Origin of the sequence: Collinsella stercoris DSM 13279 (assembly GCF_020735465.1) — a bacterium.
Taxonomy (GTDB): Bacteria; Actinomycetota; Coriobacteriia; order Coriobacteriales; family Coriobacteriaceae; genus Collinsella; species Collinsella stercoris.
Window position 1 is genome coordinate 172,600 of sequence record NZ_CP085935.1, and the last position, 57,671, is coordinate 230,270.

The window sequence follows — 57,671 nt, forward strand, 5'->3', positions numbered from 1 at the left end:
CGACATCCGCGTGGTGATCGTCAAGTTGGCCGACCGCCTGCACAACATGCGCACGCTGGCGGCCCTGCGCGAGGACCGGCGCCTGTTCAAGGCGCGCGAGACCATGGACGTGTACGCGCCGCTCGCCGACCGCCTGGGCATGAGCTCCATCAAGTGGGAGCTCGAGGACCTGTCCTTCTTCTACCTTGAGCCCGAGGCGTATCAGCGCATCGCCCGCATGGTGAGCGAGAGCCGCGAGGTCCGTGAGCGCTTCCTGACCGAGACCATCAAGGCCCTCGACGATGAGCTCAAGCACGTGGGCCTTGTGGGGTATCAGATCGCCGGGCGCTCCAAGCACTATTGGTCGATCTATCAAAAGATGAAGCGCAAGGGCAAGGAGTTCTCCGAGATCTACGACCTGGTGGCGCTGCGCGTCATCACCAATTCGATCGCGGATTGCTATTCGGCCCTGGGTGCCGCGCACTCGCTGTGGACCCCCATGCCCGGTCGCTTCAAAGATTACATCAACATGCCCAAGGCCAATAACTACCAGAGCCTTCACACGACGGTCATCGGCCCCACGGCGCGTCCGCTCGAGATCCAGATTCGCACGTACGAGATGCACGAGCAGGCGGAATACGGCATCGCCGCGCACTGGCTCTACAAGCGCTCGGGAGGCTCGAACGCCGTCAAGGCGACGAGCGCCCAGCGTCTCGACGATCAGATCAACGCTCTCAAGCGCAGCTTGGACTGGGCGGCCAACGACGATATCGAGGATCCCAAGGAGTTCCTGCACTCGCTCAAGGTCGACCTGTACGACCAGGAGATCTTCGTGTTCACCCCCAAGGGCGAGGTCATGAACCTGCACTCCGGCTCCACGCCGCTCGATTTCGCCTACTCGGTGCACACCGAGGTGGGCAACCACTGCGTTGGTGCCAAGATCAACGGTGCCGTGGCGCCGCTCACGCACACGCTCGCCATGGGCGACCGCGTGGAGATCCTCACCAACAAGAACGCCAAACCCTCGCGCGACTGGCTGAATATCGTCAAGACCTCGAGCGCCAAGTCCAAGATCCGTCGCTATTTCGCCGCGGCGACCAAGGACGAGGACGCCACCGCGGGACGCGAGATGCTCGCCCGCGACCTGCGCAAGCGCGGATACGGCATCTCCACGCCCCGCTCGACGCGCGCCCTCAACACCGTGGCGGGCGACATGAACTACAAGGCGCTCGAGGATCTGTTCGCCGCGGTGGGCGCCGGCAAGGTGCAGCCGCGCGCCGTGGGCAATAAGGTCCAGGCCATCCTCGACCCGCGCCCGCAGGATCCCGCGGCGGCCAAGGCAAAGGCCATTGCGGGCGTGGTGCATCAGCCTCCGCGCACGGGCAACAACCAGGCAAGGCGCTCCAAGGGCAGCTCGGGCGTTCTGGTGGAGGGTGCCGAGGGCGACAGCATGCTGGTTCGCCTGGCGCATTGCTGCAACCCCGTCACGGGCGACGACATCGTTGGGTTCATCACCCGCGGCCGCGGCGTGTCCGTGCATCGCGCCACGTGCCCCAACGTCAAGGGGCTCATGGAGCATCCCGAGCGCATGATTGGCGTCAGCTGGGATACGGGGGCGGACGCCCTGTTCCAGGTCGAGGTCGTGGTGGAGTGCATCGACCGCATGGGTCTGCTCAAGGACGTCACCATCGCGATCGGCGATGCGGGTGGCAACATCCTGTCCGCCGCGACGTCCACCAATCGCGAGGGCATCGCGACACTGCGGTTCCTCATCGAGATCTCCGACGCGAGCCGCCTCGATCCGCTCCTGGGCGCCATCGGCGCCGTCGAGAGCGTCTACGATGCCCGCCGCCTCATGCCCGGCGAGGGCAACAAGACCATGAAGCGCAGGTCGCGCTAACCCGGGCGGTTCGGGCTTGGCTGGGTTGACCGGGCGGTTTGGTGGAGTGGTCCTTGGCTGCTTGGCAGGGTTGACCGGGTGGTTTGGCGGGGCAAGTCTGGGCTGCTTGGATAGGGCTGGTCCGGCCTGCTTGTCAGAGTGCCCCGCCTGTCACTGCCGGATCCAAGAGCGTGCGCTCAGAGTGTCGCATAACTGGAAAAACTTCGCGTTTTGGTTAAGTTTTTCCAGTTATGCGACCAAACTGCGGAGGTGTCCCCGGATCGAGGGTCCTTTTCGGGTAAACCAAGCGTCGCAGCGGCTCTCGGGCCGGCCAGGCGCCGCCGCCCTTCCCGGGCAATAAAGCGTCCGTTGCCCTTATGGGGTCAACCAAATGTGAATGAGGATTGATATGGAAACGTTTCTGAATATGAAAAAGAACGGCTCGCTCGCCATTCATTGCGTGGTGAACGGCCCCATTCAAACGAACACGTACTTCGCCGTGAGCGGTGACGAGGCGGTCATCATCGACCCGGCATGGGAGGGGGAGAGGCTTGCCGAGGTGTTCGCGGAGCGCTGCCCTGGCGCTCGCGTCGTCGCGATCATCTGCACGCATGGGCATGCCGACCATATCGGCGGCGTCGCCGGCCTGCGTCGCGCCCTCGGTGGCGACGTGCCTTTCATGATCTCCGAGGTCGATGCGGGCATCATGGCGGGCGCGATCGCCAGCATGCGCGATATGTGGGGCTTCGATCATGAGATGCCGCCTGCTCCCGACCGCCTGCTCAGGGAGGGCGACACGGTCGCGTTCGGAGACGTCGAACTGCAGGTCATGGCCACGCCCGGTCACACCCCCGGCGGTATCGTCCTGTTTTGCGCGGCAAGCACGGGCAACGTGGCGTTTGTGGGCGACACGCTCTTCCCCGGCGCTCATGGCCGGACCGACCTTGCGGGCGGTAGCGAAAAGCAGGTCATCGATTCGCTGGGCAAAATGGGTGCGTTCCTTCCCGGCGACACCCTGTGCCTCATCGGCCACAACGACACGACGACCATCGCCGACGAGCTGCAAAACAACCTTTTCATGCGTCGCGGTCTGCGCCATTACCGATAACCGCGGCAGTTGTCTGTCGTTGCTGGTCGGTTCATTGCGCGGGCGAGTTCCAGCCGCCGTCTGCCGTTCGCGTGGTAAAATACAAGCGTTTACCGTTCAGAGTATGGACAATGGGAGGTCCAATATGCTCGTCAATGCAGCTCAAATGCTCAAGGATGCCGAGGCCGGTCACTACGCCCTGGGCGCCTTCAACACCAACAACCTGGAGTGGACGCTCGCCATCCTCCAGGCCGCCGAGGAGGCCAAGTCCCCGCTGATCCTTCAGTGCACCGCCGGTGCCGCTAAGTGGATGGGCGGCTTCAAGGTCTGCGCCGATATGGTCAAGGCTGCCGTCGAGGCCACCGGTGTGACCGTCCCCGTGGCGCTGCACCTCGATCATGGTTCCTACGAGGACTGCTTCAAGTGCATCGAGGCCGGCTTTACGTCCATCATGTATGACGGCTCTCACGAGGAGACCTTCCAGCTTAACCTCGACCGCACCAAGGAGCTCGTTGAGCTTGCCCACTCCAAGGGCATGTCCATCGAGGCCGAGGTCGGCGGCATCGGCGGCACCGAGGACGGCGTGACCTCCAACGGCGAGCTCGCTGACCCCGCTGAGTGCAAGCAGATTGCTGACCTGGGCGTCGACTTCCTCGCCTGCGGTATCGGCAACATCCACGGCGTGTACCCTGCCGACTGGGCTGGCCTTTCCTTCGAGCGTCTGGGCGAGATCAAGGCCGAGACCGGCGACCTGCCCCTCGTCCTGCACGGTGGCACTGGCATCCCCGAGGATCAGATCAAGAAGGCCATCTCCCTGGGTATCTCCAAGATCAACGTCAACACCGACCTGCAGCTCGTCTTCGCCAAGGGCGTTCGCGAGTACATCGAGGCTGGCAAGGATCAGCAGGGCAAGGGCTTTGACCCCCGCAAGCTCCTCAAGCCTGGTCGCGACAACATCGTTGCCCGCACCAAGGAGCTCATGGAGGAGTTTGGCTCCGTCAACAAGGCGTAACGCTTTAGACCGCTGACTCATCGGGGCACCCGAATTCTCCGCGCATGCATCTCCGAGAATCGCGCGTAACGATTCCTTGGCCGTATGCTTGCCTGGGGGATTTCGGGTGCCCTGTTCATTACCACGGGCTCGCACGCACGTCTCGTCGGGAATCTCACAACGAGATGAGAGCCGATGTGGTACCATAGCCCAGCGCGACTTTTTATGCCCGAGTGGCGGAACGGCAGACGCAGGGGACTCAAAATCCTCCGGTAGCGATACCGTGTGAGTTCGAATCTCACCTCGGGCACCATGCGATCGAACGGGGCTCCAGCAATGGAGCCCTTACTTATGAGTGCCGAACTCACGCGAGTGCGAGAGCGTCGCGCAAGCGCGAGCGTTTGCAGCGAGCTCGTGAAGGTGGAGTCTGAGCGGTTGCGGATGCCACGGGCAGACGCTTCGAATCTCACCTCGGGCACCATGCGAACGAACGGGGCTCCAGCAATGGGGCTCTTTTATCGTGATGAAAGCATGGATGTTCCGTCACTTGTGCTATCATTCACGAGTCGCTGGTTTTCCAGCAAGGAAAGCAGGACCTGCGGGTTCTCACCTTTCGGTGCCATTGGGTAGCTGTCTGGTCGTACAACCGAGCGCTTGCACCTGCATGTTCTATGCAGCCTTAGCGCTAAAGCTGTCGACCCGGATGCCACATGGTTCCGGGTTTATTTGTACGAGTGCAAGAAGGAGGTATCGACATAGCTAAGTCTGATGACACCCGCATCAACGATGAGATTCGCGCCCCGCGCGTTCGCCTCATCGGCGTCGACGGATCGCAGCTCGGTCTGTTCGCCACGCACGATGCGCAGCGCATCGCCGATGATCAGAATCTTGACTTGGTGGAGATCGCGCCCAATGCGGATCCGCCGGTGTGCAAGGTCATGGATTACGGCAAGTTCAAGTACCAGCAGGCCATGAAGGCCAAGCAGGCTCGTAAGAACCAGTCCAAGGTTGAGGTCAAGGAAATGAAGTTCCGACCGAAGATCGATGTGGGCGATTACGAGACCAAGAAGGGTCACGTCCTGCGATTCCTCAAAAAGGGCGCGCGCGTAAAGATCACCATCATGTTCCGCGGCCGCGAGATGGCGCACCCGGAGCAGGGTCTGAACGTGCTCGAGCGCCTCGCCGAGGATCTCAAGCCGTTCGCTACGGTCGAGTCCCAGCCCAAGCTGGAGGGCCGTAACATGCTCATGCTGCTCGCACCCATCAAGGGAGCCTTCGATAACGAAGGCGACGCCGAGCCGAGTGATAAGTAGTTAACCGCCAGGTATTAGAAGGAGATTTCCATGCCTAAGATGAAGACCCACAGCGGCAGCAAGAAGCGTTTCCGCCGCAGCGGCACGGGCAAGATCATGCGTGCCAAGGCTTACAAGAGCCACATCCTGACCAAGAAGTCCACCAAGCGCAAGCGCGGCTTCCGTCAGGAGACCGAGCTGGCCGCCGCCGACGCCAAGGTCATCAACGCCCGTCTCGCCGGTCGTTAATCCATCCTTCCCGCTGTTATTTCCTTTAGGAGTTGATTAGATATGGCACGTGTCAAGCGCGCTGTGAACGCCAAGAAGAAGCGTCGTACCGTCCTTAACCGCGCGAAGGGTTATTACGGTCAGGCATCCCGTTCCTATAAGTACGCCAAGGAGCAGGTGCAGCACTCCCTCCAGTACCAGTACCGCGACCGCCGCAACAAGAAGCGCGAGATCCGCTCCCTGTGGATCACCCGCATCAACGCGGCCGCCCGCATGAACGACATCTCCTACTCCCAGTTCATGCACGGCCTGAAGCTCGCCGGCATCGAGCTCGACCGCAAGGTCCTGGCTCAGATGGCGTACGAGGACATCGAGTCCTTCAACGAGCTCGCCGCCATCGCCAAGAAGGCTCTCGAGGCCTAAGCGCTTCGCAGTAGAGAGAGCATGAAGAACGGGGTGTCCACGGGCGCCCCGTTCTGCTATCGGGCGGGCGCATCGGTACCACCATAACGCGTTGGCCGAGGGCTTCGCACCGTTCGCTGGAATCACGTGGGTTCATCCTTGACACGGCGTTCGCTGATGACTATAAAATAGTCTTGCATGGCGGGATGTTATCTCAAGGGAGCATGACCGCCTGCGCTTTGCCCGGCTTGGGCGTATCGGATAGACATAGGGTACATAGCTTCGGGTGTCACTCGTGTGGGGGCATGACCGTAGATGGTTTTTCCATCGGGTCATGCCCCCATTTTGTGTTTCCATGCAGCTTGTGCCCGATACAATGAGGAAAGGAGGTGCGCATCCATGCTGGCGATCAGAAAGCTCAACAACAACGCCGTGATCTGCCGAGACAGCCTCAACCGCGAGGTCGTGGCGCTGGGTAAGGGTATTGGCTACGGGGGAGACTTCCCACGCGAGCTCGACATCTCCACCGTCGAGCGGACATTCTACAGCGTCGACGCCGAGGGGCAGCGCATCATGCGGGACCTGCCCGCAGACGTGCTGATCTTCACAGCGAAGGTCATGGATATCGTTTCCAACGAGCTTCCCTACGAGGTAAGCCCGAATGCAGTTTTGATCATGGCCGACCATCTTGCCTTTGCGATTGCGCGCCAAAAGAAGGGCATTTGCTTCGACATGACGCTCGCCTACGATGTACGGCAGCTGTATCCGCTCGAGTACAAGATCGGCCGATATATCGTGGCGCGTCTGCGGCAAGAGATGGGCGTAGAGCTTCCGCATGAAGAGATTGCCAGCATCGCCATGAACCTGGTCAACGCTAAAACGGGTGCGGAAGCGGAGGCGTCGAGCGACCGTGCGCGTTCGTTTGAGCAGCTGCTCAACGACGTGACGGCTATCGTCGAGCGCGATTTCCGCACGATCATCGATCGTGAGACGTTTGAATACTCGCGCTTTGCCACGCACGTGCAGTACCTGTTCCGCCGCATCCAGGGCGGCGAGAACATCAGCAGCGCGAACTTGCCGCTCTACGGCAACTCGCTGGAAGAATTCCCCGAGCTCGCGAGCTGTATCGACCACATCAGCACCTGTATCGAGCGCTCGTGGGGCACGCGGCTCACCGATGAGGAGAAGCTCTACCTCATGCTTCACGTCAACCGCATCTGCTCGCAGCAAGACCAGCGCCGGGCCCAATAGCCCGGCAAATCAGAAGGATTGTAACCTGCGCAAGGGCAGGGCATGACCTCCGTGTACGACGATAAATGTCAACTGTGCCGAGGCTATTCGGCATGTAAGGAGGAACCATGGCAAACGACCGAAAACTTGCTAGCAAGATTATCGATACCGTTGGTGGCAAGGAGAACATTTCCAATGTGACGCACTGCATGACGCGCCTGCGCTTCGTACTTAAAGATGAAGGACTCGCGTCGGATGATGCCTTGAACGCCATCCCCGAGGTCATCAGCGTGGTGCGCGCGGGTGGGCAGGTCCAGCTCGTGATCGGCCCGACCGTCGATAAGGTGTACGACGCCGTTTGCAAGGAGGGCGGCTTTGAGGCGCAGACGGCCATCGACGAGAACCTCGACGCCCCAAAGCTCCCGTTCAAGGAGCGTTTCGCGCCCAAACGCATCGGCAACCTCATCTTGGATGCGGTGAGCGGCTCGATTGCTCCCATTCTGCCAATCTTCTGCATTGCGGGAATCTTTCGCATGTTCACCATTCTGCTCGGACCGGAGGGTGCAGGTTTACTCTCCGAGGAGAGCAGCATGTACCAACTCTTCACTCTCGTGGGCGATGCAGCTTATTACTTCCTTCCGGTCTTTGGTGCCTATGCGGCGGCAAAGAAGTTCAAAACGAGTCCCGTGCTCGCACTCATGATCGCCGTCATCATGATTCACCCGAGCATGCTCGCCATCGTCGAAGGGGGCGCTCCCTTCGACGTGTACGGTATTCCCATGACGCTTGTCAACTACACGCAGTCAGTGCTGCCGATTATTCTTATCGTGTGGGTTCAGTCCTACGTTGAGGGCCTCATCAAGAAGTTCTGCCCGGATATGCTGCGCATCCTTGTGATCCCCGTGGGAACCATGCTTATCATGCTGCCGCTGGCGCTGTGCGTCTTTGGGCCGGCAATCTCCTTCGTTATGGGCATCATTGCCAATATCATCATCTGGCTCGGCGCAAATGCCGGGCCGCTGTGCGGCCTTGTGGTCGGTGCAACGTGGAACCTCGTTATCGCCACTGGCATGCATGTGCCCATCCTTACCGCTATGATGCCTGGCTGGCTCGAGGTTGGTTATGACGCTGTGTGCACTCCGGGCACGACCGTGGTGGTCTACGTGACCTTTGCCGTTGCGCTTGCGTATGGCATTCGCGCTAAGGGCAAGGCAAACCGCCAGCTCGGTTGGACTACGTTTGCCACTTATGCGCTCGGTCGCGTGTCAGAGCCCATTATCTACGGTATTCTCCTGCGCGATAAGAAGGCCCTTGCCTGGTCAATGATCGGTGGCGCGGCAGGCGGTCTTGCGTGCGGCCTGCTGAATGCGCGCATTTTCGTCTTCTCGGGTGTTGGCTTCCCGTGGATGAACGTTATCAAGTTCAGTCAGGATATCGTCCCCGGCGCTATCGGCTGCATTATTGGTTTTGCGGTGACCTTTGCCCTCTGCATGGTCTTTGGTTTTGATAACCGCGAAGCTACCGAGAATGCCGCCGAGGATGCCATGGAAGCCTAAGCGCCGATTCCGCATGAGGCGATCTCGGCGCGGGATCCCCTCCCGATGCCTAAGCCCCATGCGTTCGAAACGGACCGCTCGTCGCGAGGCGGGCGGTCCATTGTCAATCTAAGTAGAGGAGGGTCTCATGCCGCTACGTTCTGATTTTCTCTGGGGCGGAGCACTTGCCGCCAACCAATGCGAGGGTGGGTTTGACCAAGGAGGTCGAGGTCTCGCCAACGCCGACCTGCTTCCCTTTGGCGAGGGGCGTCTTGCCGTCATCCGTGGTGACAATGTGCCCCTTGAGGCTGATCCGGGCTGCTATTACCCTGCACGCGAGGCCATTGATTTCTATCATCATTACCGAGAGGATATCGCGCTCTTTGGTGAGATGGGCTTTAAGGCGCTCAGGCTTTCGATTGCGTGGAGTCGCATCTTCCCCAATGGTGATGACGTCGAGCCCAACGAGGAAGGCCTTGCATTTTACGAGGACGTATTTCGCGCCTGTCGTGAGCAGGGGATCGAGCCCGTGGTTACACTCAACCACTACGACGTTCCGATGCGTCTCGTTACCGCGTACGGCGGGTGGCGCAACCGGACTCTCGTCGACCTCTTTGAGCAGTTTGCGCAGACCGTCTTTGCACGCTACGCCGGGCAGGTGCGGTACTGGCTCACCTTCAACGAAATCAACATCATGACTTCGGCCTGTTTCATGGGTGCGGGAATCATCTTCCATGAGGGTGAGGACCGCTACCGCTCCATCCACACGGCGGTCCACCATGTGCTCGTGGCGAGCGCGCGGGCGGTGCGCCTCTGCCATGAGCTGGTGCCCGGCGGGCAGATCGGTTGCATGCTGAACGCGGGTATCTACTATCCCGCGACCTGCAACCCTGAGGACATCAAGGCGGCGCAGGACGAGAACCGCAAGCACTATATGTTCACGGACGTGCAGGTGCGCGGGGCCTACCCCTGCTACGTACTCAAAGAGTATGAGCGCCAGGGGTTCCAGATTCCCTGGGGGGAGGATGACCGCGAGGTTCTTGCCGCCAATACCGTTGACTTCGTTTCATTCTCGTATTACTCCACACGCGTGGTCGAGGCGAGCGCGGAAGGCAAATACGACTCCAACCTCCTTAAGAGCGCGCCCAATCCCTATCTCAAGCTCGAGCCGTGGGGACGCTTTATCGACCCGTTGGGATTGCGAATCACCATGAACGATATTTACGACCGCTATCAAAAGCCACTCTTTATTGTTGAGAACGGCCTCGGTGCCGTGGACGAGCCAAACGAGGCGGATTATATAGAGGATGACTACCGTATCGCATACCTGCGCGCGCATCTGCAGGCTATGAAGGATGCGGTGGAGGAGGACGGCGTCGATCTCATAGGCTACACGTGCTGGGGCCCCATTGACCTTGTATCAGTGGCAACGGGTCAGATGAGTAAGCGTTATGGCTTTATCTACGTCGATTTGGACGACGAGGGCAATGGCACACGAAGGCGAACGAAGAAGAAATCATTTGATTGGTATAAAAAGGTGATCGCCTCGAACGGGGAGGACCTGAGCTAGCGCGCAGTAAGGGCCTACGTAGAAGGGTGCATGCATTTGTCCAGTTCAAGCAGTATAAAGATGAAGCTAGGCAGATGGATGCACCTCGAGCAGTAAGCGAGCAGTAAGCTCCAAATGTGCAGGAAATGTGCAGACCCCGATTCCCGCCCCCGCGCCCTCCCGACTCTGGCAATATATCTCCTTGCCGCGCGGGTGGCCGAGCGAAGACGAGGCCGACGGACCCGCGGCGGGTACCTTGAGAACCGGATACCGCGAAGAGACGGAAATGAAGTGGAGACACCATTTTAACAGGTGTCACAGTGATGTACTTTTCAAGATGTGTAAGGTCCGAGCCCTGAGGGCTCGGCACCCGTTTCAACTTCCTTGAACCAGTTTACACGCTAAGCACTAGATGGAATCCGAACCAGCAAGCATGCTGGTCGGGACGGGCTCACCCCGCCGAACCATGATCGCGACCGGACCGCGCGTCCGGCCATCATATTTGGACGGAGAGTTCGATCCTGGCTCAGGATGAACGCTGGCGGCGCGCCTAACACATGCAAGTCGAACGGCACCCGCCCTCGGGCGGAAGCGAGTGGCGAACGGCTGAGTAACACGTGGAGAACCCGCCCCCTCCTCCGGGATAGCCTCGGGAAACCGTGGGTAATACCGGATGACCCCGGCAGGCCGCATGGCCGGCCGGGCAAAGCCCAGACGGGAGGGGATGGCTCCGCGGCCCATCAGGTAGACGGCGGGGTGACGGCCCACCGTGCCGACGACGGGTAGCCGGGTTGAGAGACCGACCGGCCAGATTGGGACTGAGACACGGCCCAGACTCCTACGGGAGGCAGCAGTGGGGAATCTTGCGCAATGGGGGGAACCCTGACGCAGCGACGCCGCGTGCGGGACGAAGGCCCTCGGGTCGTAAACCGCTTTCAGCAGGGATGAGACAAGACGGTACCTGCAGAAGAAGCCCCGGCTAACTACGTGCCAGCAGCCGCGGTAATACGTAGGGGGCGAGCGTTATCCGGATTCATTGGGCGTAAAGCGCGCGTAGGCGGCCCGGCAGGCAGGGGGTCAAATGGCGGGGCTCAACCCCGTCCCGCCCCCTGAACCGCCGGGCTCGGGTCCGGTAGGGGAGGGTGGAACACCCGGTGTAGCGGTGGAATGCGCAGATATCGGGTGGAACACCGGTGGCGAAGGCGGCCCTCTGGGCCGAGACCGACGCTGAGGCGCGAAAGCTGGGGGAGCGAACAGGATTAGATACCCTGGTAGTCCCAGCCGTAAACGATGGACGCTAGGTGTGGGAGGGGAACCCTTCCGTGCCGCAGCCAACGCATTAAGCGTCCCGCCTGGGGAGTACGGCCGCAAGGCTAAAACTCAAAGGAATTGACGGGGGCCCGCACAAGCAGCGGAGCATGTGGCTTAATTCGAAGCAACGCGAAGAACCTTACCAGGGCTTGACATGCGCGTGAAGCCGGGGAGACCCGGTGGCCGAGAGGAGCGCGCACAGGTGGTGCATGGCTGTCGTCAGCTCGTGTCGTGAGATGTTTGGTTAAGTCCAGCAACGAGCGCAACCCCCGCCGCATGTTGCCAGCACCTCGGGTGGGCACCCATGCGGGACCGCCGGAGTCAATCCGGAGGAGGGCGGGGACGACGTCAAGTCATCATGCCCCTTATGCCCTGGGCTGCACACGTGCTACAATGGCCGGTACAGCGGGATGCGATGGCGCGAGCCGGAGCGGATCCCTGAAAGCCGGCCCCAGTTCGGATTGGGGGCTGCAACCCGCCCCCATGAAGTCGGAGTTGCTAGTAATCGCGGATCAGCATGCCGCGGTGAATGCGTTCCCGGGCCTTGTACACACCGCCCGTCACACCACCCGAGTCGTCTGCACCCGAAGTCGCCGGCCCAACCGAGAGGGGGGAGGCGCCTAAGGTGTGGAGGGTGAGGGGGGTGAAGTCGTAACAAGGTAGCCGTACGGGAACGTGCGGCTGGATCACCTCCTTTCTAGGGAGCGAGAGCGCTTTCTGAAAGCACTAGAGAACCATATCTCACAATTGTTGCGGCGCAGGTGTGCCCGCGTCCCCGCTTCCGTGCCGTCCCTTCGCGTGTCCGGTCCCCGGGGTCACCCCGCGTACCTTGAGAGCCGCATAGCGACAAGACGGATCTAGAGAGAGATCTGATCGATTCTTCTATATCGAGATATGAGATATATCTTCCAATCTGCATATATAGTAAGTTGCATGACGATCGCCGGTGGCGCTGAGCCACCTGGCGTATGCGACACCCAGACATTCAAGTGTCTAGATACGGCGTCCCGCACGGAAGGTGCGGGAAGATATCTAGGGCGCACGGCGGATGCCTTGGCACATGGAGCCGAAGAAGGACGCGGCAAGCTGCGATAATCCGCGGTTAGGGGCACACACCCTTCGACCCGCGGGTCTCCGAATGGGCGAACCCGCCAGGAGAAGTCCTGGCACCCTCCGGATGAACTCATAGTCCGGAGGGGGACAACCCGGGGAACTGAAACATCTAAGTACCCGGAGGAGAAGAAATCAACATCGAGATTCCCCGAGTAGCGGCGAGCGAAAGGGGACCTAGGCCAAACCGTGGAGCGGGCCGGCGCCAGCCTTTGCCGCCCACGGGGTTGAAGGGCCGACCGCCCGGGGGCTGGCGCCCCCGGCGGGCATCCATCCAGGGGAGCCGAACGGCATGGGAAGGCCGGCGGCACAGGGTTAGGGCCCCGTAGGCGCACCCTGGGATGGAGCCCGGCGTCGGTCCCTGAGTAGGGCCGGGCACGTGAAACCCGGTCCGAACCCGGGGGGACCACCCTCCAAGCCTGAATACTCCCATGTGACCGATAGCGCACCAGTACCGTGAGGGAAAGGTGAAAAGCACCCCGGGAGGGGAGTGAAACAGTACCTGAAACCGTGCGCCCGCAAGGCGTCGGAGCACCCATGCGGTGTGACGGCGTGCCTTTTGTAGAATGAGCCAGCGAGTTGCTGGCACGCGGCGAGGTTAAGCTGGGAAGCGAGCCGGAGCGAAAGCGAGTCCGAAACGGGCGTTCCCAGTCGCGTGCCGCAGACGCGAAGCCGGGTGAGCTATCCCTGGGCAGGCTGAAGCGGGGGTAAGACCCCGTGGAGGGCCGAACGGACGTACGTTGAAAAGTGCGCCGATGACCTGGGGATAGGGGTGAAAGGCCTATCAAACCCGGAGATATCTCGTTCTCCCCGAAATAGCTTTAGGGCTAGCGTCGCGCGTTAACCGCCGGAGGTAGAGCACCGGATCGATGAGGGGGCTTCGCCGCCTACCGATTCGAACCGAACTCCGAATGCCGGTCGGTCCAGAGCGCGGCAGTCAGAGCATGTGGGCTAAGCTGTGTGCTCGAGAGGGAAACAGCCCAGACCGCCCGCTAAGGCCCCCAATTCTCAGTTAAGTGGCAAAGGATGTGCGTCCGCGCAGACAACCAGGAGGTTGGCTTAGAAGCAGCCACCCCTTCAAAGAGTGCGTAACAGCTCACTGGTCGAGTGGACATGCGCCGACAATACACGGGGCTAAACTGAGAGCCGAAGCGGCGGCAGCGATTCTTCGCTGGGTAGGGGAGCGTCCCGCGCGGGGCGAAGCCGGAGGGTCACCGACGGTGGACTGCGCGGGAGCGAGAATGCTGGCATGAGTAGCGAGAGACGAGAGAGTAACTCGTCCGCCGTAAACCCGAGGTTTCCTGGGCGAGGCTAATCCTCCCAGGGTCAGTCGGGGGCTAAGCCGAGGGCGGATGCCGTAGGCGAAGCGCAGCAGGTGGACATTCCTGCACCGGAGATGCACCGTCACGACCGACGGGGCGACGGATTGGGGTGGCTCGGCGGGGTTCTGGACGTCCCCGTGATGGAGCGCGGCCCGCGGACCAGGCAAATCCGGTCCGCACGAGGGCGAGGCTCCGGACGAAGCGAGAGAGCGAAGCGAGTGAGCCCGTGGTCCCCAGAAAAACCCCTAGGCAGGGGCATCTCCGCCCGTACCGCAAACCGACACAGGTGGGTGGGTAGAACATACCGAGGCGATCGGGTCAACCATGGTCAAGGAACTCGGCAAAATGGCCCCGTAACTTCGGGAGAAGGGGCGCCGGCGCGTACGTGGACCCACTTGCTGGGCGAGCGGAGGCCGGCCGCAGTGAAGAGGCCCAATCGACTGTTTACCAAAAACACAGGACTCTGCAGAAGGCGAGAGCCGACGTATAGGGTCTGACGCCTGCCCGGTGCCGGAAGGTCACGCGGAGGGGTTAGCCGCCTGGCGAAGCCCCGAAGCCAAGCCCCGGTAAACGGCGGCCGTAACTATAACGGTCCTAAGGTAGCGAAATTCCTTGTCGGGTAAGTTCCGACCTGCACGAAAGGCGCAACGAATTGGGCGCTGTCTCGACCATGGACCCGGTGAAATTCCACTAGTCGTGAAGATGCGACTTACCCGCGGAAGGACGGAAAGACCCCGTGAACCTTCACTGCAGCTTGGCATTGGCCGCTGGCCCGTCGCGTAGAGGATAGGCGGGAGGCTTCGAAGCCCGGGCGCCAGCCCGGGTGGAGCCGACCTTGGAATACCGCCCTCGGCGCGCCGGCGTCCTAACCCCGGGCCGTGATCCGGCCGGGGGACCGTGCCAGGTGGGTAGTTTGACTGGGGCGGTCGCCTCCTAAAGGGTAACGGAGGCGCGCGAAGGTCCGCTCGGGACGGTCGGCAACCGTCCTCAAAGAGTGCAAGAGCGTAAGCGGGCTTGACTGCGAGGCAGACACGCCGAGCAGGTGCGAAAGCAGGCTCTAGTGATCCGGCGGCCCCGCGTGGGTGGGCCGTCGCTCAACGGATAAAAGGTACTCCGGGGATAACAGGCTGATCTTGCCCAAGAGTCCACATCGACGGCAAGGTTTGGCACCTCGATGTCGGCTCATCGCATCCTGGGGCTGGAGCAGGTCCCAAGGGTACGGCTGTTCGCCGTTTAAAGCGGTACGCGAGCTGGGTTCAGAACGTCGTGAGACAGTTCGGTCCCTATCCTCCGCGGGCGCAGGAGAATCGAGGGAGGCTGCCCCTAGTACGAGAGGACCGGGGTGGACGCACCTCCCGTGAACCAGTTGTCGACCAACGGCACGGCTGGGTAGCGGCGTGCGGCGCGGATAACCGCTGAAGGCATCTAAGCGGGAAGCCGTTCCCGAGATCAGTTCTCCTTTTCGGTAAGGGCCCAGGTAGACTACCTGGTCGATAGGCCGCAGGTGCAAGGGGCGCGAGCCCCTCAGCCGAGCGGTACTAATAGCCCGAGCTCTTACCCGCATCCGACCGGCGGGACGCCATACATGCAAGTATCTAAGGTGTCGCGTCGTCTAGGTCAGGTCGACCTCGGTTCCGTCCCTCGAAGTCGCTGTGCGGCCCTCAGGGCACGCGCGTGTCACCCGGGTGGGAGGCCCGAGAGCCGCCCACCGGTCAGCGGCCATTGCGTGCGGGGCACGCCCGGTCCCATTCCGAACCCGGAAGCTAAGCCGCACCGCGCCGATGGTACTGCGGGGGAAGCCCGTGGGAGAGCAGGGCGCCGCTGACCGGTGGACGGCTCTCGCCCTTTTTAGACAGGCGAGATGGGGAGGGGGAGCTGCGAGCTCCCCCTTTTTGCATATGGAGGTGCTTTCCATGTCGTATACCGTGTTCGTTATTGGAAATATCGCCTCGGGCAAGTCGACTGCCTGTGCATATCTAGCCTCGCGTGGCGCCCGTCACATCGATTTGGATGCAATGGCCAAGGGCCTGTACGTACCTGGATCTCAGCTCGTCCAATCGATTGCCGAGGAGTTCGGTTGGGATGTCCTCGATGAGTACGGCGCTATTCGCTCTTCGGTTTTGGCCTCTCGCGCCTTCGTGAATCCTGAGTCCATTGCGGCCCTCAACGCCATCGTCCACCCGGTTCTGCTCGATCACCTGAGCACGGTACTCTTGCCCGTGCAATGCTGCTCCACTGTCGTCCCGGAGTATCCCCTCACGGTCGTCGAGGTCTCCGCAGCCGCCTCCTTTACTGATGCATTCGGCTTGGCGGATGACGTGCTTGCGGTTCATGCTCCATTGGATATCCGTCGCGCTCGCGCTCTCGAGCGGGGGATGAGCGCTGATGACTTTGAGGCACGCTCCTCCGTTCAGCCCTGCGATGATGAGCTCATTGCGATGGCGTGTCACGTCATCGATAACTCGGCAGGCGACGATTCATTGTTTGTCCGCCTTGACGAGTGGATTGAGGAACGTGGCATCACGGGACTCGTTAGTGCGGGTGCCCATGCGTAGGGGCGTAAAACTGTTGACGTGGTACCGCGTCCTGCCTTTGCTCGTCGTTTTGCTCTTCGGCGCCATCTCTTTTGTCTACTCCTTTGGACCGTCGCTCGTCTTTAAATCGATGTATCCGCTCGAGTATGAGGATGAGATCACCTCCTCGGCGACCGCGCATGGCGTCGACCCGTATTTGGTGGCGGCTGTCATACGGTCGGAGTCGAGTTGGGATCCGCATGCGTCCTCACATCAGGGGGCGGTCGGCTTGATGCAGCTTATGCCGGAGACCGCGCAGGATATGATCGACAAGGGCTTGGTCGACGGAACCCGGTACTCGGTGGACATGCTGGAGGATCCGGCTGTGAACATCGAGTTTGGCTGCGCGTACCTCTCGTACCTGCTCGCGTACTTCAACGGGGTCACCGATAAGGCGATCGCGGCCTATAACGCCGGGATGGGCAACGTCGATGTTTGGGCGCAGGAAGACGACCTGCTGCACAACGCGATCACGTTCCCGGAGACGCAGGCGTATCTCGTGCGCGTGTCCATGGCGCAAACGCGCTACCAAGAGCTCTATCCGCAGGCCTTTAGCTAGCGTAACCGCCCGTCCTGGCGTACCCTGTATGGCGCGGAGTGTCGGCACTCAGGCTCGCGCTTGAGTCATAGGTAATAGCGGGATGGTTCGATATGGCGGATTTTGAAGTTGAGCGTGTGGGCGGCGAGTTGCGTCGATTTGGCGTGGCGGGTGAGGCAGCGGCGTTTGAGGTCGTCTCTCCCTTCCAGCCGTCAGGCGATCAGCCCGAGGCGATCGCCTCGCTCGTCAAAGGCGTCGAGGATGGCGACCGGTATCAGGTCCTGCTGGGCGTGACCGGTTCGGGCAAGACGTTCACCATGGCAAAGACCATCGAGGCGCTGGGTAAGCCCACGCTCGTCATGGCTCCCAATAAGACGCTCGCCGCGCAGCTGGCCAGCGAGCTCAAGGAGTTCTTCCCGCATAACGCCGTCGTCTATTTCGTCTCGTATTACGACTATTACCAGCCCGAGGCCTACGTGCCGTCAAGCGACACGTATATCGAGAAGGACTCGTCCATCAACGAGGAAGTCGAGATGCTGCGGCACCAGGCGACCGCCTCGCTGCTCTCGCGCCGCGACGTCATCGTCGTCGCCTCGGTCTCGTGCATCTACGGCATCGGATCGCCGGAGGATTACGCTGGTCTCGCCCCGAATGTCGACAAGAAGGTGCCCCTGGAGCGCGATGAGTTTATCCATGCGCTCATCGACATCCAATATGACCGCAACGACTATGACCTCGCGCGCGGGACGTTCCGCGTGCGCGGCGACGTGGTCGATGTGTACCCACCTTATGCCGAGCACCCCCTGCGGTTTGAGTTCTTTGGCGACGAGGTGGAGCTGATCGCCGAGATCGACGAGGTGACGGGCGAGATCCTGCGCGAGTACGACGCCATCCCGGTGTGGCCCGCATCGCACTACGTGACGGAAAAGCCCAAGGTCACGGCCGCGCTCAAGTCCATTGAGGAGGAGCTCGAGGTCCGTGTGGGCGAGCTCAAGGCGAACGACAAACTGCTGGAGGCCCAACGCTTAGAGCAGCGCACGAGCTACGACCTCGAGATGCTGGAGACGATGGGCTTTACCACGGGCATCGAGAATTACTCGCGTCATCTGGACGGGCGCAAGCCCGGTGAGCCGCCGTTCACGCTCATCGATTACTTCCCCAAGGACATGCTCTGCATCATTGACGAGAGTCACGTGACGGTGCCGCAGATCCGCGGCATGCACGAGGGGGACCGTTCGCGCAAGGTCACGCTCGTGGAGCATGGGTTCCGCCTGCCGTCCGCGCTGGATAACCGGCCCCTGCGTTTTGACGAGTTCGAGGCGCGCATCCCTCAGTTCATCTATGTGAGCGCCACGCCCGGCGACTACGAGCTCCGCGTGAGCCAAAACAACGTGGAGCAGATCATCCGCCCCACCGGCCTGCTCGACCCCAAGATCGACGTGCGCCCCGTGCACGGTCAGATCGACGACCTCATCGATGAGATCAACGCGCGCGTTGCCAAACACGAGCGCGTGTTGGTGACGACGCTCACCAAGCGCATGGCGGAGGACCTGACCGACCATCTGCTCGATGCGGGCATCCGCGTCAACTACATGCACTCGGATACGGCGACCATGGACCGCGTCGAGATCCTGCGCAGCCTGCGCCAGGGCAAGATCGATGTGCTGGTGGGCATCAACCTCCTGCGCGAGGGCCTCGATTTGCCCGAGGTGTCCCTCGTGGCGATCTTGGACGCGGACAAAGAGGGCTTTCTGCGCAATCGGCGGTCCCTCATCCAGACCATCGGCCGCGCGGCCCGCAACGCGGAGGGCGAGGTCATCATGTACGCCGACACGGTGACTGACTCGATGCGCGAGGCCATCGATGAGACGAACCGCCGCCGCGCGATCCAGATGCAGTTCAACGAGGAGCACGGCATCAAGCCAAAGACCGTGCGCAAGGCGATCAGCGATATTTCGAGCTTTATCGCCGAAGCCGAGGAGACGGTGGGCAAGAAGGACCGTTCGCGCGGCGACACGCTGGGCCATGGCGCGTTCTTCTCACCGGCGGCGGACGGCGACGCGGGTGATGGGGGCGCCGTCTCGATGGGGGAGCGATTGGCGGAGGAGCTGTCGGAGCTGCCCCAGGAGGAGCTCGCGCGCGTCATCGCGACCATGGAGGACGACATGCGCGCCGCGTCGGAGGCCATGGATTTTGAGGAGGCGGCACGCCTGCGCGACGCCGTGGTGAGCCTCAAGGCCATGGCGGAGGGCACGAGTGAGGACGAGGTGATAGAGGCCCTGCGCAAGAGCGCCCGCAAGGGGTCGGTGTTCGCCTCGGGCCGCAAACGCCAAGGCGCGCGGTTCAAGAAGTAGGATGGTATACTTACCCACGGGAAAATCGCGGCTCAGGGCCGTTGGGGAGGGAAGACCATGACTGACTTCGATATGATATTCGACCGTTTGCGCGGGCTGACGTGGAGCCATGTCGCCATGGCAACGTGCTGTTTTGTCCTGGGTGCGGCATTGTTCGTTTCCCCGGCATGGGTGCACGCGGATTTCGTCCGCCTGCAGCAGCTGCTGTCCTGGTTCGCCATCGCGTCCGGCGCCTTGTCGCTCATCGGGTCGTTCGCATCCGCGGCGCCGTTCTCGCTGCGCGGCGTCGAGCCCGTCGCGGGCGTCGTGCTGCTGGCAGGCGGGCTGTGGACGCTCAACTTCCCGCTCGCTGCGTCGACTTTTACGGTGAGTGTTTCGGCGTTGGGCATATTCCTCGCGCTGTACCTGGTGCTCACGGCGCTTGAGATGGACCGTCGCGGTGCCGGGCACTGGGTGGCGCAGCTGGTGGGCGCGCTCGCCGTCCTCGCGGTTTCCTTTGCAGGCCTGTTCGGCTTGGCCGGCTCCGCGGGCATGCTCGCCCTTGCCGCCTTGCAGCTGTACATCGCCGGCTGGGGCTTTGTGTACGCCTCGGTGAGCCTGTCGGTGCGTGCGAGCAAGGTCGCGGCGGCGTAAGGGCTCCCGCCGGTCATCTGGTCGCTCCATATGGCGAACGCCGTCTCGGCCTGGTGCCGGGGCGGCGTTCTTCTTGCGGCGATGCGGAATGTGCGCCGCGCTCTCTTAGGCGCGCTGTGCGTCGATGAGCGCGCGGGCGCAGCGGATGCCGTCGGTTGCGGCGCTCATGATGCCGCCCGCGTATCCCGCTCCCTCGCCGCAGGGGTAGAGACCGGGCGTGCTGACGGAGACGCAGGACGTGCGGTCGCGGACGACGGTGACCGGTGAGCTCGAGCGCGTCTCGGGCGCCGTGAGCACGGCGTCGGGGCAGTCGTAGCCCTTGAGCCTGCGCCCAAGGAGCGGCAGCCCCTCACGCAGGGTGTCGATGACGTGCGCGGGCAAAACCTCATCGATGCTGCCCCAGGTGACGCCGCGCGGGTACGTGGGGGCGATGCGGCCCGGGCCCGTGCTTGCCCGTCCCTGCAGGAAGTCGCCGACGAGCTGCGCCGGCGCGCGATACGCACCGCCGCCGCACGCAAAGGCGCGTCGCTCACACGAGCGCTGAAGCTCGATGCCGGCAAGGGGGTCGGTACCGGGCAGATCGCTGGGCGTGATGTTGACCAGAAGCGCGGCGTTGGCGTTGCGCCCATCGCGCGCGTTGAGGCTCGCGCCGTTCGTGACGACCCCGCCGCGCTCGGATGCCGCTGCGACGACTTCGCCGCCGGGGCACATGCAAAACGAGAAGAGGCTGCGCCCGTTATCGAGATGGGCGACCAGGCTGTAGGGAGCCGCGCCAAGGGCGGGGTGCCCGGCGGCGGTGCCATAGAGCGCTCGGTCGATATCGGCCTGCAGGTGCTCGATGCGCACGCCCATGGCGAACGTCTTGCGCTCGAGCGCGACGCCGCAATGCCTGAGGAGGGCGAAGACGTCGCGCGCGGAGTGTCCGCAGGCGAGGATGACGGCGCGGGCGGGGATGTGCTCGGCGCGGCCCTCGTGGGTCACGGTGACGCCACGGACGGCGCCACGCGCATCGAGCTCGATGTCGGTGACCTGCGTGCGAAAGCGCACCTCTCCGCCGCACGAGCGAATGCGGGCGACGATGTTGGTGACGACCTCGGGCAGGACGTCCGAGCCGATGTGCGGCTTGGCGTCCCAGAGGATGTCGCGCGGCGAGCCCGCCTCCACCAGCGTGCGCAGGACGAGGCGATGCAGGGGATTTTTGGTGCCCGTGTTGAGCTTGCCGTCGGAGAACGTGCCGGCTCCGCCTAGCCCGAATTGGATGTTGGACGCAGGGTCGAGCTCGCCGGTGGCGTTGAAATGGCGCACGGCGCTCGTGCGCCTGGTCGCGTCGTCCCCCTGCTCGATGAGAAGGGGCGCAAGGCCCGCCTCGGCGAGGGTGAGGGCGGCAAAGAGCCCCGCGCATCCCGCACCCACCACGATGGGGCGCTCGTCTGCGTCTGGCACGTTGGCGGCGTTGCGGGGGCGCTCGAATGAGGGCTCGGCGCCGTCGACGGCCCGAACGCGCCGCGCGTCGCGGGGAGGGACGTGTTCGAGGAGTCGCAGCTCATCGATGCCCGAGGCGACATCGATGCGCGCGCTGAGCGTGAAGTGCACGTTTGATTTTTTGCGCGCGTCGATCGATTTGCGGTGCAGCTCGACGCGCGACAGGTCCTGACGGCGGCAGCCGAGCAGGCGGGTCGCCTCGCGCGTGCAGGCGGCGATGCATCCGCGCTCGGAGGACCCCTCCTTAAGCGAGCAGGAGATCTCCGAGATTTCTAGCATGATGCTCCTTTCGCTGCGCACGCGGCGGCCCGCATGCCCGAGATCCACGCCCAGGCGAGGTTGTATCCCCCGCAATCGGCGTCCATGTCGACGGCCTCTCCGCATGCGTGCAGGTCGCGCACGGGGCTGCCGTCCCGGCGCCGTGTGACGGCAAAGCGATCGAGGTCGATGGCGGAGAGGGGGATGCCGCCGCGATGCACATGGGCCTGGCGGTGCTCGGCGGTGCCCAGCACGCGCAGGGGCAGGCGGTGGAGGACAGCGGCGCACCGGGCGAGCGGGTCGTTCGACCCGTTGGCGAGATGGCAGACGAGCGCGGCCAGGGGGCGCGCCACCAGGCCGTCGAGCCACGGGGCGCTCCCGGCGAAGCTTCCGAGATCGCGCTCGCGCCGCCGCAACAGGTCGAGCAACTGCGCCTCGCTCAGATGGGGGAACAGATCGAGGTCGATGACGTCGCCGGGCTGGAGCCGGCGCGACAGGTTGAGGGCGGCGATGCCCGAGATGCCGTAGGTCCTAAAGAGGACCTCGCCGTGCTCAAAGGCGATGGCGGCCCCATTGCGCATGAGGGAGAGCGTGCCCTCGACGCGCAGCCCGTCGAGGTGCTCGAGGGCCAGCGAGGCGGCGTCGGCTTCGCGCGCGCCTTCGGGCGCGAGTCGGCAGGAGATGGGGCAGAGCACGGGCTGCTCCTGAAGGTGGGGGATCCCAAAGATCTTGCAGATCGCATCGGACTGCCCGCCCGTGGCGATGAGGACCCTGCGGGAGCGAATCGTGCGCTCGGCACGCGGCGCGGCGGCGAGCGCCTTGCGCGCGTTGCGGATATGGGCCTTGGCGTCTCGACCCGGCTTGAACGAGAGCGGCGCGGAGGGCGCGTTCAGGGTGAGCTCCCAGCAGTCCGCATATGTGGCGCGCACGAGCTCGACGCCGCACATCAGGTCGACCTGCAGGCGGTCGCAGGCGTTGAGGAGCACGTCGCGCACGGATTCGGCCCGTCGCGTCATGGGGTAGAGGCGGCCCTCGTCCTCCTCGGCGAGCATCAGGCCGAGCCCCTCGAAAAACGAGGCGATGTCGCGCTCGGCATGATCGCCAAAGACGTGGCGCACGGCGTCCTCGTGCCTAAAATGACGGGGGTCGAGCTGCGCATTCGAGATGTTGCAGCGCCCGTTGCCCGTGGCGAGCAGGCGCAGGCCGCATTCGACGTCCTGTTCGAGGACGCAGCAGCGCGCGCCCGCACGCGAGGCCGTGACGGCGGCGGCGAGGCCGCTCGCCCCGCCCCCTATGACGACGACGTCCATGAGCGGAGCGCCGCCCTCCGCGGGGGAGAGCGGCGCGCGCGTCGTGCGGTGTGAATTGGAGGGCGCGTCCACGGCGGCTATGCCGAGGCGTCGTCGGAGCCGGTCGGCTCGACGTGCTCGGGGAGTCCGGCGACCTTGGCGAGGGCGTCGGGCAGCAGTCCGGCGGGCAGCTCATCCTCGATGGCGCCGGCGTCGCACGCGGCGGCGAGGGCGGGGTCGATGGGCAGGCGGCCCAAGATCTCCAGGCCGTACTGCTCGGCGACGGCGTCGAGCTTGCTGGGGCCGAAGACCTCGATCTTCTTGCCGCAGTCGGGGCATTCGACGTAGGCCATGTTCTCGACGATGCCCAGGACGGGGATGTTCATCTTCTCGGCCATGTTCACCGCCTTGGCGACGATCATGGACACGAGGTCCTGGGGGCTCGTCACGATGACGATGCCGTCGACCGGTAGGGACTGGAACACCGTGAGGGCGACGTCGGCGGTGCCGGGGGGCATGTCGACCAGCAGGTAATCGAGCGGGCCCCAGCTCGTCTCGCTCCAGAACTGGCGGATGGCGCCCGCGATGACCGGGCCGCGCCAGAGCACGGGGTCGGTCTCGTTCTTGAGCAGCAGGTTGCTCGACATGACCTTGACGCCGTGGTCGGAGATCTCGGGCAGCAGCAGGTTACCGAGGCCCATGGCGTGCCGCCCGCTCATGCCGAACATCTTGGGGATGGAGGGACCGGTGATGTCGGCGTCGAGGATGCCGACCTTGTGGCCAGCGCGCGCCAGCTCGACGGCGAGCGACCCGGTGACGAGGGACTTGCCCACGCCGCCCTTGCCGGACAACACGGCGATGACGCGTTTGACCTCGGAGAGGTTGTTCTCCTCGAACTCCTGCGGGGCGGTTTGCCCGCCCGCGGCCGTTGCATGCTCACAGCTCATATGCGCTTCCTTTCGCGTGACGTGAAACGCCCCCATTGTACCCGTCTGGCGTCGATTCTGGCCCGGATGGTGCATGGGGACAGCGGTGATCGGGGCGTTTTGGGGCCCAGTGCCCGAGGGCTGCGCACCGCATTGCCGTTTTGTTGACAAGTGGGTATTCCTCATGGCGGTGTTGACCTCGTGTGCCGCGCATGACAGATTAGTAATCTTGGGAAATGTGTGATTATGTGCCGAGCGCGCGGTCGGGATCGATGGCGCGCGGCGCACATGCGTATTGAGGATGCCGATGGTTGAGACTGCCAGCCCCGCTCTCGCGGTGATTCCGCTGATATTCGCTTGTGCCCTTTTTGCCGCCGGGGCGGGGTACGCCTTCTGGTGGGTCAAGCGCCTGGGTCGCCGGATGTCCGCGGGCCAGGTGGCGTGGCCGCTCGTGTTCGTCGCCTACCTCGTGTTCATCGCGGTGTGGTGCGCGATCGGGTGGCTCGACGCCGGCATCGGGGCGCTCGATATGGCGGTATGGTCCGCCGCGCAGACCGCCTGCGGACTGTGCACGCTGGCGCGTCGTCCTGTTCTCGACTGGATCGAGTCGCTGCCGCGCCCGGCGGCCGAGGGAATCCGCGCAGGGCGTGACGTCTCGGTGCTGGCGGGAGTCTCAATCGCGTCCGCTCTGATGGTCGATGCTGCTTGGTCCGATCTCGCCGGGAGCATCCCGGTCCGCTTCGTCGCGTTCACCGCGCTGCTGCTCGCCGGCTTTGGCGTGGTGGCGTATGCGCTGGGGCAGCGCTCGGGCGTACTCATGTGCCTCGTCCCCATTGCGGCGGCGGGCTTTGGCGTGGCGCAGTATTTCGTGGTCCAGCTCAAGGGCGCGGCCATCTTGCCGAGCGACCTGCTCGCGCTCGACACCGCTGCCGCCGTGGCAGGCGCCTACGACTTCATCCTCACGCCGCAGATCTTTTGGGTGCTCTGCGTCGTGGGCGTATGCGTGTGTCTTTTGTCGTTCGTGTGGCCGGGGCGCGTGTCGTCGCGTCGTGCCCGCATGGCGAACATCGCGGTGAACGTCGCGTGCGGCGCCGCGTTGAGCGCGGGCTGCGTGGGGCTCTTCCGCTCCGTCTCGATCGATGAGGCGCTGGGCTTTACGTACGACCGTTGGCAACCCATCGAGACGTACCGTTCGTGCGGGTTTGTCCCGAGCTTCATATCGCTGCTGCAGGACTTCGCGATTCCCGTGCCCGAGGGCTATACGAGCGAGGGCGCCCAGGCGCTCGAGGATGAGCTGGCCGCTCAATTCGACATGGGCATGGGTGCCGCGCCCGAGCGCTTGGCGGCGTGCGAGCAGTTCGAGCAGGTGCGCCCCACCGTCATCGCGGTGATGAACGAGACGTTTACCGACTTGTCGCTCTACGAGGGGCTTCGCGCCGCCGGTTATACGGGGCCGGAGGGCTATAACTCCCTGACCGGCACGCTCATGCGCGGCACGCTCATGGCGTCGGTGATGGGCGGCGGCACCGCCAACACCGAGTTCGAATTCCTCACGGGCAACAGCTCCGCGTTCATCGGGTTTGGAAAATACCCCTATCAGCTCTACGACCTGTCGGGCGTCGACAGCCTGGCATCGCAGTTCGCGGGGCTCGGGTACGCCACCACCGCCATGCATCCGCAGCTTCCGAGCAACTACAACCGCTCGAGCGTGTATCCGGAGCTCGGCTTTGGCGAGTTCTTGTCCATCGACGACTTTGGCGAGGTGGAGAGCTATCACGCCGGCGCGCGCGACAAGGCGACGTACGACAAGGTCCTGGAGCTGCTGGAGGGCGACGATGCTCCCCAGTTCATCTTCGATTTGACCATGCAAAACCACAGCGGCTACGACCCCGGCTCCGTGCCCGCCGAGGATGTCGTCCGCTACGCTCCCGCCGGCGTGGCGGACGAGGCCCTGCTGGGGCAGCTCGACACGTACCTGGCGTGCATCAGCATGTCCGACAACGACCTGATGTACTTCATGGACCGCTTGCGCGGGCTGTCTCGCCCGGTCGTCCTCGTGTTCTTCGGCGACCACCAGCCCAACTTTTCCGGGGCCTTGAACGATGCGCTCTATCCGGGGGAGGACCCCTTCCTGCACGAGATGCGCACCTATGAATCGACGTACATGGTCTGGGCGAACTACGAGGTCGCCGGCGCGCCGCTCGACGTGCGCACCGAGGTTGGCGCCGCCCAGCTCGCCGCGCAGGTGCTGTACCGCATCGGCGCTCCGCTCAGCGATTACCAAAAGGCACAGTTGGTGCTCGATGCGCAGGTGCCGGCGGTCAACCTGCTGGGCTATCGGGGCGCGGACGGCCTGCGTTACGCGCTGGAAGCCGAGAGCCCGTACCGGGGCGCGCTCAACCAGATGGCGACGCTGCAGTACGAGAATTTCGCGCGCAAGGTTCAATAAGCGGGGCCGGGGGATCCGCCCAGGTGTCTCGCCGCGGTGCCGGGGCGGGGTCGCCGATGAGGCGGGGTCGTAGACTCGCCGTCGCGTCAATGGCCGATCGGTGGCCCGCCGATGGGTGATGGATGGGTTGTCGACGAGGCGGGGCTGTCGATGAGTGAAGGGTGGGGCCGCGATCGTCGAAAGGCGGGCCGACGAGGACGCAAGCCGCCGATGAGTGACAGGCCGGCCGACGAGGACGCGAGCCGCCGATGGGCGACGGGCGGGGCGGTCGATGGGCGGGTCGACGGGGCGGGCTTGGCGATGGTCGAGCGATGACCCGCCGATGGCCGAAAGGCGGGGTGCCGTACGCGGGAGGCGTCTGAATGCGGGGAGCGCGAACGGGTATCCTTCTTGGCAATATGGGCGCGCGAGGCATGAGGTGCGCCCCGCTGATTCGAAAGGAGCGCACATGCTGCTCGAAGGTAAGAAGGCCATCATCACCGGCGGCACCCGCGGCATCGGCTATGCCATCGCCGCCCGCTTTATCGAGGAGGGCGCCGCCGTCACCGTGTTCGGCTCGCGCCAGGAGACCGCCGACGCCGCGGTCGAGAAGCTGCTCGCCAGCTACCCGGATGCCAAGGTGTGGGGTCGCACCTGCGACCTGTCCTCGCTCGACGCCGTGACCGAGGCCTTTGCCGCCGCCGCCGAGGATATGGGCGGCGTGGACACCATCGTCAACAACGCCGGCATTTCCCAGTCCACCCCGTTGCTCGACTACACCGCCGACGAGTGGCAGAAGGTCATGGACCTGAACGTCACCGCCGTGTTCAACGGTTGCCGCGCCGGTGCCCAGCTCATGATCGAGGCCGGCCACGGCGGCACCATCACCACGACGAGCTCCATGGTCTCCAAGTACGGTCAGCCGTCCGGCTGCGGGTACCCCACGTCCAAGTACGCGGTCAACGGCCTGACGCAGTGCCTTTCCCGCGAGCTCGCGCCCAAGGGCATTCGCGTGAACGCGGTCGCGCCCGGCATCACCAAGACCGACATGGTCGCGGCGCTGCCCGAGAAGATGATCCAGCCGCTGATCGCCACCATTCCCCTGGGTCGCATCGGCGAGCCCGAGGACGTGGCCAACGCGTTCGTGTACCTTGCGAGCGACATGAGCTCCTACGTCACCGGTGCGGTCATCCCCGTCGACGGTGCCGCCCGCAGCTAAGCTCGCTGCAGCCATGCGAGTTGCTTCAAGCGGCCTGGGAGCAATCCCGGGCCGCTTTTTGATGCGCGGGGCCCGTGGCCCGATGCGATTTTAGGCGGTACGGCCCCGTCTGCCATCGCCGCAGGCGACGGTCCGAGGCAAGTGCTGCAAAATTACCTTGCTGTAAAAGTGCGTAAATTGCAGCAGTTTATTGGCTGCTTTCAGGTGGGTCGTTCCTGCGGTTTTCCTGGCGTCGGGGGCACAATCCTCTGTCACCGCCGCGGTAGCATTTTACAGCAAGGGATTTTTGCAGCACATAAAGCCGGCCGATGTCTCCGTTTTGGCCCACCGATCCACGAGCGGCCCATTTCCGTCGGAGGCAAGTGGTTCGCGAGCGGCTGGACGGTAGCACGGCTGGAAAAACTTCCGGAAATCGTGAAGTTTTCCAGCCGTGCTACCGTCCAACGCCCCGTGTGCCCGCGCATTCGAGCGGCGCCTCGGCCGAGCACCTCGGTGCAATCGAACAAAGAGTGCAGGAACGGTGGCGGCTATCCGGGCGAACAGGTGTGCGCGGAGATGGCGGTACACTAAAAGGTCGGATACGAAGGTGTCCGTGAACCATGTCCCACCTCGCTCCGTCGGCTCGCCATGACGTGCGTCTGCTCGGGGCGAGCCGCATCGTCAGATAAGGACCTCCCATGTCTGATTCCTCCATCGTCATCAAGGGCGCGCGCGAGCACAACCTGCAGGATATCGACGTCGAGATCCCGCGCGACAAGCTCGTGGTCATTACCGGCCTGTCCGGTTCGGGCAAGTCGAGCCTTGCGTTCGACACCATTTACGCCGAGGGCCAGCGCCGCTACGTCGAGAGCCTCTCCAGCTATGCGCGCCAGTTCCTGGGGCAGATGGACAAGCCCGACCTCGACTCGATCGACGGCCTGTCGCCCGCGGTGTCCATCGACCAAAAGACCACCTCCAAGAACCCGCGCTCCACGGTGGGCACGGTCACCGAGATCTACGACTACCTGCGCCTGCTGTACGCGCGCATCGGCGTGCCGCACTGCCCCGAGTGCGGGCGCGAGATCGAGCGCCAGACCACCGACCAGGTTGCCGATAAGATCCTCGAGGCAGGGCAGGGGCGTCGCGCCTTTGTGCTCGCGCCCGTGGTGCAGGGCCGCAAGGGCGAGTTCACCAAGCTCATGGACGACCTGCGCGCCGAGGGCTTCTCGCGCGTGCGCATCGATGGCGAGGTGCGCAGCCTGGACGACACCATCGAGCTCGACAAGAAGTTCAAGCACACCATCGAGGTCGTGGTCGACCGCATCGTGATCCGCGACACGAGCCTGGGCCGCATTGCGGAGTCCGTGGAGCAGGCGACCAAGCTGGCCCATGGCAACGTGAGCGTGTACCTGCTGCCCGATCGCGATGCGCCGGAGGGCTCCGAGGGCGACCTGCTCACGTATTCGCTTGCCCTTGCCTGCCCGGAGCACGGGCATTCCATCGACGACCTGCAGCCGCGCGACTTCTCCTTCAACGCGCCCTACGGCGCCTGCCCGGAGTGCGACGGCCTGGGGTTCAAGAAGGTTGTGGATGCCGAGGCGCTCATCGAGGACCCGAACCTCTCCATCGAGGAGGGCGTGTTCGGCAGCTTCTTCGGCAAGTCCAACTACTACCCGCAGATCTTCCGCGCGCTGTGCCTGCACCTCAAGGTCGATCCCGCGACGCCGTGGAAGGACCTGCCCGCCCGCGTGCGCAAGGTGTTCCTCGATGGTTTGGGCGACAAGAAGATGCGCGTCGACTACAAGACGCAGGACGGGCGCGACACGCACTGGTCCACCAAGTATGCCGGCGTGCGCAACATCTTGTACGAGCGCTACGTCGAGACCACGAACGAGAACACCAAGGCCAAGCTCGAGCGCTATATCCGCGAGGAGCCCTGCTCGACGTGCAAGGGCGCGCGCCTGCGTCCCGAGATGCTCGCGGTCACCGTGGGCGGCAAGTCCATTTACGAGGTCTGCTGCATGAGCTGCCGCGAGTCGCTCGAGTTCTTCCGTTCGCTCGAGTTGACCGAGCGCGAGGCGTTCATCGGCCAGGCCATCGTCAAGGAGATTGGGGAGCGCCTGCGCTTTTTGGTCGACGTGGGCCTCGACTACCTCACGCTCGACCGCGCCTCGGCCACCCTCTCCGGCGGCGAGGCCCAGCGCATCCGTCTGGCCACCCAGATCGGCGCGGGCCTCATGGGCGTGCTGTACATCCTCGATGAGCCGTCGATCGGCCTGCACCAGCGCGATAACGAGCGGCTCATCGCCACGCTCGAGCGCCTGCGCGATCTGGGCAACACCGTGATCGTGGTCGAGCACGACGAGGATACGATCCGCGCGGCGGACTTCGTGGTGGATATGGGTCCCGGTGCGGGCGAGCACGGCGGCAAGGTCGTGTGCGCGGGCACGCCCGAGCAGATCATGGCGTGCCCCGACTCGATGACCGGCGCCTACCTCACGGGTCGCGCCATGGTCCGCTTGCCCGAGGAGCGCCGCAACCCCGGCCGCGGCGCGCTCAAGATCACGGGCGCCAAGGCGAACAACCTGCACAACGTGACCGCCCAGATCGAGTTCGGCACCCTCACCGTGGTGACGGGCGTGTCCGGTTCGGGCAAGAGCTCCCTGGTGACCGACACCATCGCCCCGGCGCTCACCAATGCGGTGCACAACTCCACGCGCGTGGTGGGTCCGTACAAGTCGATCGAGGGCATCGACCAGATCGACAAGGTGATCGACATCGACCAGAGCCCCATCGGCCGCACCCCGCGCTCCAATCCCGCGACCTACATCGGCCTGTGGGACGACCTGCGCGCGCTGTTCGCGAGCGTGCCCGAGTCCAAGGCGCGCGGCTACTCGCCCGGGCGGTTCTCCTTCAACGTGCCCGGCGGTCGCTGCGAGGCCTGCAAGGGCGACGGCCAGATCAAGATCGAGATGCACTTCCTCCCGGATATCTACGTGCCGTGCGAGGTCTGCGGCGGCAAGCGCTACAACCGCGAGACGCTCGAGGTCCGCTACCGCAACAAGACCATCGCCGACGTGCTGGACATGTCCGTGACCGAGGCGCTGGCGTTCTTTGGGAACATCCCGCAGATCAAGCGCAAGCTGCAGACCCTCTACGATGTGGGCTTGGGCTACGTGCGCCTGGGCCAGCCCGCCACGACGCTCTCCGGCGGCGAGGCCCAGCGCGTGAAGCTCGCCAAGGAGCTGCACCGCAAGCAGACGGGCAAGACGTTCTACATCTTGGACGAGCCCACGACGGGCCTGCACTTCGAGGACGTGCGCCAGCTGGTGGACGTGCTGCAGCGCTTGGTCGACGCGGGCAACACCGTGCTGGTGATCGAGCACAACCTCGACGTCATCAAGGTCGCGGACCGCATCATCGACCTGGGCCCCGAGGGCGGCAGCGGCGGCGGGCGCATCGTGGTGTCCGGCACGCCCGAGAAGGTCGCGGCGTGCGAGAAAAGCTACACGGGCAGGTTCCTCGCGCCTCTCCTGGCTCGCGACCGCGAGCGCATGGCGGCCCTCCCGGACGCCCAATCTTGACGCTCGATCGTCGCTCGCGTGCGTGAACGCGCGGCGCTCCTCTTTCGCGTCAATTTCGGGCACCTGGAAGGGCCGCAGGGGAGATGCGACGCGTTGGGCACCGCACGCAAGGCGCATATTGATGGTGGGAAGGATCGCCAATGGCTAAGGCGGCTAAGGTCCAAAAGACGAACGCGATGCGCGAGCTCGAGCGCGCCGGCATCGCATACGCCGTCCACACGTACGAGGACGACGGCGAGGAGGCCCGTGGGCTGGGGGAGGCGATCGCGGCGCAGCTCGGCGAGGATCCAGGCCAGGGCTTCAAGACGCTGGTGACGGTTTCGCCGGCGGGCGATCACGTGGTGTGCTGCGTGCCCGTGGCCGAGGAACTCGACTTCAAGGCCGCCGCCCGCGCGACGGGTGAGAAGGCGCTCGCCATGCTGCCCACCAAGAACCTGACGGCGGTGACCGGGTACGTGCGCGGGGGATGTTCTCCCATCGGCATGAAGAAACGGTTCCCCGTGGTGATCGATGAGACCTGTCAGCTCTATGATGAGATATTCATCTCGGGCGGGCGCCGCGGCATTCAGCTCGCGCTCGCGCCCGATGATGTCATTGCATGCACCGGGGCCGTGGTGGCCCCGATCGTGAGGGAGAGGTAGCCCTATGGCGTACACGGATGAGGAGACGGGCAGGCCGCGCGGCGCGCATTTTGCCCAACCGGGGGAGGCGCCCGCCCGGCGGGCATCGGTGGTCAAGGGGCCTGCCCCCCGCTCGCCGCGCCCCGACGAGACCGCCGTGTTCCTTCGTGCCGCAACGTGGCGCACGGAGCAGCCCGCGCCGCGCTTTGATCCCGCGGCGACGGACGCGTTCGACGAGACGAACGTCTTTGACGAGATCGCCCCCGAGCCGTATGCCCCGGCGGGCACCGGGCAGTTGCCATCGGCGGGCGACCGCGCACCCGCCCCTGCGGACGCGACGTCATCGGGCGCGGAGGAGGACGACCTCACATTGTCCGACTACGAGCAGGCGGGGCGCTCCGCGGGCATGATGACCGTGCTCATTTTGGTGAGTCGCCTCACCGGCTTTGTGCGCACCTGGGCCATGGGCGCCGCACTCGGGCTGTCCCTGCTGTCCTCCTCCTACCAGATCGCCTACAACCTGCCGAGCATGCTGTACGAGCTCGTGATCGGCGGCATGCTCATCACGGCGTTTTTGCCCGTGTACCTTGAGGTGCGCCGCGAGCGCGGCGTCGAGGCGAGCAACGACTACGTGGGCAATCTGCTCGGCATCCTGCTGGTCGTCCTGGGCATCGCCTCGATAGCGGCGACCATCGGGGCCCCCGCGGTCATTTGGACCCAGTCCTTCATGAGCGCCGATGCCGGCCAGATGGACACCGCGGTGTACCTGTTCAGGTTCTTCGCCATCGAGATCCTTTTCTTTGGCCTGGGCTCGGTGTTCTCGGGCGTTCTCAACGCGCACCGTGATTACTTCTGGAGCAACTTCGCGCCGGTCCTGAACAACCTGGTGGTCATCGCGAGCTTCGCGGCCTTTTACGTGATGGACGAGATCCTGCACGTGCCTGCGTTCTACAGCGTCACGACCCTTGCCGTGGGCACCACGCTCGGCGTCTTCATCCAGATGGCGTGCCAGATTCCCGCCCTTGCCAAGCACGGCGTGCATCCCCGCATCCATGTGGATTTCCACGACCCCAACCTGCGCAAGACCCTGGCCCTGGGCATCCCCACGCTCGCGGCGACGATCTGCGCCTTTGTGACCGCGAGCGTGCAGAACGCGGCGGCGTTGAGCGTGCAGCCCGAGACGGGCGCCTCGGTGGTGGCCTATTCGCGCCTGTGGTACACGCTGCCCTACGCCCTGTTCGCGGTGCCCATCACCACGGCGCTCTACACCGAGCTCGCCCGCGATGCGGCGCGCCACGACGACGATGCTGTCCGCACGGGGGTGGCGCGCGGCATCGCCCAGATGCTCTTCATCCTGATCCCGTTCGCCCTGTACTTGATTGTGTTCAGCGAGCCGCTCAACATGGTGTACTGCGTGGGCAAGTTCGATCTTGAGGGCGTTGCGCTCGTGAGCGAGTACCTGTGCTGGCTCGCTCCCGCCCTGCCCATCTACGGCGTGTGCGTGCTTTTGCAGAAGAGCTGCTCCGCGCTGATGGACATGAAGCCCTACGCGTTCTCGACCGTTCTGGGCGCGCTGGCGCTCGTCGGCGTCTGCATGGTCGGCGGTGTGACGCTCGGCGGCGGCATGCCCGTCATCGCGTTTGCCACCAGCGCCTTTTACGTCGTCGCCATTGTCATCACGCTCGCGTGGATGCGCAAGCGCCTGCACGGCCTGCAGCTCGGCACCATGGCGCGCGGGCTGTTCTTTGGCATCGTGCTCGGCGGCTTGGGCGCCGCAGCCGGCTGGGGGACCTTGCAGCTGCTGCAGATGGTGCTGGGCCCCATGGTCATCGAGACGGCGGGCGGCCTGGTGGCGGCCCCCATCCTCAAGACGGTGGCCTATATCGCCGTGGCGGGCTTGGTCGCCATGGCCGTGACCTTTATCCCCGGCGTGGTGCTCAAGCTGCCCGAGGCGGGGATGTTCACCTCGATCCTGCGGCGGTTCTCGCGCCGGTAGGCGCAGCCGCGCAAAAATACTGCGCAAAAAACGGGCCTTTTGGAACGACAGCCGAGGTGCTGGGATTCCAAAGGGCCCGTTTTGCGTTCTGGGGCACAGCGGCGTTTACGTGCCCGATGTGAGGCTCGCCGAGATTATTAGGTCGGCGAAGGCGCGGCGCTGCGCCATTCACGGCGCGTCGCTATTTAAAGGCGCGGCCGACGCCCGAGCGCAGCCGATGTCCGAGCGAACCTATGCGTCGCGATGGTGCTCGAGGTAGTAGCTTACGCATCGGTCGGCGAGCACGTCCATGGCGTCGATGAGGTACGTCGGCTTGACGGCGAGGTCCTGGTAGACCACGGACAGCTCCGTGCACCCCACGATGACCGCGTCGCAGCCGTTCTCGTGCATGCGCCGCGCGAGGTCCAGCAGCTCCGCGGGGTCATAGGGGAGATTGCGCTTGATGCGGTCGTAGATGAGCGGCATGACGGTTTTCGCCTGGTCCTCGTCGCTTGGCGCCACAACGCTCAGGCCCGCCTCGGAGAGGTAGTTTTGGAAGACACCCGAGGTGAGGGTGCCGTCGGTCGCGAGCAGGCCGATGGTCGCGTGCTCGCCGTACGCCTCGACGATGCGCGACGTCGTCTCGCGCATGATGTTGAGCACGGGCACATGGGCCACCGCGTTGATCTGCTCGTAAAAGAAGTGCGCGGTGTTGCAGGGGATGGCGATGTAGTCCGCGCCGGCGTCTTCGAGCCAAAGCACCACGCGCTCCATCTCGGGCAGCGGGTCGGGCTGGGTGCGGTCGAGGATGAACGCCGTGCGGTCGGGGATCTGCGGGTCGTTGAACACGATCATGGGGATGTTGTCCTGGTCGCGTTCGGCGGGCGTCTTTTTGATGACGAGCTCCATGAAGTAGGCGGTGGCCAGCGGCCCCACGCCCCCGAGCACGCCGAGTACGGGCTTGTGCATGGTTTTGCTCCCCAGATGGTCTCTCGGGGGTGAGGACCCGAGCGGGTCCCGCCCCGTATGGTTTAAGGGTAGAATGCGGTACCGATGAAACATGCGTACCACCGCCTCGCGTTCGTGGTGCTCATTATAGCGAAGGGATTTGAAGCTTATGAGACCCGCCCGCCCCGAGGAGCGCGATCTTCCGCGCGTGCTCGCCCCCGTCATCTTGGGTTCCGATTTTTGTTGCTACGCCTATATCCGCTGCTTTTGGGAGGCGTACGGCGTCAAGCCCATCGTGCTCGCCTCCGCCGACATCAAGTCGGTGCGCAGCGCGTTCTGCGATTTCCGGGTGATCTCGGGCATCGATCAGCCGGAGGTGCTGCTGCCCGAGCTCGAGCGCTTGGGCGACGAGCTGATCGCCCAGGGCAAAATCCCGTTCTTGGTGGGCTGCGGCGACCACTACGCCCGTCAGGTCTCCGAGCACAAGCAGCAGATCGAAGAGCGCTGGTACACGCCGTACCTCGACTTCGAGCTGCTTGACGACATCACGCAAAAGGAGCGCTTCTATCAGATCTGCGAGGAGATCGGCATCCCGTATCCCAAGACGGTCTTTTTGGACTGCGGCGACAAGACGGCGCAGGTCGACGACGGGGGCTTTACCTATCCGGTGATCGCCAAGCCCTCCAATTCCGCCGCATGGCACTACGCCGAGTTCCCCGGGCAAAAGAAGGTGTACCTCATCCGCAGCCGCGAGGAGCTCGAGGCCCTGTATCGCCAGCTGCAGGACACGTCGTACGACAAGCTGCTCATCGTGCAGGAGTTCATCCCCGGCGACGACACCCAGATCCGCATCCTGTCCACCTATGTGGACGCCGCGTGCGACCCGGTGTTCATGGTCGGCGGCCGCGTGGTGCTGGAGGACCATTCGCCCACCGCTATCGGCAACCCGGCCGTCATCGTGTCCGAACAGCTCGATCAGGTCTCCGATGACGCGCTGCGCTTCATGCGCCATGTGGGTTACCGTGGCATGGCCAACTTCGACGTCAAGTTCGACGAGCGCGATGGCACGTACAAGTTCTTCGAGATCAACACGCGTCCGGGCCGCAGCTCCATGTTCGTGCATCAGGCGGGCGTGAATTTTGCGCAGGTGCAGGTTGACGACGTGCTCATGGGGAAGCGGGTTCCTCGCATTACGGACACCGAGCCGTTCATCTACACCACGGTGCCGCCGTATGTGGTCAAGCGCTCCGTTGACGACCCCGCCATCCGCAAGCAGGTGCTCGACGGCTTTAAAACCGGTGTGACCCGCTATGCGCTCGACTGGCCCCAGGATTGCGCGCGTCAGCGCTTTTGGTCCAAGGTGACCTACTACCACCAGATCGACAAGTTTCGCAAGTACTTCTGGGGCGCTGGTGCCCAAGGGCTCGCGTAGAGCCTCGGCGCTTGGCGGTGCTGCATGGCGGGCAATCGGTCTGAATCCAACAACTTGCAGGCGGGGCGCCCCGGCGTGAACATGCCGGTGGCTCCCTTCTCCGCCCGCGCCGCCGCGGCGCATGTGCGCGAGGAGGGAGCGGGCCACGCGCCGAGCTTGGTGGAGCAGGTGGGCAAGGTCCCCACCGACCCCGGGTGCTACCTGTGGAAGGACGCCGAGGGCGGTGTGATCTACGTGGGCAAGGCCAAGAACCTGCGCGCTCGCCTGCGCCAGTACGTCACCCTCACCGACGACCGCGCCAAGATCCCGCTCATGATGCAGCTCGTGGCGAGCTTCGACTACATCGTGGTGGGGACCGAGCACGAGGCCCTCGTGCTCGAACGCGAGCTCATCGCCCAGTACCATCCGTATTTCAACGTCGACTACAAGGACGACAAGTCCTATCCCTACATCGCCATCACCAAGGGCGATGTCTTTCCCGCCATCAAGTACACGCGCGAGAAGCACCGCCCCGACACGCGCTACTTTGGCCCGTACACCGACAGCCGCGCCGCCCGGGAGACCATCGACACGCTGCGCAAGGTGTGCCCCGTGTGCACCGCCTCGTGCGCGGAGTGGAAGCGCGTGCGGCGCCTGCTCGAGAAGCGCCCGGATGAGGCGGACATCATCGAGCTCATCTGCGCGAGCCAGGGTCGCCCGTGCTTCGACTACCACGTGGGGCGCGGTCCCGGCGTGTGCGCGGGCATGATCGGGCGCGATGAATACGCCAAGAACGTCAAGCGCGTGGAGCGCTTTCTCTCGGGGCAGCGGCGCGAGCTGGTGGACGAGCTCAAAAGCGACATGGCTGCCGCGGCTGCCGATCTGGACTTTGAGCGGGCGGGCCGCATCAAGCGCCGCCTGTCCGTCATCGACGGGCTGGACGACCGGCAGCAGGTCGTGTTCCCCACCAGCGTCGACTTGGACCTCGTGGGCTTTTACCGCGAGGAGACCATCGCCGGCGCCTGCGTGTTCGTGGTCCGCGAGGGCCGCGTGCAGCGCACCTGCGAGTTCATCTTGGACAAGGGCTTCGATGTGGACGAGGTCGAGCTCGTGTCGGGCTTTGTCAAGCGTTACTACGACGAGACCGCGGATATCCCTGCGGAGGTGAACGTGGCCGTCGATATCCCCGACGCCGAGGTGATGGGGGAGTGGCTCACCGCCAAGCGCGGGCGCGTGTGCCGCCTGCACCGGCCACAGCGCGGCGAGAAGCGCCGCCTGCTCGAGATGGCGCAGAAGAATGCGCGCCATGCCCTCATGCGCTACATGATGCGCACGGGCTATTCCGACGATCGCACCAACCAGGCTCTTTTGCAGTTGGAGAGCGCACTGGCGCTCGATGCGCCGCCCATGCGCATCGAGTGCTTCGACATCTCGACCCTGCACGGCGCCTTCACGGTCGCGTCCATGGTGGTGTTCACCAACGGCAAGCCCGACAAATCGCAGTACCGCCGCTTCAAGATCCGCGCCGAGCTGGACGAGGCGAACGACTTCGTGTCCATGAGCGAGGTGCTCGGGCGTCGATATGCGCCCGAGCGCATGGCGGACGAGCGCTTTGGCTCCCGCCCCGACCTGCTGGTGGTCGACGGCGGTCGCCCGCAGCTCACCGCGGCCATCCGCCAGCTCGAGGAGCTCGGTCTGGACATCCCGGTATGCGGCCTGGCGAAGGCCGATGAGGAGGTGTTCGTCCCCTGGGACGACACGCCCATCGTGCTGCCGAGCGGCTCCGCATCGCTGTACCTCATCAAGCAGGTCCGTGACGAGAGCCACCGATTCGCCATCACGTTCCACCGAGAGCTGCGCGGCAAGGCCATGACGGTGTCGATCCTCGACGAGGTGGCGGGCGTTGGCCCCACGCGCAAGAAGGCCATCATGAGACACTTCGGCTCCATGAAGCGCCTGCGCGAGGCCAGTGCGGAGGAGATCGCGTCGGTGAAGGGCGTGCCCGCCGACGTGGCACGCGCGGTCTACGATTCGCTGCGCGCGCTTGACGCCGAGCGCGTCGAGCGGCAAGGCGAGTGAGTCTCGATATGTGCGGCCGAGCGGAATCAAATTATCCCGCATCTAGATTGTGCATATAATACTTTTAGTATAGTAAAGCACAGTGAAAATTAATTAATAAGATATTCCGTTCCGTGTATCCGCTTGTCAACAATCTCGCAAACGGTCGATTGTCCGTGCAAGCGGGAAACGGGCCGCTGACCGAGTAGGGTCTCGAAAAATCTCCATATCTCGGCAAGCTAGGGGTGTCCACGGGGCTGCTGGTCACATGGGGCATATCGAGTCCACCTCGGCCAAGGGCGTTCCCTGCGCATGCGGCCGCTCCGGTCACCTGGAGTCCGTTGCCTCCGGCACATCGATCGGGCGCATGTTCGAAGAGCGCTATGGCCGCGTTGACGAGAGCCGCCCTACGGTCGGGCGCGACGTCAACGACCTGTGCCGCCCCGGCGATGAGCGGGCGATTTCCGTTATTCACGAGGCGGGCTTCGCGCTCGGCGCAAGTTTGGGCTCGCTCGCCAACATCCTCGACCCCGAGGTCATCGTTTTGTCTGGCGGCGTGATCCACCAGGGCCCCGATTGGCGCAGCGAGACGTGGAAGACGAGCGTTGCCGAGGGCTATGCGAGCCAGGCGCTCGACCCGCTGCTCGACACCCCCATCCTCATCGGCGAGCTTGAGGGCGCCGCGCCGCTTATCGGCGCCGCCGAGCATCTGTTGGCATCTTTGTAGATGAGCGCTGCGGCCCGGTCGCCCTTGAGTGTCCGGGCCGTTTCAGTACATGATGTGCAAAAAGGGGACGTGCACCAAATTGCACATCTGGTCGACGAGTTGAAAGCAGGCGGGCGGCTCGCGCATAAGGGCCACCCTCTCACAAGTGAAGGAGGACGAATGTCCGTCAATCCCATCATCGAATCGCTCAGGGGCAGGCTCGTCGTGAGCGTGCAGGCCTACCCGGGCGAGCCCCTGCGCACCCCCGAGCACATGGCCGCCATCTCGCGCGCCTGCGAGCTCGGCGGCGCCGCCGCCATCCGCTGCCAGGGCCTGTCCGACATCGCCGCCATCAAGGGCCGCGTGGACGTCCCCGTCATCGGCCTGTGGAAGGACGGCCACGAGGGCGTCTACATCACGCCCACGCTGCGCCACGCCCGCGCGTGCGTCGCCGCCGGCGCCGACATCGTGGCCATCGACGCCACCGGCCGCCCGCGCCCCGACGGCAAGGCGCTCGAGGACACGGTGCGCCCGCTCAAGGAGGAGGGCGTGCTGCTCATGGCCGACTGCATGACCATCGGGGATATCCGCCGCGCCGTGGACCTGGGCTTCGACCTGGTCTCCACCACGCTCTCCCACAACAAGCCGGCCATCGAGACCACGCTCGGCGAGGGCCCCGACCTGCCGCTCCTGCGCCAGGCGACCTCCGAGTTCCCGGGCCTGCCCATCGTGTGCGAGGGCCACGTGCACACCCCCGCCGAGGCCCGCGCCGCCATCGACGCCGGCGCGTGGGCCGTGGTCGTGGGCACCGCCATCACGCACCCCACGAGCCTCACCTCCTGGTTCAAGGCCGCGTTGGAGGAATAAGGCCAAACTCGAGGTTTATCGTCCAACAAAAGATTGAGAAGTTTCAGATGCTGTGCGACAGCTTGGTTCAGGAGTATTTCTCCTAGATCGAAGCGAAGCCGAATTATGGGACCTCCTGTCATCAACCATGACGGGAGGTTCCTATGTTTTACGAAAGTGCCGCGATACGCGAAGTCGAGCGCGAGATGTCTGCGTTTCTCGATGGCTCGCAAATGAAGAGGTTGCATGAGTGCCTGTTCAGGGTGATGGGCGTCGAGGATTTGGAATCTCCAGATAACATGGCCCTGTTGCAAGACTCCCTGAACGCAAAAACCGTCGAAGGATGTTCTCCGCGCACCATTCAGTCTCACAAGTTCCGGCGCACGATGGCTACGAGGGCAATCGATAAGGGGATGCCCATCGAGCAGGTCCAGGTTTTGCTGGGGCACAGCAAGATTGACACTACCCTTTGCTACGCCATGGTCGACCAACAGAACGTAAAGCGCTCGTATTCCAAATACATAGGTTAGCCACTTTCGTTAGCCACTTTCCAAACTGCTACTCTTGACTAAACGAAGGTAGTTCGTAGGTGATGGAGAGTGGTCGACATGGGAAAGCAACTTGAGTATGTCCCCCTGAGCACGAATGCGCTTATGAGGCACCTCCGAGCTCAGGGTGTGAGCATAAAGGGTTCTTCTGCCAAGAAGAAGCTCCAAAACATTGGCTATTATCATGGCTACAAGGGTTGCCGCTTCGCCCGCGAGCGCCGCAGCCCATTGCCGCTCACCGACTTCGATCAGGTTTTGGGCCTCTATGCGTTCGACATGGAGCTCAAGACACTTTTCTACCCGCAAATCATGCAGGTCGAGACTTCCCTCAAAAGCTGCATTCTCGATGCGATATGTTCCGATCTGGCAGAGAGGGGAAGGTCGGCTTCCTTTGACGTTGTGTGTTCAGAGTGCCTTACGGGTGCAGGAGCAAAAGAGCAGTATAGTGAGCTCTCGTATTTGGCGCAGAAAGTAGCAAAGCAAAGTGCACGGGAAGGTGAGCCGGTAATCAGGCACTTTACCGATCAGTCAAGGGGAGTTCCCATCTGGGCGCTCATGGAGACGTTGACCCTTGGGGAGTTCAGTGCCAGTTACTCCTGCTTGACGGACGAATTGAAGGACGCGATTTATGACCGTTTGGGCATGCCCGGGCGAATCTGCAGCCGCTATGCCCAAAAGAAGGACAAGACGGATTTGCTTTTGGCGTTGTTACGAGTGCTGGCGAGCTTGCGTAACAGCGTTGCCCACAATAACGTCATCCTCGATGCTCGGTTCCTTATCCGGAACACTCCGAACAAACACGTAAGGGAGTATCTGGGTCAGGAGTTTGGTATTGACCCAGTGCCTTTCTCCCAGATCGCCGACTGCATGCTGTTGGTCGTCTTCTTTACCTCTGCCTTAGGTTATTCAAAGACACAGCGAAAGAGGTTCGTGGCTGAATACGAGAGAATCCTCGGCGACTTTTACGTGCACAAGCTGCCGCCCGATATCTATCAGCAGATGATTGGGAAGTCCGACAATCTCAAAATCAAGGCGGCGCTTGCTTATATTGCGAAGAGGTAGCTTGGGGTTATCCGCAGTGCTACAATTCTCTGCGAAATGAGATGCGCCGGCCCATGGCTGGCATATCTGGGCGCCTGATACGTTGGGCGCCCCTTTTTATGTCAGTCCCATGTCTATGCTTAAAGCAACCGCCTTGTTTCGACAGCTAAATTCGAATTCTTCCGTGAGAATTCGAAGGTCGCTGAGGGCAAGATGGTCGTTTCGCTTGCCGAGAAGGTTTTTCAGCGACAAGCGGAGCTTGCTCAAATCTTCCAAGATTCCGCTTTTGCATCGGATGAATATCAAGAATGGCGCAGCGACCTTGTACGTGGCATGAACAGTCAGGTTGTCGCACTTAACGATGAGCTGATCAGCGTGCGCCATCATCGACGTGAGGTGAAGAAGTTCCGGCGGATCGAGTCGTTTACGCTCATAAGCGACATCGCGCTAGCTGAGCTCAAGAAGCCCATCTCCATGCTCGTCATCAACGATAAGACCGATGTGGATGCGCTGAAATTCGATTCCCTCATGTACGGGTACATGGTCGAGCTCTGCAGTGGTCGCAAGGCGACTCTGTATCGGAACAACGTGATCACCATCGTCGCCGAACTCGAACACATTTTCACGCACGAACTCGGGAACGCGGAGGACTATGCGAGGACCTACGGTGACACGCCGTTCGGCTTGCTCGTTCGCAAGCTCGTCCACCTTGACAGGGACGCGGCTATGGAGGCTTTTTCGGAGTTCTTGAACGATCAGAGTCTTAACGAACAGCAGATTTCGTTTGTCAAACGCGTGGTCGACTATGTTGTCGAAAATGGCTATATGGAACCGGTCGCCCTCACGCAGCCGCCCTTCGACCGTCCTTGTTCGTTTATGCAGATATTTGACCAAAAGAGGGCGACCGCTTTGGTGGCTCTAGTCAAAACGATCAAGCAGAATGCGGTGTCTCCTGCTGCGTAACGGGCGAAGGGGGCGATATTGCGGGCGCAGTTCGAGCGAACCGGCCCTTGATCGCATATCCAAAGCTCCAAACAGTGTTGCTTCTTGACGTGTAGGGGGTTGGTTCGCTGTGTGCGCTTGGTGCGGTGGGCGAGGTTCTCGTAACGCGGGTATACTGGGAAACCGGTATGCCCGCGTTTTCTCAGGGAGGCATCATGGCAGATTCGAACAGCATCACCTCGGCGGAGCTCGCCGACCGCGTTCCCGACATCGTCATCATCACCGGCATGTCCGGCTCCGGCCGCACGCAGGCCATGCACGCATTCGAGGACATGGGGTACTACTGCATCGATAATCTCCCGCCGAGCCTCATCTTGCAGCTCGCCCAGATTATCGGCATCAACTCCGGCGTTGGCCGCCACCTGTGCGTGACGAGCGACCTGCGCAGCCAAGGCCTGTTCGATGAGCTCCTCGACGCGATCGAGACGCTGCGCGACCACGAGATGACCTGCAAGGTGGTGTTCCTCGAGGCGTCGGACGAGGTGCTCATCCGCCGTTACAGCGAGAATCGCCGCAGGCACCCGCTTGCCACGCGCGGCGACACCACAGCCGACGCCATCCAGCGCGAGCGCATGGCGCTTGCGAGCATCCGCGACCGCGCGGACATGGTCATCGACACGAGCCGCATGCGCACCGCGGCCCTGCGCAAGCGCCTGCAGGCCGCGTTCTCCGAGCTCACCGCCGAGCAGCTCATGGACGTGCACGTGTTCTCGTTCGGCTTCAAGCACGGCATGCCCATCGAGGCGGACCTCATGATCGATGTGCGCTTTTTGCCCAACCCGTTTTACGATCCCGAAATGCGCACGCTGACGGGGCTCGACGCCAAGGTGTCGGATTTCGTGCTCGACCACCCCAAGACGCATGAGTTCTTGGACGCCTGGTTCCGCCTGTTGGACGCGGTGATGCCCGGCTATATCGCGGAGGGCAAGCCCCAGCTTTCCATCGCCGTGGGCTGCACGGGCGGCCAGCACCGAAGCGTCGCCATCGCGGAGGCGACGGGGCGCTACCTGGAGCGCCAGCACTATCACGTGAGCATCTCGCATCGAGACCTCGCCAAGGCGAACTTGAGGAGCTAGCAGATGTCTACGCGGCGGCTGAAAGCGGTTTCCATCGGCGGCGGCACGGGGCAGCCTCGGCTCATCGCCGCGCTGCGCCTTATGGGCGCGCAGATCGATTCGGTGGTGGCGATGGCCGATGACGGCGGCTCGACGGGCCTGCTGCGCGAACAGGAGCACGTCGTGCCCCCGGGGGACGTGCGCAAGTGCCTCTCCGCCCTCGCCGAGGACCCGGCGTCGCCCATCGCCCGCGCCTTTGCCCATCGCTTTCCCTACATCGACGACCATGCGCTCGGAAACCTCCTGCTCGTGGCGCTCGCCAAGGAGGCGGGCTCCTTCGTCGAGGCCATCGACGTCTGCGAGCGCCTGCTGGGCTGCATCGGGCATGTCCATCCCTCCACGCTCGAGCTCGTGAGTCTGGCGGGCCAAACGCGTGAGGGCGACATCGTTCATGGTCAGGCGCGGATCTCGTACGGCATGCGCGCCTTTTCCCGCGTGTGGCTCGAGCCCGCCGACGCGCGAGCGAACAACCGGGCCGTGCAGGCGATCCTCGATGCCGACGTGGTGGTTATGGGGCCGGGGTCGCTGTTCACCTCGATCATTCCGAACGTCCTTGTCGCCGGGATTCGCGACGCGCTGTGCGCCACGCGTGCCACGCGCGTGTTCGTGTGCCCCAAGATCGACTCGCTGGGCGAGACAAGCGGCATGAGCGTGGCCGACCATGTGGAGGCTCTCGCCGCGTGCGGGCTTGAGCATGCGCTCGACGCCGTGCTGGTGCACCGCGCGAGCGAGCCGGAGTTCGTCTACCCGTACGAGAAGCGCGCCTGGGAGCGCGCCGTCGCCGACGCGGCGGCGGGGGAGACGGTCGTCTCCACCGAGGCGATCGCCGCGGCAAAAGGGGCGCCGTTCGGTCCCATCCGCACCACCGAGGAGGACCTCGAGCGCATTCGCGCCGTCGCCGGGCGCGTGCTGGTGCGCGACTTCACGGGGACGCAGTCGCCCGCCGTCCACGACGCGGGCCGTCTCGCCGCCGCCCTCGCCGAGGTGGTGAGGTAGATGTCGTTTACCGCCGAGGTGCGCGATGAGCTCGCGCGCTGCGCTCCGGAGTGCACCTACTGCGACGTGTCGACGCTCGCGGCCCTCGTGCGCGTGTGCGGCACGCTCTCCATCACCGGCAAGGGCGGGTACCAGCTGCAGGTTGCCACGGAGACGGGTGCCGTCGCGCGCACGATGATCGAGCTCACGCATAAGATTCTCAAGCTCAAGACGGACCTCACCGTGCGCCGGTCCATCCTGCACAAGGTGCGCAACTACTTGATCGTCCTGCCCGACCAGCCCGATCTTGAGAAGGCGCTCGTGCTGCTGGGCATCCTCGACCGCTCGGGCGGTCTGGTTGCCGGCGTACCCCGCCATGTCGCGAATCGCGCATGCTGCCGCCGCGCTTTTGTTCGCGGCAGCTTGATAGCGGGCGGGTTCGTGGCAGACCCCAAGGGCGACTTCCACCTGGAGATCGCGGTGCAGGGCGAGCAGTTCGCCCGCGACCTCGCCGCGCTCATCGAGGGCATGGGGGTGCATGCCCGCGTGAATCCCCGGCGTGGCGCCTACGCGGTATATATCAAGAGCGCCGAGGACATCAAGATGCTCCTCTCCAAATTGGGGGCGAATCGCGCCGTCGCCGAGATCGAGGAGGCGCGCGCGGTCAAATCGGTCAAGAACGACGTCAACCGCCGCGTCAATGCGGAGCTCGCGAACCAGACGCGCTCCGCCGGCGCGGCGCAGCGCCAGATCGAGCTGATTGAAGCGCTTGAGAAGCTGGGGCTGAGGCGCGACTTGCCCGAGGCGCTCGAGACCTTCTGCGCCCTGCGCGAGGCTCATCCCGATCTGTCGCTCAGGGACCTGGGACAGCTGTCCGACCCGCCGCTTTCGAAATCCGCCCTGTATCACCGGGTGCTGCGCCTGGAAAAGATGGTGGAGGAGGCCCGTGGCGAAACGCCGGGCGAGTAGGGGGCACAGCCGGCGCATCTTGCGATGCGGTGCGGATCGCATGCGGGAGCTTCCCACGCAGTGGGCGAGCGCGCGTGGCCCCGCCGGTGCGCGGGCGGCGTCCATCATGGTGGGCGACTCGCGCGTTTTGGCGCGCATGTGCGCGGCGGCTGCGTCCCCAAGGTGCAGCATGAACACGTAAAAGGGCTGTTCAACGAAGTGGAGCGCTTCAACAAGCGAGTTTTATCCGAAAGTTGCCAATCACGCGAATGGGCATGCGGAAAACGGTTATATTTGGTGAGTGGTTAGTTTTCGGACTTCAACGGCGGGCAGGGAGCCCGCGGGAGGTCCAATGAAAGGAGACACACATGGCAGTTAAGGTTGCTATCAACGGCTTCGGTCGCATCGGCCGTCTGGCCTTCCGCCAGATGTTCGGTCACGAGGGCTCCGAGATCGTCGCCATCAACGACCTCACCTCTCCCGACATGCTCGCGTATCTGCTGAAGTTCGACTCCACGCAGGGCAACTACTCCCGCGATCATAAGGTCGAGGCCACCGAGGACTCCATCGTCGTCGACGGCAAGGAGATCAAGATCTACAAGGAGGCCGACGCCAACAACCTGCCTTGGGGCGACCTCGACGTCGACGTCGTGCTCGAGTGCACCGGTTTCTACACCTCCAAGGCCAAGGCCCAGGCTCACATCAACGCCGGTGCCAAGAAGGTCGTCATCTCCGCTCCCGCGGGCAACGACCTCCCGACCATCGTCTACAACGTCAACCACGAGCAGCTGACCGCCGAGGACAACATCATCTCCGCCGCCTCCTGCACCACCAACTGCCTCGCCCCGATGGCCAAGGGTCTCAACGACTTCGCCCCCATCGTGTCCGGCATCATGACCACCATCCACGCCTGGACCGGCGACCAGATGCCGCTCGACGGCCCGCAGCGCAAGGGCAACAAGCGTCGTTCCCGCGCCTGCGCCGTCAACATCGTCCCCAACAGCACCGGTGCCGCCAAGGCCATCGGCCTGGTTCTCCCCGAGCTCAACGGCAAGCTCATCGGTGCCGCCCAGCGCGTTCCTACGCCGACCGGCTCCCTCACCAACCTCTATGCCGTTGTTGACAAAGAGGTCACCGTCGACGAGGTCAACGCCGCTATGAAGGCTTACGCCGAGACCATCCCTGAGACCTTCGGCTACAACACCGACGAGATCGTCTCCACCGACATCATCGGCGAGACCCACGGCTCCATCTTCGACGCCACCCAGACCATGTGCAACCCGCTGGGCAACGGCCAGACCCTGGTGCAGGTCGTCTCTTGGTACGACAACGAGAACTCCTACACTTCCCAGATGGTCCGCACCATCAAGTACTTCGAGAAGTTCGTTGCCTAAGGTGCTCGAGCTCACTCGCAGCTAGACCAAGCGTCTAAAAGAGGGCGCGGCCTCACGGCGAATGCCCGGGGTCGCGCCCTTTTTACCGTGCGCGGGTAAGGTGCCCGCGCGCAGATACCCAGAAAGGATTGGACATGGCTTTCACCAAGAAGACCGTCCGCGACATCGACGTCGACGGCAAGCGCGTCCTCGTCCGCGTTGACTTCAACGTGCCGATCAAGGACGGCGTCGTTGGCGACACCACCCGCATCAAGGCCGCCCTGCCGACCATCAACTACCTGGTCGAGCACAACGCCCGCGTCATCCTCATGAGCCACCTCGGCCGCCCGGACGGCACCGGCTTCCAGGCCGAGTTCTCCCTTGAGCCCGTCGCCGCCAAGCTCGCCGAGCTCTCCGGCCTGGACGTGACCTTCGTCGACGACACCTACGGCGAGAAGGCCGCTGCCGCCGTCGAGGCCCTCGAGCCCGGCAAGGTCCTCGTGCTCGAGAACGTCCGCTTTGACAAGCGCGAGAAGAAGAACGACCCCGAGATCGCCAAGACCCTCGCTTCCTACGGCGACGTCTTCGTGCTCGACGCCTTTGGTACCGCTCACCGCTCTCAGGGCTCCGTGGTCGGCCCCGCCGCCTACCTGCCCGCCGTCGCCGGCTTCCTGCTCGAGAAGGAGGTCGACACGCTGACCGGCATCTTCGCCGCTCCCGAGCGCCCCTTCGTCGCTATCGTCGGCGGCTCCAAGGTCTCCTCTAAGATCGGCGTGCTCGATCACCTCATCGATTCTGCCGACACCCTGATCATCGGCGGTGGCATGGCCTACACCTTCTTCCTGGCCAAGGGCTACAAGACCGTCGGTACCTCCCTCAAAGAGGAGGACTGGGTCGAGCGCGCTGCCGAGATGCTCAAGAAGGCCGAGGACAAGGGCGTTCAGATTCTGCTTCCGATCGACAACGTCGTTGCCGACCACTTCGGTGAGGACGCTACCGGCGAAGTCGTCGCTTCCGACTCCATCCCCGAGGACCGCATGGGCATGGACATCGGTCCCAAGACCGAGGCACTGTACGCCGAGGCCATCAAGGGCGCCAAGACCGTGTTCTGGAACGGCCCCATGGGCGTCTTCGAGTTCGATAACTTCGCCCACGGCACTCAGGCTGTCGCCGAGGCTGTTGCCGAGCTCAAGGACAACGGTGGCACGTCCATCATCGGCGGCGGCGATTCCGTCGCTGCCGTCAACAAGTTCGACCTTGCCGACAAGATGAGCTGGATCTCCACCGGTGGTGGTGCTTCCATGGAGCTCGTTGAGGGCAAGGCTCTTCCTGGAGTGGAGGCTCTGAACGATGCCGAGTAACCGTACCACCCTTATTGCGGGTAACTGGAAGATGAACAATGACCGAGAGGAGGCCAAGGCTCTCGCCTCCGCCCTCGTCGAGGCCCTCCCCGAGGTTCCCGCGGGCGTCGAGGTGTGCGTCTGCCCCCCGACGATCGACCTGTGCTGCGTCTCCCACAAGCTTGACGGCTCCGCTGTCAAGCTCGGTGCCCAGAACGTCTACTTTGAGGCCAAGGGTGCCTATACCGGTGAGACCTCCGTTGCCATGCTCAAGTCCGTTCCGGTGCAGTACTGCATCATCGGTCATTCCGAGCGTCGCGACTACTTCCACGAGACCGACGAAGATCAGAACAAGAAGGCCGCCGCGCTCATCGCCGGTGGCATCGTTCCGATCTTCTGCTGCGGCGAGCCCCTTGAGGTTCGCGAGGCCGGTACCTATGTTGAGCACGTGGTCGCTCAGGTGAAGGCCGGTCTGACCGGTCTCCAGGTCACCGATCCTTCCCAGCTCGTCGTCGCTTACGAGCCCATTTGGGCCATCGGCACCGGCAAGACCGCCACTGCCGATGATGCCCAGGAGGTCTGCGGTGCCGTGCGTGAGGTCCTCGCCGAGATCTTCGGCGCCGAGCTCGCCGATGGCATTCGCGTTCTGTACGGTGGCTCCGCCAAGCCCGGCAACATCGCCGAGCTCGTGGCCAAGCCCGATGTGGACGGCGCCCTCGTGGGCGGCGCGTCCCTCGTCGCCGAGGACTTTGCTTCCATGGTCGTGAAGGCTGCGGAGTAATTTCCGTCATGTACAGGGGCCGTGGTGTTCGCATCGCGGCCCATTCTTATCAAAAAGGGAGAATTACCTATGGCTAACCGCCACCTTCCTGCTTTGCTCGTCATCATGGACGGTTTTGGCTTGGCGCCCGAGGGTGCCAACAATGCCGTGAGCACCGCCAGCACGCCGTTTATCGATGACCTGTACGCCAAGTATCCGCACACCACTCTCGGTGCTTCAGGCGAGGACGTCGGCCTGCCCGACGGCCAGATGGGCAACTCCGAGGTCGGTCACCTCAACATCGGTGCGGGCCGCATCGTGTTCCAGGAGCTTTCGCGAATCAACAACGCTATCAAGGACGGCTCCCTCAAGGAGAACGAGGTCTTCGTCAAGGCCATGGACGACGTTGCTGCCGCTGACAAGACGCTGCACCTCATGGGCCTCATGAGCCCTGGCGGCGTGCACTCCATGCAGAGCCACTGTGAGGCGCTCGTCTCCATGGCCGCCGAGCGCGGCGTTAAGACTGTGCGCATCCACTGCTTTATGGATGGCCGCGACGTCGACCCGCAGTCCGGTGCTGGCTACGTGTCCGAGCTCGTTGCCTTCTTGGGTGAGCTGTCCGAGAAGACCGGTTGCGATGCTCGCGTCGCCACCGTCTCCGGCCGTTACTGGGCTATGGACCGCGACAACCGCTGGGAGCGCATCCAGCGCGCCTACGACGTGCTGGTGAACGCCTCCGATGCCGAGGCAGATCCGGTCGAGGGCATTAAGGCCTTCTATGAGAAGGACCCGCGCGGCGACGAGTTCGTCGATCCGTTCGCCTGTCACAACGAGGGCATCCACGCCGGCGACGCCGTCATCTTCTTCAACTTCCGCCCGGATCGCGCCCGTCAGATGACCCGCGCCTTCACCGATGCTGACTTCGACGGCTTCGAGCGCGAGAAGATCGCCCTCTCTCACTTTGTGACCATGACCGAGTACGACCCCACGTTCGACGTTGAGGTCGCCTTCCCCAAGACGTTCCCCGAGAACGTCCTGGCCGACGTCATCGCCGCCAACGGGCTCAAGCAGCTCCACACCGCCGAGACCGAGAAGTACGCCCACGTGACGTTCTTCCTGAACGGCGGCATCGAGGAGCCCAAGGCCGGCGAGGAGCGTGTGCTCGTGGCTTCGCCGAAGGTCGCCACCTACGACCTCAAGCCCGAGATGAGCGCCCCGGAGGTCACCGAAAAGCTCGTCGCGGCCATCAACGAGGATCGCGCCGACTTCTACATCGTGAACTTCGCCAACTGCGACATGGTTGGTCACACCGGCGTGTTTGAGGCTGCCGTTAAGGCCGTCGAGGCTGTGGACCATGCGCTGTCCCAGGTCATCCCCGCCATCCAGGCAAAGGGCGGCTTTGCGCTCATCACCGCCGACCACGGTAACGCCGACCACATGTTCGACGAGGTCAACGGCGAGAAGAAGCCCTTCACCGCGCACACCACCAACCGCGTGCCGTTCATCATCGTGAGCGACACCGCTAAGCTCACCGGCATCGAGGATGGTCGCCTGTCCGACATCGCCCCGACCATGCTCACCATGGCCGGCCTCGAGCCCAGTGCTGAGATGACCGGCCGCGTGTTGGCCGTCGAGGAGTAGGGCGGACGTCAGCTGATACGGCTTGAGCCGGATTTCGGTATGTGGCCTCCCGTCGGGTACACCGATGGGAGGCTTTTTGAGTCTGGAAAGCGCGCGGTGGGGTCGCATGGTGGCCCCAAAACGTCGGATACACGTGTTTTCTTATTGCCATCGCCGCGTACATACTTGCGTTTGTGCTGTATCTGGGTAAAGTTTGAAAGGTTAATTGCGCTCATTTGGTATCCGTAGGCGCATGGAAGTGGTAAGAAAGGAGCGTCATGGGACGGTTTCTCGGTTATCTGGGCAAGCGTGTGCTCAGTTATGCCGCGATGGTATTCATAGCCACCTCGCTCACCTTCTTCTTGGCGAGTTCATTCATGGACCCGCGCTCGAACTATGAGTCTCGCACGCCTCGCCCCCCGCAGGAGTCGATCGAGCGCGCGCTCGATGAGGCGAACATCAACGACAAGACCCCGATCATCGAGCGCTATGGCAACTGGCTGCACGATGTCATCTTCGAGGGCGATTTTGGCCTGTCCCCGTCGGGCGACTCGGTCAACCGCGCCATCTCGAGCCGCATTGGGGCCTCGGTCAAGTTGCTCGCCATCTCGACGGTGCTCTCGGTCGTGGTCGGCGTCAGCTTGGGCGTGTACACGGCGCAACATCAATATCAGTGGCAAGACCGCTTCTTCAGCGGTATGGCATCGCTGTTCATGGTCATCCCCACGGTCGTACTCGCGATCCTCGTCGTGTTCGCCGCCATCTGGATCAACGACGCCACGGGCATGCGCCTGTTCTACGTGACCGGTCTGTCGAGCTACACCGGGTCCGACCCCATCATGGCCTTCATCGACTTCCTCCAGCATGTGTTCCTGCCCTCAGTGGTCCTCACGATCGTCTCCGCGGTCGGCTACCACCTCGGGCAGCGCACCTATCTGCTCGATGAGATGAACGCCGACTATGTGCGCACCGCCCGCGCCAAGGGCCTCACGCGTAAGAAGGCCATCCGCAAGCACGCTCTGCGCAGCTCGCTGATCCCCACCGCCGTGAGCGTCGCCTTCTCCATTGCCTCCGTCTTCACCGGCGCCGTCATGACGGAGAAGGTCTTCGCCATCCACGGCATGGGCGAGTACTTCATCAACTGCATCGGCACCAACGACATCAACGGCGCCGTCGCCGTCGCCGCCTTCAGCGGCGTGTGCACCCTCATCGGCGCCCTGTTGGCAGACCTGTTCGCCGCGGCCCTCGATCCGCGCATCAAGATGAATTAGGAGGGCTGAGATGGCAGAGACGCAAGAACCCCAGATGCTCACCAACGCCGAGCTGGAGCTCAAGGCCGATGCCCGCGGTAGCGGCGAGGTCAAACGCATCAGCTACGCCCGCTTGATCGCCCGGCGCTTCTTCAGGCAGAAGAGCGCCGTCATCGGCCTGGTCATTTTCATCGTCCTGGTGCTTTTGGCGATCGTGGGCCCGCATCTGACCCCGCACAGCTACACTGACCCCGACTTCACCGCCCTGGGCGAGGCCCCGTCGGCCGAGCACTGGTTCGGCACCGATGGCGGCGGCTTCGACCTGTTCGCCTGCGTAGTGCACGGCTTGGGCCGCTCGCTCATCATCGGTATCTCCTTCTCGATCATGACCACCATCATCGCGGCCATCGCGGGCACCGCCATCGCGTACTCCCGCGGCTGGGGTGAGAAGATCGGCATGTTCCTGCTCGATACCCTCATGGTCATCCCGAGCTTCCTGCTCGTCGCCATGATCGTGCGCAGCGCCTCGGGCCAGACCGGTTGGCTCATGCTTATCTTCGGTCTCACGGCTTTTGGCTGGATCGGGTACGCTCGTACCCTGCGCACCATGGCGCTGTCGCTGCGCGAGCGCGATTACGTCACCGCTGCGCGCTACATGGGCGTGTCGCCCATCAAGATCATCGTGCGTCACCTCATTCCCAACCTGGGCAGCATCCTCATTCTCGATACGGTGCTCGGCGTCATCTCGGGCATCAACTCCGAGACCGCCTACAGCTTCCTCGGTCTGGGCATCAAGGCCCCGGACACCTCGCTCGGCTTTTTGCTGAGCCAGGGCTCCTCGGCCATGCTCACCACGCCCTGGGTCATCTTGATCCCCTCTGCGGTGCTCATCATCCTGTGCGTGAGCATGCAGCTCATCGGTGACGGCCTGCGCGACGCCATCGACCCGCACTCGCGCGCCGCCGGTTCGGCAGACAAGGATGACGAGTCCAAGGAAGGGGACGCCAAGTGAAGGACATCCTAGAGTACGAGCTCAAGTGCTGCAACGGGCCCAAGGGCGCTCCCAAGGGCGATCCGGTGCTCTCAGTGCGCGACCTCAACGTGTCGTTTGCCACCGAGGCGGGTCGCGTTGACGCCGTGCGTGGCGTGAGCTTCGATATCTGGTCGGGCCGCACGTTCGCCATCGTCGGCGAGTCCGGCTCCGGCAAGTCGATCACCGCCCTTTCGGTCATCGGCCTGCTCGACGACAACGCATCCGTCTCGGGTTCCATCAAGCTGCAGGGGGAGGAGCTGCTCACCAAGAGCGATGAGGAGATGTCCTCCATCCGAGGGGCGCGCATCTCCATGGTGTTCCAGGACCCGCTGTCCGCCCTGACGCCGGTCTTCACCATCGGCGAGCAGATCGCCGAGGCCCTGCTCATCCACAATCCCGACATGCCCAAGGACAAGGTGCGCGAGCGCTGCATCGAGCTGCTCGAGATCGTGGGCATCACCGACCCGGAGTCGCGTCTCGACAGCTACCCGCACGAGTTCTCGGGAGGAATGCGCCAGCGCGTCGTCATCGCCATCGCGATCGCGAACAATCCCGACGTCATCATCGCCGACGAGCCCACCACCGCACTCGACGTGACCATCCAGGCGCAGATCTTGGACGTGCTCGCCGTCGCCCAGCGTGAGACGGGCGCCGCCGTCATCCTCATCACGCACGACTTGGGCGTCGTCGCCGGCATGGCCGATGACGTCATGGTCATGTACGCCGGCAAGGCCATCGAGCGCGGCAGCATCGACACCCTGTTTGCCGATCCTGCCCAGCCCTACACCATGGGCCTTCTGGGCGCCGTGCCCAAGCCGCACAAGCCCGCCGATACGCGCTTGGTGCCCATCAAAGGCAACCCGCCCTCGCTTGCCGCGTTGCCGAGCGGCTGCCCGTTCTCACCGCGCTGTCCGCTGGCGACCGACGTGTGCTTCGAGACCGAGGCTGAGCTTTCCGTCGTCGATGAGAGCGTGGGCCATCTGGCCGCATGCCATCGCCTCAAGGAGATCGTCGATAAGGGCCTCACCTATGAGGATGTGTTCCCCGAGCTCGATCCGCTGCCCGCCAAGTGGGCCGACGTGCCCCGTGAGGCACGTCCCGTGGTGCTTGAGGTCAAGGACCTCGTCAAGACCTTCCCCGTGCAGGGTAAGGGGTTCATCCGCCGCCAGAAAGGCGTCGTCACCGCCGTCGACCACGTGAGCTTCAAGATCCATCAGGGCGAGACGCTCGCGCTCGTGGGCGAGTCCGGTTCCGGCAAGTCCACCACGCTCATGCAGATCATGGAGCTCGCCAAGCCCGAGAGCGGCCAGATCTCCGTCCTCGGCCGTGACGTCTCCACCCTCAAGAACCGTCGCGAGCGCAACGAGGTGCGTCGCGACCTGCAGGTCATCTTCCAGGACCCCATGAGCTCGCTCGACCCGCGCATGCCCATCTACGACGTGCTCGCCGAACCGCTCGAGGCCCAGAAGTGGACCAAGGCCCAGATCAACGACCGCATCGGCGATCTGATGCACCTCGTGGGCATCAACCCCGATTACGTCGACCGCTTCCCCACGCAGTTCTCCGGCGGCCAGCGCCAGCGCATCGCCATCGCCCGCGCGCTCGCCACCGACCCCAAGATCTTGTTGCTCGACGAGCCCATCGCCTCGCTCGACGTCTCCATCCAGGCGGGCATCGTCAACCTGCTGGAAGACCTGCAGGCGCAGCTCAAGCTCTCCTACCTGTTCGTCGCGCACGACCTGGCGGTCATCCGCCATATCTCAGACTCCGTCGCGGTCATGCACCTCGGCAAGATCGTCGAGTATGGCGAGACCGAGGATGTCTTCACCAACCCGCAGGATCCCTATACCAAGGCGCTGCTCTCCGCCATCCCGATCCCCGATCCGGTGGTCGAGCGCACGCGCGAGCGCTTGATCTACAAGGACGGCGAGCTCGTCAAGGCCTCGTCGCTCATGAAGTAGCCCCAACTTCGGTCGAATCATCCGGGGCTATGCAGAGGCCTCGGAGGTTCCAATAGAAAGGAAGGATCATGTCTTCTATGAATCCTCACACCGTCAGCCGTCGCGGCTTCCTCGGTCTCGCCGGCGCCGCCTCCGTCTTCGCGGGCCTCGGCCTTGCCGGCTGCGGTGGCAAGGCCGAGGGTGCCGGCTCCGCGCCCGTCGCCCTCGACGTCGAGCCCGCCAACGGCACTCCGGCGACCACCCCGCTCGACCAGATCCCCATGCCCGAGGTCGGCGGCGTGTACAATAACCCCAAGAAGCGCGACGAGGTCAAGGACGGCGGCGAGCTGGTCCTCTCCATCGGCGAGGTCGGCCCGTGCTGGAACTACTACAACGTCAACGGCGGCACCACCTACATCGACACGATGTGGAATCTCTACATGCCCAGGCTCATGGATTCCGACGCCACCGGTTCCAAGTTCACGCCGAACCCCAACTACGTCGAGTCCTTCGAGGTCGATGACTCTACGGGCAAGCAGGTCGTCAAGATCACCATGAACCCCGATGCCGTGTTCAACGACGGAACCCCCATCGATTACCGTGCCTTCGAGACCGTCTGGAAGTGCTGTTGCGGCGAGAACGATGCCTACGCCTGCGCCTCCACCGATGGTTTCAACCAGGTTGAGAGCATCGTTCAGGGCGAGAAGGCCAACGACGTCGTGATCACCATGGCCAAGCCTTACTACCCGGCCGAGGCCCTGTGGAGTACGGTCCTGCACCCTGCTTCCCTGGATCCCGAGGTCTTCAACAACGGTTGGAACAACAACCCGCACGTCGAGTGGGGCGCCGGTCCGTTCGAGATCGAGTCCTTCGATGACACGCACGCCGTCTTCGTTCCCAACAAGGCCTGGTGGGGTGACGCCCCCAAGCTCGAGAAGGTCACCTTCAAGCAGATGGAGGCTCAGGCCATCATCAACGCCTTCAAGAACGGCGAGATCGACGCCACCGATGTGACCACCGGCTCCGCCGAGATCCTCTCCAACTTCCTCGACATGGAAGACGCCGAGATCCGCCGCGGCTACTCCTCCGCTATCGCCTGCATCGAGATCAACACCACTCGCGAGAACACCCAGGACGTCGCCGTCCGCAAGGCCTTCGCCCAGTGCCTGCACATGCCCACGATCGTCGAGATCCAGTACAAGGGCGTCAACTGGGAAGAGAAGCCCTGCGGCTCCATCATCCTCCCGCCGTGGATGGACGGCTATGAGAACAACATGCCCGAGGACGTCCAGAAGCTCAAGGACGCCAAGGAGCATACCGAGGCCGCCCGCAAGACCCTCGAGGACGCCGGTTACACGCTGAACGGCGACTACTACGAGAAGGACGGCAAGGTCGCCGGCTTCGGCTTCGTGCTGTTCGGCGATTCCAACACCGTCAAGAACCGCGCCGCCGCCTTCCAGAAGATGGCCAAGGATGCCGGCATCAAGCTCGACCTGATCACCAAGGCCTCCGCCGACTTCTCCAAGACCATCTCCAGCGGCGAGTGGGACTCTCTGCTGCTGGGTTGGAACGGCACGCCCACGAGCTTCAACAACGGCGGCCAGCTCTACGGCTCCGAGTCCGAGTCCAACTTCACCCAGTACGGCTCCGCCGAGATCGACGAGATGATGGCCGAGGTGCCCACTGTCTCCGACCACAAGAAGCAGCTCAAGCTCGTCAACGAGGCCGAGAAGCTCGCCATGGAGGGCTATGCTGTCATCCCGGTCTTCTGCGGCTCCGATGTCATCGCCGCCAAGAAGGGTCTTGCCAATTACGGCCCCGCGCTCTTTCTCTCCGTCCACGCCGAGGACATGGGCTGGGCCAAGTAAGCAGCTTGTAGCAACGGGGTGGAGATGTGTGTGCCTTGCACCGCATCTTCGCCTGCGTGGTATCATCTCTGAGCGTTACCGATTGAAGGAGTAGTTCCGTGGGTCCCATTCAGATCGTTCTCTTTGCCGTGTGGGGGCTTTCCACCCTCGCTCTCATCGCCCTCGTACTCATGCACTCCGGCAAGGGCACCGGCGTGTCCGACATGATCGCCAGCTCGCTCTATAACGCGAGCACTGCGACGGGCGTTATGGAGAAGAACCTGGACAAGCTCACGGTCATCGTCGCCTGCGTGTTCGCCGCGTGCGTCGTGCTCGCGATGTTCTTCTTCCCTCAGGGCATCGTTGGTCTGTAGGCCGTACATCCAACACGCAACATCTCATTTGTTGAGCCGCTCGGACATGTTCCGGGCGGTTTTTGCATGCAGGTGAACGGCATATTAGGTGCAAAGTGGATGCAGAGTGCGTCGTGTTGCGTGCTGCTTGTAGAAGCGGTGCAAGTGGAGAGAGACGTCCTGCATGTTGCTTGGAGGGGCGGTGCAAGCGGAGAGGGCCGTCATCCTGCGCGTTGCTTGGAGAAGCGGCGCAGGTGGAGGGGGCCGTCTTGCATGTTGCTTGGAGGAGCGGTGCGGGTAGAGAGACGTCCTGCATGTTGCTGGGTGGAGCGATGCAAGCGGAGGGGGTGCCATCCTGCATGTTGCTTGACGGAGCAGTGCGGATGGTGGGGAAATGTCGGGAATGTCGAAGAGGCGTACGCGCCCAACACGCGCCGTTTCACGCCGCGGGCACGCGCCCAACACGCGCCGCTTCACGCCGCGAGCATGCGCCGCTTGCCATCGTTCGTGCGCGTCGCTTCCCGCCGCAGGTGCACGCCGAGTGCGCGCCGCTTCCCGCCGCAGGTGCACGCCGCGTGCGCGCCGTTACAGACTGGAAACAATCGCGCTCGGCGGCGATATTCGTTTTGCACCTCTTTTATGCACTAAAGTGCACTTTTCCAAGCAAGCACTCTAATAAACTAAAGAAAAAGTGCGCCGTTGGCGAGAATCCATCTACTCCATCATGCAAAAGTGCGCTATGGTATTGCCCACATCGCGCGTGGTCTGAACAGCCTTGCAATCA

Annotated in this window: 41 protein-coding genes, 1 tRNA gene and 3 rRNA genes (1 of these 45 running past the window's edge); 41 read left to right on the plus strand and 4 right to left on the minus strand. The window is 63.6% G+C overall.

Features of this window, described 5'->3' with window-relative positions:
• The 17 genes from LK434_RS00750 to LK434_RS00830 all read left to right on the plus strand — a co-directional run.
• On the plus strand, nt 1-1,879 hold the 3' portion of the coding sequence (locus LK434_RS00750; RefSeq protein ID WP_040361168.1) for a RelA/SpoT family protein. 473 nt of this gene lie to the left of the window's left edge; 1,879 of the gene's 2,352 nt are visible here — the last part of the coding sequence; the start codon falls outside the window, past its left edge; the stop codon is at nt 1,877-1,879.
• Between the two features lie 388 nt (nt 1,880-2,267).
• On the plus strand, nt 2,268-2,966 hold the full coding sequence (locus tag LK434_RS00755; protein ID WP_040361000.1) for an MBL fold metallo-hydrolase: 699 nt from the start codon (nt 2,268-2,270) through the stop codon (nt 2,964-2,966).
• 124 nt (nt 2,967-3,090) lie between these two features.
• Complete coding sequence (fba, locus tag LK434_RS00760; RefSeq protein WP_040361002.1) at nt 3,091-3,957, plus strand: class II fructose-1,6-bisphosphate aldolase; 867 nt, start codon at nt 3,091-3,093, stop codon at nt 3,955-3,957.
• A gap of 206 nt (nt 3,958-4,163) precedes the next feature.
• Nucleotides 4,164-4,249: transfer RNA gene (locus tag LK434_RS00765), tRNA-Leu, on the plus strand.
• A 397-nt stretch (nt 4,250-4,646) separates the two neighbouring features.
• Nucleotides 4,647-5,249 carry a translation initiation factor IF-3 gene (gene infC / locus LK434_RS00770; RefSeq protein ID WP_006720996.1) on the plus strand — a complete coding sequence of 201 codons (603 nt, stop codon included), beginning with the start codon at nt 4,647-4,649 and terminating at the stop codon, nt 5,247-5,249.
• Between the two features lie 30 nt (nt 5,250-5,279).
• The gene (rpmI, locus tag LK434_RS00775) at nt 5,280-5,477 is read left to right on the plus strand and encodes a 50S ribosomal protein L35 (RefSeq protein ID WP_006720997.1); all 198 of its coding nucleotides are present in this window, start codon (nt 5,280-5,282) and stop codon (nt 5,475-5,477) included.
• A 42-nt stretch (nt 5,478-5,519) separates the two neighbouring features.
• A complete protein-coding gene (gene rplT / locus LK434_RS00780) occupies nt 5,520-5,879 on the plus strand; it encodes a 50S ribosomal protein L20 (RefSeq protein ID WP_006720998.1) in 360 nt (119 codons plus the stop codon).
• 378 nt (nt 5,880-6,257) lie between these two features.
• Nucleotides 6,258-7,109 (plus strand): PRD domain-containing protein, encoded by an 852-nt coding sequence (locus tag LK434_RS00785; RefSeq protein ID WP_006720999.1) that lies wholly within the window; start codon nt 6,258-6,260, stop codon nt 7,107-7,109.
• 107 nt (nt 7,110-7,216) lie between these two features.
• The gene (locus LK434_RS00790) at nt 7,217-8,644 is read left to right on the plus strand and encodes a PTS transporter subunit EIIC (protein WP_006721000.1); all 1,428 of its coding nucleotides are present in this window, start codon (nt 7,217-7,219) and stop codon (nt 8,642-8,644) included.
• Nucleotides 8,645-8,771: 127 nt separating this feature from the next.
• Complete coding sequence (locus tag LK434_RS00795; protein ID WP_040361008.1) at nt 8,772-10,193, plus strand: 6-phospho-beta-glucosidase; 1,422 nt, start codon at nt 8,772-8,774, stop codon at nt 10,191-10,193.
• 482 nt (nt 10,194-10,675) lie between these two features.
• Nucleotides 10,676-12,180, plus strand: a 16S ribosomal RNA gene (locus LK434_RS00800).
• 324 nt (nt 12,181-12,504) lie between these two features.
• Nucleotides 12,505-15,478, plus strand: a 23S ribosomal RNA gene (locus LK434_RS00805).
• Nucleotides 15,479-15,626: 148 nt separating this feature from the next.
• Nucleotides 15,627-15,742: ribosomal RNA gene (gene rrf / locus LK434_RS00810) — 5S ribosomal RNA — on the plus strand.
• Together the 16S, 23S and 5S rRNA genes form the textbook arrangement of a ribosomal RNA operon.
• Nucleotides 15,743-15,828: 86 nt before the next feature.
• On the plus strand, nt 15,829-16,470 hold the full coding sequence (gene coaE / locus LK434_RS00815; RefSeq protein WP_040361960.1) for a dephospho-CoA kinase: 642 nt from the start codon (nt 15,829-15,831) through the stop codon (nt 16,468-16,470).
• A 13-nt stretch (nt 16,471-16,483) separates the two neighbouring features.
• Nucleotides 16,484-17,047: a lytic transglycosylase domain-containing protein gene (locus tag LK434_RS00820; protein WP_227917769.1), complete on the plus strand. Its 564-nt coding sequence runs from the start codon at nt 16,484-16,486 to the stop codon at nt 17,045-17,047.
• A 92-nt stretch (nt 17,048-17,139) separates the two neighbouring features.
• Nucleotides 17,140-19,380, plus strand: a complete 2,241-nt coding sequence (uvrB, locus tag LK434_RS00825; protein ID WP_006722150.1) for an excinuclease ABC subunit UvrB — start codon at nt 17,140-17,142, stop codon at nt 19,378-19,380.
• A 57-nt stretch (nt 19,381-19,437) separates the two neighbouring features.
• Nucleotides 19,438-20,013 carry a hypothetical protein gene (locus tag LK434_RS00830; RefSeq protein WP_006722149.1) on the plus strand — a complete coding sequence of 192 codons (576 nt, stop codon included), beginning with the start codon at nt 19,438-19,440 and terminating at the stop codon, nt 20,011-20,013.
• A gap of 105 nt (nt 20,014-20,118) precedes the next feature.
• Here LK434_RS00830 and LK434_RS00835 read toward each other — a convergent pair whose 3' ends face one another.
• The 3 genes from LK434_RS00835 to LK434_RS00845 all read right to left on the minus strand — a co-directional run bounded on the left by LK434_RS00835 (nt 20,119) and on the right by LK434_RS00845 (nt 23,989).
• Entirely contained in the window at nt 20,119-21,774 is a 1,656-nt protein-coding gene (locus LK434_RS00835) for an NAD(P)/FAD-dependent oxidoreductase (RefSeq protein ID WP_006722148.1), read from the minus strand.
• Entirely contained in the window at nt 21,768-23,063 is a 1,296-nt protein-coding gene (locus LK434_RS00840) for an NAD(P)/FAD-dependent oxidoreductase (protein ID WP_006722147.1), read from the minus strand. Before LK434_RS00840 ends, LK434_RS00835 begins: the two co-directional genes overlap by 7 nt.
• 77 nt (nt 23,064-23,140) lie before the next feature.
• Nucleotides 23,141-23,989 (minus strand): Mrp/NBP35 family ATP-binding protein, encoded by an 849-nt coding sequence (locus LK434_RS00845; protein ID WP_040361915.1) that lies wholly within the window; start codon nt 23,987-23,989, stop codon nt 23,141-23,143.
• Between the two features lie 286 nt (nt 23,990-24,275).
• Between LK434_RS00845 and LK434_RS00850 the strand changes: the two genes are divergently transcribed.
• The 5 genes from LK434_RS00850 to murJ all read left to right on the plus strand — a co-directional run bounded on the left by LK434_RS00850 (nt 24,276) and on the right by murJ (nt 33,794).
• The gene (locus tag LK434_RS00850) at nt 24,276-26,417 is read left to right on the plus strand and encodes an LTA synthase family protein (protein ID WP_187371233.1); all 2,142 of its coding nucleotides are present in this window, start codon (nt 24,276-24,278) and stop codon (nt 26,415-26,417) included.
• A gap of 448 nt (nt 26,418-26,865) precedes the next feature.
• A complete protein-coding gene (locus LK434_RS00855; protein WP_227917770.1) occupies nt 26,866-27,615 on the plus strand; it encodes an SDR family NAD(P)-dependent oxidoreductase in 750 nt (249 codons plus the stop codon).
• A gap of 677 nt (nt 27,616-28,292) precedes the next feature.
• Nucleotides 28,293-31,178 carry an excinuclease ABC subunit UvrA gene (gene uvrA, locus LK434_RS00860; protein WP_006722140.1) on the plus strand — a complete coding sequence of 962 codons (2,886 nt, stop codon included), beginning with the start codon at nt 28,293-28,295 and terminating at the stop codon, nt 31,176-31,178.
• Nucleotides 31,179-31,318: 140 nt separating this feature from the next.
• Nucleotides 31,319-31,819 (plus strand): Cys-tRNA(Pro) deacylase, encoded by a 501-nt coding sequence (ybaK, locus tag LK434_RS00865; RefSeq protein ID WP_006722139.1) that lies wholly within the window; start codon nt 31,319-31,321, stop codon nt 31,817-31,819.
• A gap of 4 nt (nt 31,820-31,823) precedes the next feature.
• On the plus strand, nt 31,824-33,794 hold the full coding sequence (murJ, locus tag LK434_RS00870) for a murein biosynthesis integral membrane protein MurJ (protein ID WP_006722138.1): 1,971 nt from the start codon (nt 31,824-31,826) through the stop codon (nt 33,792-33,794).
• Nucleotides 33,795-34,025: 231 nt separating this feature from the next.
• Here the strand turns inward: murJ and cuyB are convergent, their stop codons facing one another.
• On the minus strand, nt 34,026-34,742 hold the full coding sequence (gene cuyB, locus LK434_RS00875) for a cysteate racemase (RefSeq protein WP_006722137.1): 717 nt from the start codon (nt 34,740-34,742) through the stop codon (nt 34,026-34,028).
• A gap of 148 nt (nt 34,743-34,890) precedes the next feature.
• Between cuyB and LK434_RS00880 the strand changes: the two genes are divergently transcribed.
• From LK434_RS00880 to secG, 19 genes are all read left to right on the plus strand, one after another.
• On the plus strand, nt 34,891-36,153 hold the full coding sequence (locus LK434_RS00880) for a carboxylate--amine ligase (protein ID WP_006722136.1): 1,263 nt from the start codon (nt 34,891-34,893) through the stop codon (nt 36,151-36,153).
• A gap of 24 nt (nt 36,154-36,177) precedes the next feature.
• Nucleotides 36,178-38,211 carry an excinuclease ABC subunit UvrC gene (gene uvrC, locus LK434_RS00885; protein ID WP_006722135.1) on the plus strand — a complete coding sequence of 678 codons (2,034 nt, stop codon included), beginning with the start codon at nt 36,178-36,180 and terminating at the stop codon, nt 38,209-38,211.
• A gap of 205 nt (nt 38,212-38,416) precedes the next feature.
• Nucleotides 38,417-38,917, plus strand: a complete 501-nt coding sequence (locus LK434_RS00890; RefSeq protein ID WP_227917900.1) for an ROK family protein — start codon at nt 38,417-38,419, stop codon at nt 38,915-38,917.
• Nucleotides 38,918-39,076: 159 nt separating this feature from the next.
• On the plus strand, nt 39,077-39,763 hold the full coding sequence (locus LK434_RS00895) for an N-acetylmannosamine-6-phosphate 2-epimerase (protein ID WP_006722133.1): 687 nt from the start codon (nt 39,077-39,079) through the stop codon (nt 39,761-39,763).
• 143 nt (nt 39,764-39,906) lie between these two features.
• Entirely contained in the window at nt 39,907-40,272 is a 366-nt protein-coding gene (locus LK434_RS00900) for a tyrosine-type recombinase/integrase (protein WP_006722132.1), read from the plus strand.
• A gap of 78 nt (nt 40,273-40,350) precedes the next feature.
• Nucleotides 40,351-41,352 (plus strand): Abi family protein, encoded by a 1,002-nt coding sequence (locus LK434_RS00905; protein WP_006722131.1) that lies wholly within the window; start codon nt 40,351-40,353, stop codon nt 41,350-41,352.
• 192 nt (nt 41,353-41,544) lie between these two features.
• Nucleotides 41,545-42,294, plus strand: a complete 750-nt coding sequence (locus tag LK434_RS00910) for a type I restriction-modification enzyme R subunit C-terminal domain-containing protein (protein WP_040361908.1) — start codon at nt 41,545-41,547, stop codon at nt 42,292-42,294.
• A 194-nt stretch (nt 42,295-42,488) separates the two neighbouring features.
• Entirely contained in the window at nt 42,489-43,409 is a 921-nt protein-coding gene (gene rapZ / locus LK434_RS00915) for an RNase adapter RapZ (protein ID WP_040361956.1), read from the plus strand.
• A gap of 3 nt (nt 43,410-43,412) precedes the next feature.
• Nucleotides 43,413-44,444, plus strand: coding sequence for a gluconeogenesis factor YvcK family protein (locus LK434_RS00920; protein WP_006722127.1), 1,032 nt, complete (start codon nt 43,413-43,415; stop codon nt 44,442-44,444).
• Complete coding sequence (whiA, locus tag LK434_RS00925) at nt 44,445-45,392, plus strand: DNA-binding protein WhiA (protein ID WP_006722126.1); 948 nt, start codon at nt 44,445-44,447, stop codon at nt 45,390-45,392. It abuts the gene before it with no gap.
• A 347-nt stretch (nt 45,393-45,739) separates the two neighbouring features.
• On the plus strand, nt 45,740-46,765 hold the full coding sequence (gene gap / locus LK434_RS00930; protein WP_006722124.1) for a type I glyceraldehyde-3-phosphate dehydrogenase: 1,026 nt from the start codon (nt 45,740-45,742) through the stop codon (nt 46,763-46,765).
• 134 nt (nt 46,766-46,899) lie between these two features.
• A complete protein-coding gene (locus LK434_RS00935; RefSeq protein WP_006722123.1) occupies nt 46,900-48,105 on the plus strand; it encodes a phosphoglycerate kinase in 1,206 nt (401 codons plus the stop codon).
• Nucleotides 48,095-48,865, plus strand: a complete 771-nt coding sequence (gene tpiA / locus LK434_RS00940) for a triose-phosphate isomerase (protein WP_006722122.1) — start codon at nt 48,095-48,097, stop codon at nt 48,863-48,865. Before LK434_RS00935 ends, tpiA begins: the two co-directional genes overlap by 11 nt.
• Nucleotides 48,866-48,934: 69 nt before the next feature.
• Entirely contained in the window at nt 48,935-50,485 is a 1,551-nt protein-coding gene (gene gpmI, locus LK434_RS00945) for a 2,3-bisphosphoglycerate-independent phosphoglycerate mutase (protein WP_006722121.1), read from the plus strand.
• 257 nt (nt 50,486-50,742) lie between these two features.
• Nucleotides 50,743-51,735: an ABC transporter permease gene (locus LK434_RS00950; RefSeq protein WP_006722119.1), complete on the plus strand. Its 993-nt coding sequence runs from the start codon at nt 50,743-50,745 to the stop codon at nt 51,733-51,735.
• 10 nt (nt 51,736-51,745) lie between these two features.
• Nucleotides 51,746-52,726 (plus strand): ABC transporter permease, encoded by a 981-nt coding sequence (locus tag LK434_RS00955; RefSeq protein WP_006722118.1) that lies wholly within the window; start codon nt 51,746-51,748, stop codon nt 52,724-52,726.
• Nucleotides 52,723-54,708 carry an ABC transporter ATP-binding protein gene (locus LK434_RS00960; protein WP_006722117.1) on the plus strand — a complete coding sequence of 662 codons (1,986 nt, stop codon included), beginning with the start codon at nt 52,723-52,725 and terminating at the stop codon, nt 54,706-54,708. The genes LK434_RS00955 and LK434_RS00960 overlap by 4 nt, the downstream gene beginning before the upstream one ends.
• Nucleotides 54,709-54,776: 68 nt before the next feature.
• Complete coding sequence (locus LK434_RS00965) at nt 54,777-56,555, plus strand: ABC transporter family substrate-binding protein (protein ID WP_227917771.1); 1,779 nt, start codon at nt 54,777-54,779, stop codon at nt 56,553-56,555.
• Between the two features lie 98 nt (nt 56,556-56,653).
• Complete coding sequence (secG, locus tag LK434_RS00970) at nt 56,654-56,908, plus strand: preprotein translocase subunit SecG (RefSeq protein WP_006722115.1); 255 nt, start codon at nt 56,654-56,656, stop codon at nt 56,906-56,908.
• Nucleotides 56,909-57,671: the final 763 nt, after the last annotated feature.

Coding starts and splice junctions, on each gene's coding strand:
- LK434_RS00895 (WP_006722133.1), top strand. CDS start 39,077: ATGTCCGTCAATCCCATCATCGAATCGCTCAGGGGCAGGCTCGTCGTG.
- LK434_RS00790 (WP_006721000.1), top strand. CDS start 7,217: ATGGCAAACGACCGAAAACTTGCTAGCAAGATTATCGATACCGTTGGT.
- rapZ (WP_040361956.1), top strand. CDS start 42,489: ATGGCAGATTCGAACAGCATCACCTCGGCGGAGCTCGCCGACCGCGTT.
- LK434_RS00830 (WP_006722149.1), top strand. CDS start 19,438: ATGACTGACTTCGATATGATATTCGACCGTTTGCGCGGGCTGACGTGG.
- LK434_RS00905 (WP_006722131.1), top strand. CDS start 40,351: ATGGGAAAGCAACTTGAGTATGTCCCCCTGAGCACGAATGCGCTTATG.
- cuyB (WP_006722137.1), bottom strand. CDS start 34,742: ATGCACAAGCCCGTACTCGGCGTGCTCGGGGGCGTGGGGCCGCTGGCC.
- LK434_RS00955 (WP_006722118.1), top strand. CDS start 51,746: ATGGCAGAGACGCAAGAACCCCAGATGCTCACCAACGCCGAGCTGGAG.
- rpmI (WP_006720997.1), top strand. CDS start 5,280: ATGCCTAAGATGAAGACCCACAGCGGCAGCAAGAAGCGTTTCCGCCGC.
- LK434_RS00920 (WP_006722127.1), top strand. CDS start 43,413: ATGTCTACGCGGCGGCTGAAAGCGGTTTCCATCGGCGGCGGCACGGGG.
- infC (WP_006720996.1), top strand. CDS start 4,647: ATGGTTCCGGGTTTATTTGTACGAGTGCAAGAAGGAGGTATCGACATA.
- LK434_RS00880 (WP_006722136.1), top strand. CDS start 34,891: ATGAGACCCGCCCGCCCCGAGGAGCGCGATCTTCCGCGCGTGCTCGCC.
- LK434_RS00855 (WP_227917770.1), top strand. CDS start 26,866: ATGCTGCTCGAAGGTAAGAAGGCCATCATCACCGGCGGCACCCGCGGC.
- LK434_RS00950 (WP_006722119.1), top strand. CDS start 50,743: ATGGGACGGTTTCTCGGTTATCTGGGCAAGCGTGTGCTCAGTTATGCC.
- ybaK (WP_006722139.1), top strand. CDS start 31,319: ATGGCTAAGGCGGCTAAGGTCCAAAAGACGAACGCGATGCGCGAGCTC.
- LK434_RS00840 (WP_006722147.1), bottom strand. CDS start 23,063: ATGGACGTCGTCGTCATAGGGGGCGGGGCGAGCGGCCTCGCCGCCGCC.
- whiA (WP_006722126.1), top strand. CDS start 44,445: ATGTCGTTTACCGCCGAGGTGCGCGATGAGCTCGCGCGCTGCGCTCCG.
- rplT (WP_006720998.1), top strand. CDS start 5,520: ATGGCACGTGTCAAGCGCGCTGTGAACGCCAAGAAGAAGCGTCGTACC.
- tpiA (WP_006722122.1), top strand. CDS start 48,095: ATGCCGAGTAACCGTACCACCCTTATTGCGGGTAACTGGAAGATGAAC.
- LK434_RS00845 (WP_040361915.1), bottom strand. CDS start 23,989: ATGAGCTGTGAGCATGCAACGGCCGCGGGCGGGCAAACCGCCCCGCAG.
- LK434_RS00850 (WP_187371233.1), top strand. CDS start 24,276: ATGGTTGAGACTGCCAGCCCCGCTCTCGCGGTGATTCCGCTGATATTC.
- LK434_RS00965 (WP_227917771.1), top strand. CDS start 54,777: ATGTCTTCTATGAATCCTCACACCGTCAGCCGTCGCGGCTTCCTCGGT.
- LK434_RS00900 (WP_006722132.1), top strand. CDS start 39,907: ATGTTTTACGAAAGTGCCGCGATACGCGAAGTCGAGCGCGAGATGTCT.
- LK434_RS00935 (WP_006722123.1), top strand. CDS start 46,900: ATGGCTTTCACCAAGAAGACCGTCCGCGACATCGACGTCGACGGCAAG.
- uvrA (WP_006722140.1), top strand. CDS start 28,293: ATGTCTGATTCCTCCATCGTCATCAAGGGCGCGCGCGAGCACAACCTG.
- LK434_RS00795 (WP_040361008.1), top strand. CDS start 8,772: ATGCCGCTACGTTCTGATTTTCTCTGGGGCGGAGCACTTGCCGCCAAC.
- LK434_RS00755 (WP_040361000.1), top strand. CDS start 2,268: ATGGAAACGTTTCTGAATATGAAAAAGAACGGCTCGCTCGCCATTCAT.
- uvrC (WP_006722135.1), top strand. CDS start 36,178: ATGGCGGGCAATCGGTCTGAATCCAACAACTTGCAGGCGGGGCGCCCC.
- gpmI (WP_006722121.1), top strand. CDS start 48,935: ATGGCTAACCGCCACCTTCCTGCTTTGCTCGTCATCATGGACGGTTTT.
- LK434_RS00785 (WP_006720999.1), top strand. CDS start 6,258: ATGCTGGCGATCAGAAAGCTCAACAACAACGCCGTGATCTGCCGAGAC.
- LK434_RS00835 (WP_006722148.1), bottom strand. CDS start 21,774: ATGCTAGAAATCTCGGAGATCTCCTGCTCGCTTAAGGAGGGGTCCTCC.
- murJ (WP_006722138.1), top strand. CDS start 31,824: ATGGCGTACACGGATGAGGAGACGGGCAGGCCGCGCGGCGCGCATTTT.
- fba (WP_040361002.1), top strand. CDS start 3,091: ATGCTCGTCAATGCAGCTCAAATGCTCAAGGATGCCGAGGCCGGTCAC.
- gap (WP_006722124.1), top strand. CDS start 45,740: ATGGCAGTTAAGGTTGCTATCAACGGCTTCGGTCGCATCGGCCGTCTG.
- coaE (WP_040361960.1), top strand. CDS start 15,829: ATGTCGTATACCGTGTTCGTTATTGGAAATATCGCCTCGGGCAAGTCG.
- LK434_RS00910 (WP_040361908.1), top strand. CDS start 41,545: ATGGTCGTTTCGCTTGCCGAGAAGGTTTTTCAGCGACAAGCGGAGCTT.
- uvrB (WP_006722150.1), top strand. CDS start 17,140: ATGGCGGATTTTGAAGTTGAGCGTGTGGGCGGCGAGTTGCGTCGATTT.